The following is a 57,671-nucleotide window of genomic DNA, read 5'->3' as shown; positions in this document are numbered from 1 at the left end:
GTTTCAGGCCGAACGTGATGCCGCCGGGCGCACCGCCGACGCCGCAAGGCAAATAAACGAATAGAGGATGCTCGCGGTCAACCCTGACATTTGCTTGAGCCAATTGTTCTTTTAAATGAAAAGCCGCAACGCTGTAGCCAAGGAACAACGGCTTTGACTTTTCATCATCTACAAAATAAGCTTTCGGATTTTTCCGTGTCTGCTCTCTGCCTTCTGTAATGGCTTCGCTAAAATCACCTGAAAATTCATGGACGATGGCACCTTTTTGCCGAAGCAATTCTTTTTTCCACGGCTTCGCATCTGCCGACATATAAACCGAAGTCTGGAATCCAAGCTTCGCTCCCATGATGCCAATGCTCAATCCCAGATTTCCGGTGGAGCCGACGCCGATCGAGTACTGGTGAAAAAATTGAATAAACTCATCTCTAAGGAATTTCTCATAGGAATCCTTTTCAGCTAAAAGCCCTGCATCCATCGCCAAATTTTCTGCGTGCTGCAAAACTTCGAAGATGCCGCCGCGCGCTTTCACCGACCCTGCGATCGGAAGCTCACTGTCGCATTTCAAATATACATCGCCGCGGACGGTTGCCGAACTCCGCTCATTTAACGCCTTTTTCATTTCCAATATTTCCCGCAGCGGCGATTCGATGATCCCATCTTTTGTTTCAGGAAAAGCTTTTGCAAGAAACGGGGCAAAGCGTCTCCATAATTGGGCGGCTTGCTCCATGTCTTTTTTAGAGACAGGAAGCGGCGGGAGTTCCTCCACTTTTTTCAGTTTTGGATTTTGCCAAAAAAGCGGCTCCAAAGACATCGCTTTCTCCACTACCGGAAAATTTTGCTGCCATTCATTGAGTTGCTGTTGGGTAAAAGGCATAAAATCGTCCCTCCTTGTTGTTTAGACCATAACAAAAAACAGCTGAAAAATCATGAGTTTCCTCAAATTTTTCCGATGAACGACAAAAAAGCCGGCCCCTGCGGCCAGCTTTTATGAAGTTCTGTCTTTACGTCAAAGTTCCCGCTTTTAAATTCTCATGCCAATCAGCAAGCATCGGCAAATCTTTTTCCTGAATCGCTCCAGCCGCTGCCGCCTCTTCAACGAGCGCTGGAAAGTCCGTCAGCGTATGGAATGTAAGCCCAGCTTCAGTGATTGCCTCCATCGACTGCGGCAAATCGTATGTAAAAATTGCGGCGATGCCGAGCACGTCAAACCCGGCCGCTTTTAACCCTTCAGCTGCTTGGAGGACCGAACCGCCTTTTGAAATCAAATCTTCGACGACGACCACTTTTTTTCCTGCCTCGATTTTCCCTTCGACCATATTGCCTTGCCCGTGCTCTTTCGGTTTTGAACGGACGTAGACCATCGGCAAATCGAGCCTGTCGCTGACCCAAGCGGCATGCGGAATTCCAGCTGTTGCCGTTCCTGCTACAACTTCACATTCCGGATAAAATTCTTCGATTAAGCCAGCCAACCCTTTGGCAATTTCTTTTCGCACTTCCGGATAAGACATCGTAAGGCGGTTGTCGCAATAAATCGGGGACTGGACGCCTGATGCCCAGGTGAACGGATCTTCCGGCCGCAATTCAACGGCTCCAATATTCAGTAAGTGGCGTGCAATATGCTGTTTCATCATCGACCGCTCCATTCGTTTTTAATTTGGCTGTATGCCGCAACCGGGTCTTGCGCTTTTGTGATGGCTCTTCCGACGACGATATGCGTCGATCCTTGTTCTTTGGCCGCTTTTGGCGTCGCCACCCGTTTTTGGTCATCTGCCGCGGCTCCGGCAATGCGAATCCCCGGCGTTACTTTCAAAAACGCTTCTCCGCAGTCCCTTGCAATCGCTGAAGACTCCAGCACGGAGCAGACAACACCGTCTAATCCGGCGCGCTTCGCCTGTTTGGCATAATGCAGGACCGATTCTTCCAGGCTGACATAAATCAGCTGGTCTTCGTGCATCAGCGTTTCATCTGTTGACGTCAGTTGCGTCACGGCGATCAATTGAGTGGCTGAACCGGCTAATCCCCGTTTCGCCGCTTTCATCATTTCCAAACCGCCTGCCGCGTGGACATTGGTCAAATCGACGCCCAGTTTTGCGAGTCCGCGCATAGCGGATTCTACGGTATTTGGAATGTCGTGAAGCTTCAAATCGAGGAAAATCTGATGGCCCTTCGATTTGATCATCCGCACCAATTCCGGCCCTTCCTGATAGAAAAGCTCCATGCCTACTTTTACAAATAGCGGCTCATCAAACAGAGCCAAAAATTCTTCCACTTGCTGCTTTGAAGAAAAGTCTAAAGCGATGATGGGTTTATTCACAGGCGGTGGCTCCTTCCGATTAATTCTTCTGCCGAACCAAATCCGAGTTCATGCAGCCTTTCAGGCAGCTTTTCGATGATTTCCGGACAAACGAACGGATTGACGAAATTGGCTGTGCCAACAGCTACCGCACTTGCACCAGCTGACAGGAAGTCGATGGCATCGTCAACATCCGCCACCCCTCCCATGCCGATAATCGGCAAGTCTGTCTGCCGGCTCACTTCATAGACCATACGCAGCGCTACTGGCTTAATGGCAGGACCTGATAATCCGCCGGTAATGTTGGCAATGACCGGCCGGCCGGTTTTCGGGTCCAGGCGCATGCCAAGCAAAGTATTGATCATCGTGATGCCGTCCGCTCCACCTTCTTCAACCGCTTTGGCAATCGAGACGATATTTGTAACATTCGGCGACAATTTAATATACACCGGCACAGAAGAGACCGCTTTGACTGCTTGTGTTAGTTCCCGCGCCACATCCGGATCCGTTCCGAACGTAATGCCGCCTTGTTTGACGTTCGGGCAGGAAATATTGATTTCAAGCGCGTGCACGTTCGGTGACGTTGAAATTTGCTTTGCGACCTCCACGTAATCTTCCGTCGTTGTACCCGCTACGTTCGCAATGATCGGCACGTCGAATTGTTCTAGCCATGTAAGTTCTGAGCCCATGACTCCTTCGAGCCCTGGATTTTGCAGGCCGATGGCATTCAGCATGCCGGACGCGGTTTCCGCAACGCGCGGCGTCGGATTGCCGAGACGCATTTCGACTGTCGTCGCTTTGATCATGATGGCGCCGAGCTGGGATAAATCATAGAGCTTCGCATATTCTTTTCCGAAGCCGAAGCAGCCGGATGCCGGCATGATCGGATTTTTCAGCTCGAGCCCTGGAAGTTTTATCGCTAAATTGGTCATGAAATCACTACTCCTGCCCGAAATACCGGTCCATCTGAACAAACTTTGATGTAATCCGTTTCGCTTTTTGTCGTTCGGCAGACGCAAGCGAAGCAAGCGCCGATGCCGCAGCCCATTCGCTGTTCATAAGACAAGAACCCTTTTTTCTCCGGATATGCCCACTGCACCGCTTCCAGCATGGCCGTCGGTCCGCAGCTGAAATAGGCATCGAAATCTTTTGGCAATTCGTTCAAAATATGTGTAACAAACCCTTCGGTTCCGTGTGAACCATCGACTGTGGCGATGTGGGTGTCCCCGAGCTCCTTGAACTTCGCTTCGTAAAAAACAGCGCTTTTGCTTTCAAAGCCCAGAATATGGACCGTTTCAATGCCGCGGCCATTCAGCGCTTTCGAAAGTTCGTACAAAGGAGGCACACCGATGCCGCCGCCGATCAAATACGCTTTTTTCGCCGCCTCTTCAACGGGAAAGCCATTGCCGAGCGGACCGAGCACATCGAGGCCATCGCCTGGACGCTTTTCAGCCAATAAATTCGTGCCTCGCCCTTCCGCCCGGTAAATCATCGTAAATTGGCGCTTTTCCTTATCGTAGGAAGCGACCGAGATCGGCCGGCGGAGGAGCGGCTCGTAACTGTCCGCTACCCGGATATGGACGAACTGGCCCGGGGCCATCATATCGTTTACGAGATCTCCTTCGACCGTCAGTTCAAAAATACGATGGGCGATTTCCTGCTGGCTGACAACGGTCATGTGCTGCTGCCGAATCATACGCCTGCCCCCATCTCCTCCGCAGAGAAAGTCATCGATTCAATGACGCGGAGCATCGCTTCTGCCGTATCAAGCGACGTCAGGCACGGAATGCCGTTTTCCACTGATTCCCGGCGAATCCGGAAACCGTCGCGTTCCGGCTGCTTGCCTTTCGTCAACGTATTGATGACAAGCTGGGCGCGGCCGTTTTGGATGACGTCGATCAAAGTTTGGCCGTCTGAACCGATTTTCCCGACCGTCGACACATTGATGCCTGCGCTTTCCAACGTGCTGGCTGTCCCTTCAGTCGCCATGATGTGGTAGCCGATCGCTGTAAAACGCTTCGCGAGGCCGATTGCCTCTTCTTTGTCTTTATCGGAAATGGTCATCAGCACCGTCCCGTGGTCTTTTATTTCCATACCAGCTGCCACCAGGCCTTTATAAAGCGCTTTTTCCAGCGTGGAATCTTTGCCCATGACTTCCCCGGTCGATTTCATCTCTGGCCCGAGGGTAATGTCGACGCGGCGCAGTTTCGCAAATGAGAACACCGGCACTTTCACGTAGACGCCTTTTGACAGTGGTGCGAGCCCTGGCGTGAATCCTTGCGCTCGGATGCTGTGGCCGAGTATCGCTTTCATCGCAATGTTCGCCATCGGAATCGCCGTGATTTTGCTCATGAACGGCACAGTCCGACTAGAGCGCGGATTGACTTCAATGACAAACACTTCGCCTTTCGAGATGACGTATTGGATGTTCAAAAGTCCGACAATGTTCAATCCTTTTGCGAGGCGGGCCGTATAATCCACCAGCGTATCGAGCAGCTGCTGCGAAATGTTCTGCGTCGGGTAGACGGCTATCGAATCCCCTGAATGGACGCCGGCGCGTTCAATATGCTCCATGATGCCGGGGATCAGTACGTCTTTTCCGTCTGAAATGGCGTCCACTTCGATTTCAATCCCGGTCAAATAGCGGTCGACAAGTACGGGATGTTCGGGACTTGCTTCGACCGCATGCTCCATGTAATGGCTCAAGTCGCTTTCATTGTAGACGATTTCCATCGCCCGGCCGCCGAGCACATAGGATGGGCGCACCAATACCGGATAGCCGATGTCATTTGCAATGATAATCGCTTCTTCGGCAGAAACCGCTGTTTTACCAAGCGGCTGCGGGATCCCGATTTCGTGCAAGGCCGCTTCGAATTTGTTGCGGTTTTCAGCCCGGTCCAAATCTTCCAGAGAAGTGCCAAGAATCTTCACTCCGTTTTGCTCCAGCTTTTCAGCAAGATTGATCGCCGTCTGTCCGCCGAACTGGACCACCACGCCTTTTGGCTGTTCGATTTCAATGATATGCATAACATCTTCCACCGTTAACGGTTCAAAGTATAATTTGTCCGAGATGGAGAAATCCGTCGATACCGTTTCCGGGTTGTTGTTGATGATGATCGCTTCATAGCCTGCTTCTTTGATCGCCCATACAGAGTGCACCGTGGCATAGTCAAATTCAACCCCTTGGCCGATGCGGATCGGGCCGGATCCAAGGACGATGATGCTTTCTTTTTCCGTACGGATCGACTCGTTTTCATCTTCGTATGTGCCGTAGAAATACGGCGTTTCCGATTCGAATTCTGCTGCGCAAGTATCCACCATCTTATAGACAGGCATCAATTCCTGTTCTTTGCGCCAGTTGTAGACTTCTTGCTCTCCTACTGCCCACAGCTTCGCGATCGTCTTATCCGCAAAGCCCATGCGCTTCGCCTTTTTTGCCGTTTCCCGGTCAAACCGGTTGGCTTTCAACACATTTTCAAATTGGACGATGTCTGCGAACTTCTTCAAGAAGAAGAGATCAATCTGGCTCCAATCTTGAATCGTTTCGATGGAAACGCCGCGGCGCAGTGCTTCTCCGATAAAGAATAAGCGCTCATCGCCAGCCCGGCGGATTCGTTTCTCGATCCATTCATCGCTCATCGTCTCCGCTTTCTTCAACTCCAAATGAAATTGGCCGGTTTCAAGCGAGCGAACGGCTTTCAGAATCGCTTCTTCAAATGACCGGCCCATCGCCATCACTTCGCCCGTCGCTTTCATTTGGGTTCCTAAATTTCGTTTCGCGGACTCGAACTTGTCGAACGGCCAGCGCGGAATTTTAGCGACCACGTAGTCAAGCGCCGGTTCAAACGCCGCATAAGTCCGGCCCGTTACCGGGTTCATCATTTCATCGAGTGTAAGCCCTACCGCAATTTTTGCAGCAAGCTTCGCAATCGGGTAGCCGGTCGCTTTCGAAGCGAGCGCCGATGAACGGCTGACGCGCGGATTGACTTCGATGATGTAGTAATTGAAGCTGTATGGGTCAAGCGCCAATTGGACGTTGCAGCCGCCTTCGATTTTGAGTGCACGGATGATCTTCAGTGACACATTCCGCAGCATTTGATATTCCCGGTCAGACAAGGTCTGGCTCGGCGCCACAACAATCGAGTCGCCCGTATGGATGCCGACCGGATCGATATTTTCCATATTGCAGACCACGATTGCCGTATCGTTCGCGTCCCGCATCACTTCGTATTCGACTTCCTTAAAGCCCGCAATCGATTTTTCCAGCAAACACTGGGTAACCGGGCTGTATTTCAAGCCGCTTGTGACGATTTCCTGCAGGTCCTCATCGTTATGGCAGATGCCGCCGCCTGTTCCGCCAAGCGTAAATGCCGGCCGGACAATGACCGGATAGCCGATGCGTTCAACAAACGCTTTCGCTTCCTCCATATTATGGATGATGTCAGAATCCGGAACCGGTTCCCCCAATTCATTCATCAAGGTACGGAATAAATCCCGGTCTTCCGCTTTATGGATGGCTTCCAGTTTCGTACCTAAAATTTCGATTCCCAGTTCGTCCAGAATGCCCGACTCATCCAGTTCAATCGCCATATTCAGTCCCGTCTGGCCGCCAAGCGTCGGAAGCAATGCATCCGGCCGCTCTTTGCGGAGAATCCGGCTGACAAAGTCCAATGTGATCGGTTCGATATAAACTTTATCCGCGATTTCCGTATCGGTCATGATCGTTGCCGGGTTGGAGTTGATCAAAATCACCCGGTATCCTTCTTCTTTCAGCGCGAGGCACGCTTGTGTCCCTGCATAGTCGAATTCTGCTGCTTGGCCGATGACGATCGGACCGGATCCGATCACGAGTATACTTTGGATATCTTGTCTTTTAGGCATATTGCTGCTCCTTTCGAGTTGCGTTCATGATGTCGATGAAACGGTCAAACAGGTAATTGGAATCCTCCGGACCCGGCGATGATTCGGGATGGTATTGCACGGTGAAAGCCGGATGATCCAAATGGCAGAGGCCCTCATTCGTTCCGTCATTGACCGCTCGGTGCGTCACTTTCAGCCGCGTCCCTTGCAGCGTCTCTTCGTCAACGGCATAGCCGTGATTCTGTGAAGTGATTTCGATGCGTCCCGTCGTCAAATCCTTGACCGGGTGGTTGCCGCCGCGGTGGCCGAATTTCAATTTAAACGTTTCTGCGCCGCACGCTCGGGCGAATAATTGGTGCCCTAGGCAAATTCCAAAAATCGGCACTTCGCCCAGCAATTCACGGACGACTTTTACACATTCTTCCACATCTTTCGGGTCTCCCGGTCCGTTCGACAGCATGACGCCGTCCGGTCCCCAAGCCAGAATTTCCTGGGACGTCGTATTATACGGCACCACAATGACGTCGCAATCGCGTTTATTGAGCTCCCGCAGAATGCCGTGCTTCATGCCGTAGTCAATCAATACGACCCGTTTGCCGCGTCCCGGGCTCGGATACGGCCGAGACGTTGAAACCTTGGCTACTTGATCAGACGGCAATTCGGTCTGCTGTAATTTCTCAACAACTTTCACAACGTCCACCGCTTCATCGGCTGCTGTCAAAACGCCTTTGATCGAACCTTTTGAACGGATCAGCCGCGTCAATTTCCGTGTATCGATTTCCGCTATTCCCGGAATTCCTTTGATGCGGAATAATTCATCCAAGGTCGTATTGCAGCGGAAATTTGAAGGGAATTCCGCCGCTTCCCGGACGACCATTCCTTTGACAGCCGGTTCGATCGATTCGAAATCGTCGCTGTTGATGCCGTAGTTGCCGATTAACGGATACGTCATCGTGACAATCTGCCCGCAGTAAGAAGGGTCTGAAAGGATTTCCTGATAGCCGGTCATGCTTGTGTTGAACACCACTTCGCCCACGGATGCTTCTTCGCTTCCGAATGCCGTTCCTTCAAATACCGTTCCGTCTTCCAAGATTAAATAACGCTTCATTATTTGTCCTCCTCCTGCCAAACGATTTGTCCTCCGAAAATGGTCATTGCAGGCCAGCCTTTGCATGCCCAGCCATTGAAAGGCGTGTTCTTGCCTTTTGATAAAAACGTCTCCGAATCGATTTTTTCTTCTCGCTCAAGATCGATTAAAACCAGGTCTGCAATGCCCCCTTCTTCTATCGTGCCGTGCGGCAAGCTGAACGTTTGGCTCGGCTTCACCGTCAGCCAATCGATCAATTGCGTGAGCGTCCATTTACCCGTTTCGACAAAATGCGTATAAAGAAGCGGAAACGCGGTTTCGAATCCGACAATGCCAAACGGCGCTTTCTCCATGCCGTTCGATTTTTCCTGAACGGTATGCGGAGCATGGTCCGTTGCAATAAAATCAATCGTGCCATCCAGCAAGCCTTCATGGAGCGCTTCTAAATCTTCTTTCGCGCGAAGCGGCGGATTCATTTTGTAATTCGCATCGTTTCCTGGAATATCATCTTCCGTCATTAACAGATGATGCGGCGTCACTTCCGCTGTCACCCGGATGCCCGCCCGTTTCGCATCCCTGATCACCCTCACCGATTCTTTCGTCGATACGTGGCATACGTGGTAATGGGCACCGGCTGCTTCAGCGAGCAGCACGTCCCGTGCAATATGTACAGATTCTGCGATTGAAGGGATGCCTTTTAGCCCTAGCTCTTTGCTGCGCTTCCCTTCATGCATCACCCCGTCGTATATGAGGCTATTGTCTTCGCAATGCGCGACAACCGCCATGTCAATCTTTGCTGCATCCAGCATCGTTTCGTACATCATCCCGGCTTCCTGGATTCCCACTCCGTCATCCGTGAAAGCAAATGCGCCATGCTCTTTCAATTCCTTAAGGTTCGTGCGTTCTTTTCCTGCTTCGCGGATCGTGATCGAAGCGTAAGGCAACACGCGGATCCGGGCGTTTTTCTCAATCAACCCATTCACATGCTGGAGATTTTCTTTTGTATCCGGTACAGGCCGCGTATTTGGCATCGCGCTGATCGTTGTAAAGCCGCCTCTTGCCGCAGCATGCGTTCCGCTTTCGATCGTTTCTTTCTGCTCGCCGCCCGGCTCCCGCAAATGTACGTGGACGTCGACAAATCCCGGAGCGATCAAGCGGCCTTTGCCGTCTATTTCAGGTTCTCCTTGTGCCGCCAGTTCAGCGCCGATTTCTTCAATCCGTCCATTTTTGATGCGGACAGCGGCCGGTGCCAGCTCTCCATTTTTCAGCATGTTTACGTTTTTGATGAATAAGTCCATTGTCAAACTCTCCCTTTCATTGCGTATTCCAGTACTGCCATCCGGATAAAGACGCCGTTTTCCATTTGCTTGAAGATCCGTGAGCGGCTGCATTCCACTAAACAATCCGAAATTTCCACTCCTCTATTGATGGGTGCTGGATGCATAATGATCGCCGAATCTTTCATTTTTTTCTCCCGCTCTTCCGTTAAGCCGAATTGCTTGTGGTAGTTCTCCTTCGAAAACAAAGCGGATACAGCATGGCGCTCGTGTTGGACGCGGAGCATCATGACCACATCCGTCGTTTCAATAAAATCATCGAACTGTTCGGATGTCTCATAGCCGCCGCCCCATTCGTCCGGACAGACAAAGGAAACGTTTGCGCCAAGTTTTTCTAAAGCAGCTGCATTGGATTTGGCTACCCGGCTATGGGCGATATCGCCTACTATCGTTACATGTATGCCAGCGATTTTGCCGAACTCCTGATAAATCGTGAACAAATCGAGGAGTGACTGCGTCGGGTGCTGGCCGGAGCCGTCCCCGCCGTTGATGACCGGAATCCTGCAGCCAGCAAGCTGTTCGTAATACGCTTCTTCTTCATGGCGGATGATGACACCATCGACGCCGATCGCTTCGAACGTTTTGACCGTATCGTAAAGCGTCTCTCCTTTTAACACACTCGAGAACGCTGTTTCAAAAGGCAGAACCGTCAAGCCCATTTTGTGTTCCGCCATCTCGAAGCTCATTTTCGTCCGGGTGCTTGGTTCAAAAAACAAGTTCACGACCGTTCCGCTTAGCGGCTGGCTTTTGCCGCTCTTGAATTCGCCTGCACGCTTCAGCAGATGCATAATGGTTTCGTTGTCTAAGGTGTTCATTGTCAATACGTCCGGCATGTTCATCCGCCCTTTCCTCATTTCAGCTATAAAAAAACACCTTCCAAGGGGCAGGAAGGTGTGAGGAAATAAGGGCATAGCAAGCCCATGATCCAAACCTTTCCATGCCTCTCTGGACATTCATTAAAAGGTGATTATTCAGTTCCGTCGTCAAGTTCTTCCTTATTGCGCCCCGGCAAGATCAGGTTCAGCAAAACCCCGATGATGGCAGCCAACGCCATGCCTTCCACTGAGAACGCTTCGCTAAATTCGATTTTCGCTCCGCCGATCCCGATGACCAGGATGACCGATGAAATTACGAGATTCCGCTTGTCCCCGAAATCGATGCCGTTATCGACCAGCATGCGAAGGCCGGATGATGCGATGATCCCGAACAGCAAAATCGATATGCCGCCAAGCACCGCTGTTGGAATGGTATCAATCACCGCCATCACTTTGCCAAGAAACGAAAAGATGATGGCGAAGACGGCAGCGCCTAAAATCACGTAGACGCTGTAGACGCGTGTGATGGCCAGTACGCCGATGTTCTCGCCGTAAGTCGTCTTCGGTGGTCCGCCGACCAGTGAAGAGATAAAAGTCCCGATGCCGTCGCCCAGAATCGAGCGATGCAATCCTGGATCTTTTATGTAATTTCGTTTGACGATTTTTCCGAGCACGAGCTGATGCCCGATATGTTCAGAGATCGTGACAATCGCAATCGGCACCATCACAAACAGCAACGTCGGCGTCACCGTAAAGGAATAGTCGGCTCCGGGAATCAGGAAGTCCGGCACCGCAAACCAATTCGCTTCGGTGATTGCTGTGTAATCGATGATTCCGATCATCGCGGAGTAAAGATAGCCGATGATGATCCCGATTAAGATCGGCATCAAGCTGATGATGTTCTTGAAATAGATATTGCAGATGATGGCCGTGATCAGGGTAACCAGCGCTGCGGAGAAATGCTTGAAGCTGTACTGGCTGACGTCGTTGACCGTAATGTTCATCGCCATGTCTACTGCCGTCCCGGACAAGGCCAGGCCGATCACGATGATGACCGGTCCCACCACGATCGGCGGCAAGAGCTTCATGAGCCAGCGATAGCCGGTCTTCCAGATGATCAGAGCGACGATTGCGTAGACAAGTGACACAAACATGGCGCCGATCATTGCGGATCCGATGCCGCCAGTTTCCGTCGCGATCGTGATCGGAACAATGAAAGCGAAGGACGATCCCAGATAAGCCGGCACTTTAAATTGGGTGATGATGATGAAGATGATGGTCGCAATTCCGCTTGTCAGGAGTGCGATCGCCGGGCTTAAGCCGACTAATTGCGGCACCAGGATCGTTGCGCCGAACATGGCGAACATATGCTGCAGGCTCAAAGAGATCCATTGGCCCGCTTTCGGTTTGTCTTTTATATCTAAAATTGCTTCACTCACACTCTTTCGCCCCTATTCTTAAACATGTATGGCGACGCGGTCATTGCCGTCGCTTTCCAACATTTGGACCACAATCCGTTCTTCGCTCGATGTCGGAATGTTCTTTCCGACAAAGTCAGCCCGGATCGGCAGCTCGCGGTGTCCCCGGTCGATCAATACTGCGAGTTGGATTTGCGACGGGCGCCCAAGGTCCATGACGGCATCCATTGCGGCTCTCACCGTTCTTCCCGTATAGAGCACATCGTCCACCAGCACCACTTTTTTATTTGAAATATTGTGTTCGATGTCTACTTGCTGGACGAGCGGTTCCTGGTTTTTGTGCTTGAGGCTTAGATCATCTCGGTAAAGCGTGATGTCGAGCTCCCCTTTTAAAATCGGCTTGCCTTCGATCTGCTCGATCCGTTCGGCGAGACGCTCGGCGAGGAACGTTCCCCGCGTTTTAATGCCGACCAAAATGCATTCATCGATGCCTTTATTGCGTTCAATAATTTCATGCGCGATCCGGGTAATCGCTCGGGCAATGGCTTTCTCATCTAAGATTTCAGCTTTTTCGACCATGATTTTCTCTCCTTTTCCAAATAAAAAACCTCTTGCCCGAAAGGCAAGAGGATAGATGCGCAGAAAAATCCAGCACGGAAGACAGTCTTCCGGCTTAGCGTATGTACCTTCTCAGCCTCTCTGGACTGTTATTAAAGGTGTTGCTTATTCGATTAGTTTTTTCAAGTATAAAGAACAACTTGGCGGTTTGTCAATCCTTCTTTCGAAGAGATTCCAAAAGCTCCGCGAATTCTGCAGGCATGTCCGCTGAGAATTCCATGTATTCGCCGGTCTTCGGATGATTGAATCCGATCACTTCTGCATGAAGCGCCTGCCCGCCGATTTCCATCGTTTTCCGCGGTCCGTACTTTGGATCGCCGACTAGCGGGAAGCCGATATATTTCATATGGACACGGATTTGATGGGTACGCCCTGTTTCCAGACGGCATTCCACTAGCGTGAAATTGCCAAAACGTTCTAATACGCGGAAATGTGTGACAGCATGCTTGCCTTTATCCACCACCGACATGTTCTGGCGTTCTTTCGGATCGCGTGCGATCGGTGCATCAATCGTTCCTTTGTCGTGCGGTATATGGCCATGGACAAGCGCCACATATTTACGCGTCACGGTTTTTTTCACCAATTGGTCCACGAGCGATTGGTGGGCTGCATCATTTTTAGCGACCATCAATAAGCCCGACGTATCTTTATCGATTCGGTGGACAATTCCAGGGCGAACGACGCCGTTAATGCCTGATAAATCGGTGCAATGATGCATTAATCCGTTGACTAATGTGCCTTGAGAATGGCCTGGAGCCGGATGGACCACCATTCCTTTTGGTTTATTCACGACTAATACATCTGCATCTTCATAAACAATCTCCAAATTCAAATCTTCCGGAACAACGTCCAGTTCTTCTAGAATCGGCGGAGTGGCGATAATGACATCGTCCAGCCGCACTTTATAATTCGGTTTGACCGTTTCGCCGTTGACTTTGATGGCACCGTCTTTGACCCAGTTCGCGATCTGCGAGCGCGACCAATCTTCATCCATTGCTGAAACGACTTTATCAATGCGTTCTCCAGCCATTTCTTCTGTAATTTCTAACGTTAAATCTTCCATTAAGACACCTTTTTCTTTTCTTGTTTTTCGTCATAAATGACAAATATAATCATCAACACCACACCGACGGTCAATGCTGCATCCGCTACATTGAAGATCGGAAAATCATAGTTGATGACCGGGATTAAAACATCTACAAAATCGACAACTTCCCCTCGGAACATCCGGTCGATGAAATTTCCGACCGCTCCGCCAAGGATAATCATTAAACTCAATTGGAATAATGGCTGCCCTTTTGCGTGTTTATGGAAGTAATAAAGAATGCCGATAATAACTGCTATCGTAATGATGGCGAAAAGCCACATTTTCCCTTCCAGCATTCCCCAGGCTGCCCCTCGATTGCGGTGCGAAAGCCACGCTAAATAAGGTTCCATTACCGGGATGCGTTCGCCTAACTCCATCTGTTTCAGTACTAGCCATTTTGTCCACTGATCAGCTGCAACGATCAGCAATGCAATTCCATAATAAATAAACATGTGTTTCCCCCGTCAATTCATCAGTCAGTTTATTTTAACACATCCCCCGCTAAAAAAGTATGCAGGCTAAAGCCAAGTGCTCTTTTTCTCGCCAGTTGAATGAATATTGGTTTGGGATCCATTCTTTTCATTTACTTTCCAATCCACTTTTCCAAAATAAAAAACAGGAAGAACCCGATTCGGCTCTTCCTGTTCCAAGACTTTTAAGCGTATTGTGTTTCTACGACACTTGCGCAGCGCGGGCAAAGCGTCGGATGCGCTTCACTTTGGCCGATTTCTTTTGAAACCGTCCAGCAGCGTTCGCATTTTTCACCTTCCGCTTTTTCTACGACTACCGCTACATCGTTCAAGTGCAATGCGTTTTCAGGCGCTTCTGCACCGCCAAATTCGTATTGGGAAACGATGAACAATTGTGCCACATTGTCATCTACAGAAGATAACAAGTTTTGCAATTCTTCATTGCCGAAAACCGTCACTTTCGCTTCCAGCGACTTGCCGATGACTTTTGCAGCTCGTGCTTCTTCCAGCGCTTTCAAGACGGCATCACGCACGTCCATGAATTGGGACCATTTTGCTTCCAAATCGGTGAATGCCGGATTCTCCTGGCTTTCTGGGAAGTCGGTCAGCTGAACGCTTTTCTCTTCCACAAATCCTAGGTAGCCCCACATTTCATCCGTCGTATGCGGAATGATCGGCGTTGCCAATTTCAAGATCGCCATCAATGAATCAAACATGACCGTTTGCATGGCACGGCGATGCGGGTGGTCAGCTGCTTCGATATAGACAACGTCTTTTGCAACGTCCAGATAGAACGAACTCAAATCGTTTTGGCAATAGCCGTTCAATGCGTGGTAGATGGATGAGAACTCGTAAGTTTCATAGCCTTTCTTCACTGCATCAATCATTTTGTTTAATTTCATGACCATGTACTGATCCATTTCACGCATGTCTTCGAATGCTACGCGATGCTCTTGTTCATTGAAATCCGCCAAGTTGCCGTGAAGGAATTTCAGCGTATTGCGGATTTTGCGGTAAACTTCCGATACTTGCTTGAAGTTTTCATCCGATACGCGAACGTCCGCGGTATAGTCGACAGATGCTACCCAAAGACGCAGAATATCTGCACCCATTTGGTTCATCACTTTAGCAGGAACGATGACGTTCCCAAGAGATTTACTCATCTTGCGGCCGTTGCCGTCAAGCGTGAAGCCGTGGCTCAACACGCCTTTATATGGCGCGATTCCGTTGATGGCTACACTTGTAGATAGGGATGAGTTGAACCATCCGCGGTATTGGTCAGACCCTTCCAAATACAGATCAGCCGGATATTGAAGGTCTTCGCGCTCGTCCAACACGCCTTGGTGAGACGATCCAGAATCGAACCAAACATCCATGATGTCCGTTTCTTTTGTGAAAATGCCGTTCGGGCTGCTTGGATGCGTAAATCCGGCCGGCAGAAGTTCTGCCACTGAACGTTCGAACCAAACGTTCGATCCGTGTTCACGGAACAAAGCGGAAATGTGGGCAATCGTTTCATCCGTGATGACCGGGTCGCCATTTTCAGCATAAAATACTGGAATCGGCACGCCCCATACACGCTGGCGTGAAATATTCCAATCGCCGCGGTCGCGCAGCATATTGAATAATCTCGTTTCGCCCCATGCAGGAGTGAATGTCGTTTCATTGATCGCTTTTAGGATCTGGTCGCGGAATGCTTCAATTGATACAAACCATTGAGCCGTCGCGCGATAGATGACCGGCTTTTTCGTGCGCCAGTCATGTGGATACGAGTGCGTGATGAACGAAAGTTTTTCAAGCGCTCCTGCTGCATCCAATGCTTCTGTGATCGATTTATTGGCTTTGTCATAGAATTCGCCTTCGAATCCAGGCGCTTCAGCCGTCATGACCCCGCGCTCGTCAACCGGGCAAAGAACATCCAAGCCGTATTTTTTGCCGACTAAGAAATCGTCTTCCCCGTGCCCTGGCGCCGTGTGTACACAGCCGGTACCGGAATCCGTCGTAACGTGGTCGCCAAGCATCACCAGTGAAGTGCGGTCATATAATGGGTGTTTCGCTAAGATGTGCTCGAGTTTCTCACCCTTCATTTCACGGACCACTTCATAATCTGACCATTCCAGTTCCTTAGCTACATCTTCAAGCAATGCACGTGCAATGACGAATAGTGAGCCGTTTACTGAAACTTCTACATAATCCAGATCCGCATGGACCGTGATTCCCAAGTTTGCCGGGATTGTCCAAGGCGTCGTTGTCCAGATGATCAATTTAGTGCCTTCTGCCAATACGCCTTTCCCATCTGTTACCGGGAATGAAACATAGATCGAAGGGGATTTTTTATCCTGATATTCAATTTCAGCTTCTGCTAAAGAAGATTCACTTGATGGGGACCAGTAAACCGGCTTCAAGCCTTTGTAGATATAGCCTTTGCTCGCCATCTTCCCGAATACTTCGATCTGGCGCGCTTCATAAGCAGGCTTCAAAGTCACATATGGATTTTCCCAATCGCCGCGGACACCGATGCGCTTGAACTGTGAACGCTGATTGTCGATCTGCTCATATGCATATTCTTCACAAAGCTTGCGGAATTCAGCAAGCGACATTTCTTTGCGGTTGACGCCTTTATTGGTCAATGCCTGTTCGATCGGCAGACCGTGCGTATCCCAGCCCGGAACATATGGGGCATGGAAGCCCATCATCGAACGGGAGCGGACGATCATATCTTTTAACACTTTGTTCAACGCATGTCCCATATGAAGATCGCCGTTTGCATACGGCGGGCCATCGTGAAGAATGAAGAACGGACGCCCTTTTGTGCGTTCTAATGATTTCTGGTAAATGTTCATGTCATCCCATTTTTTCTGCATTTCCGGTTCCCGGTTCGGCAAATTGCCGCGCATCGGAAAGTCGGTTTTCGGCATCAATAACGTATCTTTGTATTCCATCAAAATTCCTCCTGTAGACATAATAAAAAGCCCCCCATCCCTGGAAAGGGACGAGGAGCTTAAACTCGCGGTACCACCCTTGTTGCAGCTCGAATAAGCTGCCACTCGATCGCCGTAACGTGGCGTGGACGGTTTTGGCTACTCCAGTTCACCAAAACTGCTCAAGAGTGATTTCTTCACAACATCCTTCACCAGGCTCCCACTATCCCTGGATCGCTTTGTCGAATTGAAATGAATACTGTCTCTATCAATGCGTTTGTGTATAGTCGTTTTAAAAACTATTTCATGTAATTATAAAAGCAAGCTACGAAAGCGTCAAGTTCAGTATTCTTCTTTTTTCGCTTCCAGCTTGTCCAAATTAGTCGTATCGATGTCATATTCCATCAAAGTTTCCCAATCATCTGTATCAATCAGATCCAGCTGGGCTTCGACAAGCATTCTGAAACGATTGCGGAATACTTTGGATTGTTTCTTCAATTCATCGATTTCCATGGCGATGCGGCGGGCTTTTGTGAGAGACTCATTGACGATGCGGTCCGCATTTTTCTCCGCTTCGCGTACAATCAATTTCGCTTCTTTCTGAGAATTGCGGCGCACTTCTTCTGCCGCTTCCTGCGCAACGACAATCGATTTTTGCAAAGTGGATTCAATGGTCGTAAAATGGCCGACGCGTTCATCCGTCTGTTTCAAACGCTCTTCGAGTTCCTTTTTCTCTTTCAGCAAAAGTTCATAGTCTTTGATGATCTGATCCAGGAATTCATTGACTTCGTCTTCCTGATATCCTCTGAATCCTCGGCTAAATTCTTTATTATGTATATCCAGCGGGGATAATGGCATTTCGTGCACCTCTCCTTAACATCTCGTCGTAATTTACATTATACAGTCCATTGGCATAAATATCAGTAATATTTCGTAATTTTTCAGTTGCGCTTATTTGTTGCTTTCCAAACGCCCGATTTGAAGGCGGATTTTATCTTTTTTCGTACGCCCTTCTACTGCCAGCACTTTCACTCGGCCAAGCCCTCTCGATGACAGCATGTCGGATTCGTGCAATTCAAACGAAGCCTGCTCCTGAACGGTCCAATTTACTTTCACTTTGCCGCCTGTGATCAACGAAGACGCTTTCTGGCGGGAAATATTGTAGACAGAGCTCATGACGGTATCCAGTCTCATCGAACTGACTGTATGGTTTTCCTCCGACCATTCTTCCTTCACGGTGAGAAATTCTTCTTCATTTGCCACTTCTTCCAAATGCACTTTCACTTTGGAAGCGGAAGTGAAATTCGCATGCAAATAAGCGCTCACTTCATCAGCGACCGCCAATTGAATCGTTTGCCCGTCAATCCGGATATCGCCGAATTTGCTGCGGTCTAGCCCAATCGCCATCATAGACCCCAGCACTTCCGGGTGCTGCAGCGTGACGAATTTCGTCGGATACTTCAGCTCATAAACGGTTATGCGGAAATCTTCTTTTTGGACTTCGTAATACGATGGGTACAGAAGCACGCGCTGGCGTTCAGCGTCTTCAAACAAGCCGGAAGCAGCCATTTGAATTTCGCTTGAACCAAGCACAGACTGTACGATAAAACGCTGGCGCGGGTCGAGAAAGTCCGTCAATTTAGGCGTATAGCGATCTTCCACATCAATCATCCATCCAGAAACTTGTTCGATAAATGGCTGTTCGTCTTTACGGAAATGCTGGAATAGAGAATCCATGCCAAGTGCCCCTTTCGTTTTCGATTGGTCTGCCAAGTAAAAAACCCCACAACTGTGAGGTAATTAATAAAAGTAATTAAATAGAACAACGATTCCCCGGCTTGCCAAATTCAATGCAAAAATCGCAACGATCGGTGAAAAGTCAATCATGCCTAGCGGCGGGATAAACCTTCTGAAAATATCCAGGTAAGGATCTGTTATGCTCGAAAGCATTCTTCCGAAACCGGACTCTTTCGCATTCGGCAGCCAGCTCATCAAGATACTGGCAATTAAAATGAACGAATAGATGTTTATAGCAACTAATAATAAATTTACGATAGCTATCATTGGTTCTTCATGCACCTCTTTTATTGTTGATCATCATAGTAATAATCCGAAATGGCACCGTCGACTTCAACAGTGTCCGGCACACATAGGAAGATGTCAGTCCCTATACGCTGGATGTCGCCGCCTAGCGCGTAAACCGTTCCGCTAAGGAAATCGATGATGCGAAGGCCTTGGTCTTTTTCAATGCGCTGCAGATTGACCACAACGGCTCTTTTGTTTTTCAAATTCTCGGCTATGTCCTGAGCTTCGGCGTAGACTCTTGGTTCTGCCAAAATCACTTTTGAGGATTTCACAGCACTTTGCAAACTGACTAGGTTAGGCGTTGCGGTTGCATTTTCCACTGCTTTTTGTCTCCGTTCTTTAGAAGGTTTTCGGACTTCCTGCTGGGCTGCAGCCGGTTTTTCATAGCGTGGAGCCGGCTGTGGCTTCGGCTCTTGCTGAATCGGCTCATCATCTTCATATTCTTCCAGATAAAAGAAGTTCTTGAATTTGTTTTTAATGCTCATCCCGTTGCCTCACTTTCAGATCCTACTAATGCAGTTCCAATACGGACAAAAGTTGCTCCTTCTTCAGCAGCGATCAAATAATCATTGGACATGCCCATCGAACATTCTGTACAGGGTGCATGCGCCCATCCTTTTGATGCAATTTCAAGCTGAAGAGATTTTAAGCCTTTGAACACATTGCGGATCACGGATTCATCTTCTGTGTTCGGTGCCATGGTCATTAGCCCCACGACTTCAATTTTCTCAAAAGACTGCAAGGATTCAATGAATGCCAAAGTTTCTTCAGGAAGCAGGCCGCTTTTCGTTTCTTCTTGCGAAACGTTCACTTGGACAAAGCATTTGACCCGTTTGCTTGCACGTTTTTCAATTTCTTTTGCAAGGCTCATTCGGTCTAATGAATGCAGGTAATCGATGCGATCAATCACATCGCGAACTTTTCGCGTCTGCAAATTTCCGATAAAATGCCAAACTGCATCTGAAGCGATTGAGTCCTGCTTAGTTTTCAAACCTTCCGGCCGGTTTTCTCCTAAATGCCGGATGCCTGCTTCAATCGCTTCAAGCGTACGCTGCACACTCACTTGCTTCGTCACTGCAACGATTTCAACGCCAGGCCGGATGCCTTCTAATTCACTATTTATCTCTTCGAATACTGGTTTTATGGATTTCATCATTTCACAACTTTTCTATAGATGTTCAATTTATTGTACCAAGGACAGGGATATTTATCAATTAAGCCCTATTTGAAAAAAACAGCCGCCCACTAGGTAGGCGGCTGTTTAGAATTCAATGATTAACGTCTCTTTTGGCGATTGCGCAAGAACGTCGGAATATCAAGCGCATCGTCGTGCTGCTTTTCCTGGCGCTGCGGCTGAGGATCTTGCTGGTATGCCGGAGCTTGCTCCTCGCGGCGCTGCTCTTCACGGCGCTGTTCACGAAGCGATGGCGGCGGAGTCTGCTGTTGAATAGATTGGACTCTGCTAGAATTCAATCCGGATCCTCTTGGCGTTCTCGGCTGCAATTGTTCTTCGTTGAATCCTGTAGCGATAACCGTAACAACAATTTCATCTTTCAGATTATCATTGATGACAGATCCGAAAATCATATTTACATCTTCATCGGATGCAGAAGCAACGATATCTGCAGCTTCCTGCACTTCATAAAGGCTCAGATTAGAGCCGCCCGTAATATTCATCAAAACGCCTTTAGCGCCATCAACTGAAACTTCAAGCAATGGGCTGGAAACCGCTTTTTTCGCTGCTTCAGAAGCACGGTTCTCGCCTGATGAAACACCGATACCCATTAAAGCGGAGCCTTTGTTTGACATGATCGTTTTAACATCCGCAAAGTCGAGGTTGATCAGACCAGGTACTGCGATCAAATCTGAAATCCCTTGCACACCTTGGCGTAGAACATTATCCGCTTCGCGGAAAGCTTCAAGCATCGGTGTGCTCTTATCTACGATTTCAAGCAAACGGTCGTTTGGAATAACGATTAGCGTATCTACTGATTCTTTCATCGTACTGATTCCGCTGATTGCCTGAGTAGAGCGTTTACGGCCTTCAAACGTAAATGGACGCGTTACGACCCCTACAGTCAAAGCGCCAAGTTCTTTAGCGATTCCGGCAATGACCGGAGCTGCTCCAGTTCCTGTACCGCCGCCCATTCCCGCTGTGACGAAAACCATATCCGCTCCGCGCAGTGCTTCTTCGATCTGTTCCTTGCTTTCTTCAGCCGCTTTTTTCCCGACTTCAGGATTAGCTCCGGCCCCTAGCCCACGAGTTAACTTTCCGCCAATTTGAAGGCGAACTTCCGCCTGGGAAAGATTCAATGCCTGCGCATCCGTATTTACGGCGATGAAATCCACGCCTTGAACACCGTGTTCGATCATGCGGTTAACGGCGTTGTTTCCGCCGCCGCCGACGCCGATTACTTTAATAACTGCCAATGCATCAACTGATGTATCAAATTCCAACATTCTTTTTCCTCCTAAAATTGCTCTGCCTCACCATCAGAAGCATGGAACAATATTCATTTTATTCAAAAAATCGATCGAATATCTTTTTGGCTTTTGTGACTACGCCTTCACTTTCCGGTTTAGCCGGTTTTTGCTTTTTAGGCTGATGCTGCTGCTCTTGCTCGATTTTAACTGACTCGGACAACGCGGCTCCGCTGCCAACACGCCCATAGAACATGTCTTCCATATACGCGTATTGGATCAATCCGACAGCCGTCGTATACTGCGGCTCTCGCACACCGATGAATTCTGGTACGAACAGACGCACACGCGTTTGAAGAATGTGGCGCGCGAGTTCAGACAATCCTTCTAACTTCGCCATTCCGCCGGTTAGGACGATGCCTCCTGGAAGGTCCTGGACCCCAAGCCGGTAAAGCTCATCTAAAATCAGTTCGAAAAGTTCTTCCAGGCGAACTCCGATTATTTCAGATATGTATTTTTGGCTGTATTGCTCTTTCGTTTCCGATCCGATCACAGGAACCTCAAAAAGTTCGTCTTCCGATGCATCATCATAGAACGCATGGCCGTATTCCAATTTGATTTTTTCTGCTTGCTCAGTCGGCGTTTTCAACACGATTGAAAGGTCTTTTGTAACATGGTCGCCTCCGACCGGGATGACAGATGAAGCTGTCAAATGGCCATCTTGGAAGATCGCGATTGAAGTGGAGCCTCCACCGATATCAATGCAAGCGGTGCCATGGTTTTTTTCATCCTCAGTCAAAGCATAGTATCCGGCCACTAAAGGCTGGACATAGATGTCTCTGATTTGCAGGCCTGCACGTTCAACGCATCTCAATACATTGTGTAAAATCGTCTTGGAAGTTGTTACCATTGTACCATCCATTTCAAGACGAATCCCGATCATGCCTCTTGGATCTTTAATTTCATCCAAATGGTCAACGATGTATTGTTTTGGAATGATGTTGACAAGCTCGCGCTCCGGCGGAATTGAAATCACTTGTGCAGCATCCAACACCCGGTCCAGATCATCGTCTGAAATTTCGCGGTTCTCGCTGTTGACTGCTACCACGCCTTTTACGGGCTGAAGCATTGCCTTATTAGCAGGAATCCCCAACACCACTTCATGGATGGATTTGCCGATCATGCGCTCCGCTTGGTCTACTGCTTTTTTTATCGATTGGACTGTAGCATCTATATCAACAATCGCACCTTTTTTTATTCCACTGGATTTTACATTTCCTACGCCGATGACATGCAACGACTTATTGGCCATTTCTCCGATTAAAACTTTCACGGATGACGAACCGATATCTAAGCTTACATATAATTCTGATTGACTCAATTCGTGGCACCTCCTTAATAAACTGCTGTTACATACATTCTATTGTAAATTGTACGCCTTGTCTAAGTAAAATAGAGCAACTTTGTAAATTTTCCTTCAATTTAACTGGGTGTTTCGCTCACATGCTTTTTTTCAGCCCATTTTGCCAAAATGATTCGGCGAATGACCGCGATATTTTGGAATAATCGAACCCCAAAAGCGAAGATGGCTGCCAAATACAGATCGACGCCTAAGTGGACGCCCAGGAAAGCCAGTCCGGCCGCAAGAATGATATTGAAGAAAAAGCCGGAAACAAATACTTTATCATCGTAGACTTGCTGCAAATGCGCCCGGATTCCTCCAAACAAAGTGTCCAATGACGCCAAGACGGCTATCGACAAATAGTTCGCATACTCCGGAGGAATTTGGATATCCGTCAGCAAGCCAAGCGAAATGCCCAAGATCAACCCTAAAATTGATAACCACATTGCTATTCCTCCTCCGCTATTTTCAAATGCCGATAATTGAGTTCCTTCTCATAAGGCTCAATGGTCACTTGCTCTTTTGGCGCTGAAATTTCAACCGATAAATTATCGATGTAGAAATCGTCCAAGATCCTCGATGACAATAAATGATTATACAACTTTTCGGTGTCTTCCATCGAGTTGGAAGCGATCTTAATTTTAAAAGGGGGCGTTTGTATCGGAATTGCATTGACTGTCGTTAGGCCATTAATATCACGGATGGCAGTAGTATTGACTATCCGGTTTCCATCGACTGAGACATACAATCCATTATTGCGGTTTATCTCATTTACCAAACGGATCAGCAGATCGGGAGCAATATAATCGATTTCTTCTCCAAAGGCTACCGCTTCGGCAGAAGGTTCAATCGTCATTTCAATTCCCGTTGCGGTCATTTCGGTAAGCCCCGCCAGTCCCCTGAGCTCTTCAACTGTATCTTTCAGCGCCTGCTCCGGACTTTCAGAGGAGATTTCGTCGTATTTCGATAAGGTGGAATCAAGTAAGCCGACTTCTGATAATAATTCAGAGTGGAGTTGCTTTTCCCTTGAAAGCTCTTGCCTGATTTCCCAAACATCGCGTGTATCCCTGGAATCAGGTTCATTGATCGTATTATATTGAATAGCTGTCATCAATCCAATGACAAACAATATGATTGAAAACCGGGAAAAGATTTTCCTTTTCATGCAACTCCCCCCTCAATTATGATTCTGTTAACAATGCTGGCATCGTGATTTTTTGTCCCGCATCCATCGTTACGATGATATTGTCATTGACTAATTGGTCCATGACCCCGCCCGCCAATTTCATCGACGATTCCAAAGCATCCGATTCACCGATGGCTTCAATCGTAAATGGCGCCGGATATTGAACGCCGTCGACTGTAATCACCGGACCAGTGCAGACGATATAGGAGTTCGCATGGATGCGCTGTCCGTTAATCGCAATCGCTTCAGCACCGGATATGTAAAGTTCGTTGATGACTTGGAAGACATGGCTTTCGTGGACAATGTAATCATTGGGATTAGCCGAATCTGAATTGTATTCGCCGTCTTGAAGCGTCACTTTCAATCCGTTTCCTTCGACTGGCAATACCCCTAAATACAAGCGCAGCGCTTCCGCTTCTTCCGCATAGTCGGCAAAATGCTCTTCCCCATCTGCGAAGGACTGCTCGAATTGCTGGACGCTTTTCTGCTTTTCTTCAATTTCTGCACGAAGCTCTTTATTGCGCTCCTGCTGCTCAATCAATTCTTCCCTAACCCGCTCTTCTTCTTGGGAAAATGCGCCTCCCGTAAATTCCGAAGCCTCTTGTTTTGCCTGCGACAAACTGTAGGAGTAGGCCATAATAAACCCGAGCACAAGAAAGACGAGTGAGAAAACAATCGATTTGCTGAAACGATAGCGCTTATTCTCCGGCTTCTTCTGGTTGTTCTGCTTCTTCAATATCGTCACCTTCCTTCGGCGGGCCATAGACATCATCATAGGACCGGAAAAAGATTCCGACTTCCATATCGATGACCCCTTTTTGCCCGTCTTCCAGCTGTGCAATGACCGATGGATAATAATTCAACTTCTCGGCAAGGCCCTGCAAAATCCCTCTTACTTCATTGCCATCAGACATGTACAAGGTAACAAAGGCTGCCTCTTTATCACTTGGATCTAAAATCACCTGGGAGATCAAGTTAAAGACTTCCGAATCGACTTCGGCCAATTGAGAAACCAGCTCCTCTTTCGTTTCCTGCGTTTCGAAATTTGAAAAGATGGGGCCGTCGACTACAGAAATCGCCTTATCCAAGGCATAGCCATTGGAAAGCAGCATTTGATAGCTATTGCCCTGATCTAGATAGCCGATCTTCTCGAATTCCTTAATTTGGATAGTAACACCGGTCAGCCATTTTTTCTGAACTTCAGCCTGCTCTATCCATTCAAGGCTATTCAATTTTTCTTCAGCTTCCCCTTCCGTAAACGACCACATCGAATCGCCTATCGAAAGTTCACTGATTTCCTGGTATTCTTCTTCACCGTAAAGTTCCGCGCCTTCGACCGTGATTGTTTGGATCTCACTATATTTCGTTTGGCTATAAATGAGAATGGCAAGCAATAGAAGAAAAAGTAACAGCAAGGCAACGAACTTGCGATTGGTTCTTTTTTTCCGCCGCTCTCGAAGCGTCGGGATGCGTTCTTCGATATCAATCACTTTGTCCATAATTGCTGCTCCTTTCCCTTTAGTCGTTTGCTTCCGTTACTTTACGGACCGCGTCTATGAACGCATCCCCGCGAATTTCAAAACTTTCATATTGATCCCAGCTCGCACAAGCAGGAGACAGCAGGATCGTATCTCCATCTGCTGAATATTCGACCGCTTGTCCAACTGCTTCATCCATATTCGCCACTTTTTCGATTGCCGGCACTCCGCACTCTCCTGCAAACTCTGCAAAGCGGTCAGCTGTTTCGCCGAACGTGATCAATGCTTTTACCCGATCCATATAAGGCCGCAATTCTTCAAGAGAATGTTTGCGTTCCAGTCCGCCGGCCAGCAAAATCACATTGCTTGGAAACGCTTCTAAAGCACTTTTAGTCGCCAAAGCATTTGTGGCCTTGGAATCATTGTAGAATTTGCGGCCTTTCCACGAAACGATGAATTGGGAACGGTGCTTGACCCCTGTAAAGGACGATAGTACACGGACGATGGTTTCCTTTGTACCGCCCCAAAGCAAAGTAGCCGCTGTTGCCGCCAATATATTTTCAAGATTATGCTGTCCGCCCAACATGATTTTTGAGCGTTCCATTATTTTTTCGCCTTGCCAATAAATGAATTCGTCATCGGCACTGATGCTTTTTTCCGTTTTGCCTTTTAAAGTGAACGGCACGAGCTGTGCTTTGCTTTTTGCAGCATACGCAGAAAGCACGGGCTGATCGGCATTGTAAATGAAATAATCTTCCGCCGTCTGATTTTGCGTGATTTTCATTTTGGAAGCATTATAGTCTTCGATGGAGCCGTGATAATCCAAATGCGCTTCGTAAAGATTGGTGATAATGGCGATGCGCGGGCGGAAGTCTACCGTCCCTTTTAGCTGGAAGGAAGAAAGTTCTGTTACGATGACGTTCTTCTCTACCGCTTTTTCAGCTACACCGCTTGCCACTGTTCCGATATTCCCAGCGATTAACGGCTTCTTCTCATCCTGGTTCAGCATGTGGAAGAGCAGCGTCGTTGTCGTCGTTTTGCCATTAGATCCTGTAATGCCGATAAATGGCGCTTCGCTGATCAAATAAGCCAGTTCAATCTCTGTCCAAACGGGGATTCCTTTTTCCAGCGCTGAACGGATCAGCACATTGGTATAAGGGATGCCCGGGTTTTTAACGACCAGCTCAAACCCTTCATCGAGCAAATCTTCCGGATGGCGGCCGCAGATGACCGTGACGCCTAAATTCAGCAAATCCTGGGCTTCAGGGTTTTCTTCGAATCGTTTGGAATCATTGACGGTTACAAAAGCGCCCAAGCCATGCAAAATCCGGGCTGCTGTAAATCCGCTTTTCGCAAGTCCAAGCACTAATACTTTTTTATGATAAAGTTCCGGAATCTGTTTCATTTACATTACCTCCAAAGCAATTGCAATAACTGCTGCGATAAGCCCTACTAGCCAAAAGACTGTTACTACTTTCCATTCTGACCATCCGCTCAATTCGAAATGATGATGAATCGGGCTCATTTTGAAAATGCGTTTCTTTCTTAATTTAAAGCTGCCGACCTGTAAAATAACAGACAGGGTTTCAATTACAAATACCAGGCCGATCAGCAATAACAGCAATTCCTGTTTCAATAAAATCGAAACCATCGCCAAAGCCCCGCCCAGTGCCAGGGATCCGGTATCGCCCATAAATACTTTTGCAGGATACTTGTTAAAGACAAGGAATCCCAGTAACGCACCCGTTACGGAAAAAGTGAAAATGGCAATTCCCGTTTCGTCTTGCATAATGGCAAGAACACCATAAGCGGCAAATGCGATTGATGCTGTTCCAGCGACTAAGCCATCCAGTCCGTCTGTCAAGTTGACCGCGTTCGAGAAGCCAACCAGCCAGAAAATCATGAACAATACATATACCATCGACAGTTCAAGTGAAACGGATGTGAATGGAATCGATACAGCCGTATCAAATCCAACGCCGTTCAGCAAGAAAAAGGAGATGGCCGCGATGACGATTTGACCGATCAATTTTTGGAGGGAGGTCAATCCCAAGTTTCTTTTCAAAACCACTTTGATGAAATCGTCCAGGAATCCGATCAGGCCGAACCCGAACAATACCAACAATAAGACAAATACTTTAGCGGTCAAAACATCGGCAATCATTGCCACAATAAGTACAGTCGCAATAATAGCAATCAAATATACGAGGCCACCCATGGTAGGTGTCCCCGTTTTCTTCATATGGGATTCAGGTCCTTCTTCGCGGATGCTTTGCCCAAACTTCATACGTTTTAATAGCGGGATAAAGATCGGCATTAACACAACAGTTAAGAGCAACGCTAATCCAAGGCCCAGCAACATGTAAATATCCATTATAGAGCTCCTTTAAATAGTAAATTATTCCCCGGTTTCTTCGGTGATTGTTTCTTCCAAGCTTTCTTCTACGATACTGCCTTCTTCGATGACCGGTTCTTCAGCCGATTCCTCGAAGCCGGCATTTCCATCTAGTTCTTCGCCCTGGCCGTCTTGCTCCGTGCTTTCTTCGGAAGAACTCTCTATGTCTGCATCCGGTATCCCCTCAGGTCCATCTGCCATAAGCTGGTTGAATGATTCTTCCGGCGTCTGCAATTGAATGACAATCGGTTCTCTCGGAGCAACTTCTGCTCCCTGCGATAAGCTTTGGCTGACTGCAAACCCTTGGCCGGCAATTTCAAGAGACAATCCGCTCAATGATTGGAACGCAAGCAAATCGCGTTTTGACCAGCCGGTGAAATCAGGCAGCTGCGGCACGCCTTCGGTTTTCAGGATCACTTTTGCGCCTTCGGCCACAGTCTCGCCTTTGGCCGGATACTGGGCAATCACTTTGTCCCCTTTTCCGGCAGGCACTGCTTCAATGCCCTGTTCAGCCAACTGAGTAGTGATGTCTTTCACGGATTTCCCTGTATAATCTTCTACTTTAAACGTTTTGGCTGTTTCGGCATTTTCCGGTTCAATGTTCATGTACTTCAAACCATTCTCCATCACGGAAGTGAAAATCTTCGAAACCGGAATGGAGCCATATTCATCCAAAGGCAGCTGCGGCTGTTGAACGCCGATATAAATCAGCAACTCCGGATTTTCCGCTGGCGCCATGCCCAGGAAGGAATACAGGTAATTATTTCTTCCGACCATATAGCGTCCATCTTCACCAGGAATTTGCGCAGTTCCGGTTTTGCCGGCTACTGTATAATCCTGCAATGCGAATGGCCGTCCCGAACCATGTTCCGAAGTGACCGTTGAAGCAAGAATTTCCCGAACTTTTTTGGCCGTTTCTGCAGAAATCGGATTCCCGGCTTTTTCCGGTTCACTTTTCACGGAAACTTCCCCAGTATCCGGGTTTTTAATTTGATCAATTACGTAAGGCTTCATCATCGTCCCATCGTTCGCAATGGCCGAAGCTGCCTGAATCATTTGGATCGGCGTGACGGTAGATCCTTGTCCAAAAGCAGTCGTCAGGCGCTCTACAGGGAAATTATTCAGTATAGTGCCAGACGATTCATTCGGAAGGTCGATCCCGGTTTTTTTGCCAAAACCGAATGCATCAACGTATTTCATGAAGTTTTCCGGTCCGATGCGTTCAAGCAAATAAGCCATGGATACGTTAGAGGAGCGTTGGAAACCTTCCAAGAACGTTATGCTCCCCCACCCTCTCCTACCGTTATGGTCACCGATGGTCGTCCCAAACAGCGTATAAGATCCTGAATTGTAATATGCATTGGGATCCCATTTTCCTTCCTGGATCGCCGATGCCAAAGTAAACATCTTCATTGGCGAGCCCGGTTCAATCGTCAATTCGATGCTCTCGTTTAGCCAATTGTCTGAAAGGCCCTCACGCGTATTAGGATTGAAAGTTGGACGCTGCGTCATAGCTAAAATTTCACCGGTTTTAGGATCCGCAATAACCGCAATCATCCTTGTAGGCGAATATTCTTCCTGTACATTATTCATTGCATCTTCCAAAAAGTTCTGCAATGTTTTATCCAAAGTTAACTGCAAATTTGAACCATCTATGGCCGGGGTTACAATCGAATCGCTATTTGGCAGCAAGTACCCCCATTTATCCGTATCAAACTCCATTTTGCCGTTCTTTCCAGTTAACACCTCATCATGAATGGCTTCAAGCCCCATTTTTCCTTTTGTTACGATTTGCCCATCTTCCAATTCTTCTTTCAGCGCAAAACCGATCAAGTGAGAGGCGAAACTGCCATTGGGATAGAGCCGCTTCAAATCTCGCACAAATAAGATGCCTGGAAGGTCTTCTTCTTTTATTTCCATCATTTTCGTATGGCTGATTTCCCGTCCGGCAGAACCGAATTCAACCTGGTACCGGTCTTTTTCAATTCCGGCCTCTAAAATCTTTACTATTTCACTTTCTTCCATGTCCAAGTATTTGGAGAGAACCTGTGCAGTCATTTCAGGGTCAACGACGTGATTTGGGTCTTCCGGATTTTGCGTAGCGGACTCTTCGATCACAGCCACAAGTTTATAGGACAGTGTATCTTCCGCAATCACTTCTCCGTTGCGGTCGAGTATTTTTCCGCGTTCGGCGGAAAGTACTTCTTCCTGGCTGTACTTGGCTGCTGCTTTGGCAGCCAGCTCCTGGCCTTCAACAGATCCTGTTGCCTGAATAGTAACAATTCTCAGCGCCAAAATGAAAAAGAGCCCTGCAAAAATCAAAAACAGCAGAAAGGCTCCCCATTGAAATCGAAACTTTTTTTTCATTGCCCAGGCACTACCTTTACATTTTGCTCATTTAATTTAAGGCCAGATTCTTTTGCTTTTGACCAAATGCGCTCATATGTAGAAAGTTCACTGACTTGCACAGACAAATCTGTATTTTGTTTCACTTTTTCATCGATTGATTGTTCAATTGTTTGAATTTCTTGAGTAGATGCCTGAATTTCCGATTGATTCTGTAAAATCATCAATGCACAAAAGACAAAGGCCGCCAAGAAAGACAAATAAAGGACTTTCTCGCCTTTTGTGATTAAACTTTGTTTTTTGACCGGCTGCCGACTCGGGTTTTGAGGAACGGCCGGCTGTTGTATGTATGCTTCTTTTCTAGCACTCAACGCCATTTGAACACGCCCTTATTCTCTGATTTTTTCTGCTATCCGCAATTTCGCTGATCGCGAACGGTTATTTTGCTCTAATTCTTCTTCTGATGGCAAGATCGGTTTTCGGGTAATGAGCTTCAGCATCGGTTCCATGCCATCCGGGATAACCGGTAAATTCGGCGGCAGTTCCGGAAGTGATGAAGCTTCCTTGAATATCGTCTTGCACAAACGGTCTTCTAACGAATGGAATGTGATGACACTGATCCGGCCGCCTACTGCAAGCAACTCTAACGCATGCTGTAAGGATACTTCGGCTGCTCCGAGTTCATCGTTTACGGCAATGCGGATTGCTTGGAATACGCGTTTTGCCGGATGGCCGCCTTTCCGCCTTGCAAAAGCCGGAATTCCGTCTTTGATGCACTCCACTAGTTGCCCTGTCGTTTCAATCGGTTCGGTTTCCCTGGCCGCTTCGATTTTTCGGGCAATTTGCTTGGAAAACTTCTCTTCGCCGTAGCGGTAGAAAATGCGGACTAAGTCTTCATACGGCCATTCATTGACCACATGGTAAGCACTTAAGTGGGCTGATTGGTCCATCCGCATATCGAGCGGTGCATCGTTATGGTAACTGAATCCCCTTTCAGGAGTATCCAATTGGGGAGAAGAAACCCCTAAGTCATAAAGAATGCCATCGACTTTTTCGATTCCGCGCATTTCCAATTCTTCTTTTATCAATTTAAAATTCGCATGGATGAAAGTGATCCGGTGCAGATAATCTGCCAGTTTTTCTTTTGCATGCTCAATCGCTGTCGCGTCTTGGTCAAAACAAAACAAATGCCCTTCATCTGATAATTGCTTTACTAAATACTCACTGTGCCCTGCTCCGCCTAGCGTGCAGTCCACATAAATGCCATCAGGACGAATGTTCAGTCCATCGACAGTCTCTTGGAGTAAAACCGTGGTGTGGTTGAACAATCCATTCCCCCCGTTCAATTTTTAAAAATCAAAGTCTGCTAAATTCTCTGCAATATCATTAAATGAATCTTCTGATGCTGTAAAGTATTCTTCCCATGCATCTTTCGCCCAAATTTCAAAGCGGTTCGACACTCCGAGTATTATGCATTCTTTGTCCAATTTTGCGTATGTTAGCAATGTTGAAGGGATATTGACGCGCCCTTGTTTATCGAGTTCAACTTCAGATGCACCCGAGAAAAAGAATCGTGTAAAAGCACGTGCGTCTTTTTTAGTGACCGGCAGCTCTTTCAGCTTTTCTTCGATCTTTTGCCATTCATCCATTGTGTAACCAAATAAGCATTGATCCAGGCCACGGGTAATTACAAAACTTTCGCCTAGCTGCTCGCGAAACTTTGCAGGCACGATTAAACGTCCCTTTGCATCAACGCTATGTTGATATTCTCCCATGAACATGCCCGTCACCCCACTTATTGATTTTAATGTACCACAATCCCCCACTTCTCACCACTTGTTTTTGAAATATTTCACGTTTGTTACAAAAATAAATCTCAGTTCTACTTCTTGAGACAAAAAAAGCCTGCCGAGGCAGACTTTTTTAGCTTACATATAGATGATTTTGTGATTTTTGTCATATTTCAAATCCAGCTTTAGCATGTCCTGGACGAGCGTTTTTCCGTATTCATTCATATATAGGAAGGGACTATATACTCGTTCTTGCAGACTATTATTTGGAATTAACTCATTCTCCAGCGTTTCAAAATGGGTAAATTGCGTGCTGTTTTGAAGCATCACTTCATCTTCCAATTTGTTTTTCAAAAAATCCAATTGCTTTAAATGGATTTTCAAGTTCTTTTCCACAATAGGCGTTAGCCCTTTACTTATGGATGAAAACTTTTCTTGAATAGCTTCATAGTCTGCCTGAAGCTTCGTTTTCAATTCTTCCACCATTTCTTCGGCATCTTTATCGCGAATCGAGTCCATCAACTGGATTTTCAGTTGGCTGACTTTCCGGTCATTGACGACTCCCTCGAAGTCCAGTCCGTATTTCTCCATTAAACTTTGCACTTGGCGATTTACAAGCGTCATGCCAAGACGAGGCAAGATAATCGGCAATTCCATGCCCATCAGCTTGAATGCCTCTTTTAAAGCTGCCCAATAGGAAATTTCGCCGGGGCCTCCAACAAAGGCCAGTACCGGGAAGACCATTTCTTGCATCAGGGGTCTTGTCACCACATTATTGCTTAACCGTTCCGGATTGTTTGCCGCAATTTCTTTCAGTTCTTCAGCCGTAAAAGAAACCGCTCCGTTATTGCCGGTAAAGCTGCCTTCGCTTCTTTGCAAGAGAATGCGTTCACCTTGCACAGTAATAAAGAGATTGGCTGCATCCGCTTCCGCTTCAATGGCAGCCGAGTAGCCTTGTGCAACCAGAGATTGCTCCGTCCGGTGAACCGCCGCTGCAATGGCTTCCGACTTTTCGATCATTTCGAGGAAATAAGAAGATTCATAGTGGCGCAATTCCGGAAACGCAGCGTCAATGAACAGCAAACCTTCTTCCTGGAAAAAGTAATGGATAAAAGCAGAAAAGAAATCCGTAAATGAATCCGATGCCTCCAAAAAGCGGAAAGCCATTTGATGTAATTCTTTCGAGTGTGCCGTTTCGGGCATGCTGCGGAAATATTCTTCCAAAAACTCCGTGATTTTCTTTTTGTTTATTTTTGCAGCAGAAGCGGAGCTTTTTCCGTATTCCACGTGCGGAAAGTTCAATTTATCTACCCGTCCATTGACTTCGCGGTACAAATGGCTGATTTCTGATAAATCATGGTCTTCTCCGGCAATCCAGAATACAGGGACCACCTTTTGATTGAGCCGGTCGCTTGCTTCTTTCGCCAGGACAATAACCGAAATCGCTTTATGCACGGTATAGAGCGGCCCCGTCAAAAGGCCGGCTTGCTGCCCGGTCACAACGACAGGCGCCCCATTTTCAAACGCCTGCAAATGCTCGGCTGCTTTTCCAGAAATGCCGTGGCGGCCCATATAATTCCTTAAAATCGAACTGAGCCGCAGCCGGTCTACCGGATGTTCCTTAAGGGCTTCCATGCGTTCAGCGAACTTTTCCAAGGCCGGTTCATAGGAAAAATAGTCGTAAATTCCGTTCTCGCCATTTATGTAATCATTCATTAATTTATTTGCCGGTGCGGCATATTGTTCTTCAAGCCTCATGAAAAAAAGTCCCCTTTTCCCTATACATTCAAACTTACTATATCAAAAGGCAGTAAGAAATAAAAAAAATCAGCTTCATATCCTAAAAAAATGCAAAAGCGAAAGAACAATCCCGACGGCCCAGATCGAACTATAGGCAAGAGCAAGAAGCACGAAGTACATGCGCCACGTTTGCCGAATGTATCTTAAGATTTCAATTTCCTTTGTCTGCCGCCATTCGATGACAAGCAAAACGATCGCGATCAGGATCGCAATCAAATAGACGAGAGCCGTGATGTCAATCTGCCAAATCGCTTTGATCGATACAGGCACTGAAAAGAACAGCAAAAAAGTAGTTAAATCAGCAGCAAGGCCGATTGATTGGTATTTCATTTTTTTGCGGGCAATCAGCACCACTAGAAGAAAGGCAATAAATGGCGCAAAGATCAAGACTGCCCCTATCGTGTATAGAATATCCATCGCTTATACCTCAGTCGCTTTTAATAGATTATATAAGGTTTTCAATAAGGGCAGTTCAAGTTTTGAACGCCGCATTGTATACAGCAAGATCGTATCAAGTTCCATTTTCCTTTTGGCCAATTTATCAGCCAGCATGGAGGACGTATTCGTCGATGTCGAAGCGCATAAAGCCGTCACTTCCTCAAAGGGAAGCAATTTTTCGATTTCAGGAAATGCAAGATACAATTCCGTGTAAAGATTTTTCAGCAATTCATAGGCATGATAATTCGTCAGCAATTCGCCATTTTTAATTTCCATCAAAGCGGTCAAGGGATTGATCAAACAATTCAGCAGCACTTTGCGGAATAAGAGCTGGTCGGCATTTTCCACCCATCCGCTTTGAAAACCCTGGATGCCGGCTAAAGGCTTGAATGTGGTGGCTGCTCCTCGCGCCAGCGCAAATTTCACCGTTCCCAGCCCTGTATGCTTTATTTCTGTCGGTCCCACTTTTAACGCACCATGTTCGACGCTGCCTAAAGCGATTTGCTGATGCGGCATCTCTTCGATCAACTCCAGGTGCAGCATGCCGTTTTGAAGGAAAATAAGCGGGTTGTCCGGACATTCACGGCTGATCACCGGCACCAGTTCTAAAAGCGCATCATACTTCACGGCCAATAAAATATAAGTGTCCGGTGATATCAGTTGAAATTCTGTTATGGCGGGTATCCGATACAGCTTATGGTCTTTCAAAATGCCTACTGTTTCAATTTCTTTTGCTTGCTTTTCAGTTTTTGGCATTAACAGAACTTCTTCTCCCGCGTCTTTTAACAGACAAGCCATGAGCATGCCGATTGCTCCAGCGCCTACCACTGCAAATTCCATCCGATTCCCTCCCCTATCCAAACCGATTATGACTCTCTCAAAAAAGAAGCCTGCCTAATAAAGGCAGACTCCAGGATATTTTCATTATACAGGATTAATCGCGTGTTTTCGATATGGCAGCGGCAAATCTTTTGTTTCATAAAAAGATAGGCGCTGTGAAAGCACATTTCGCAATTGGCTTGGCGCGATAATTTCATCGATAATCATTTCTGAAGCCAGCTTATAAATATCGATTTCTTCTTTATATTCCTGATGCTTCTCTTGAACAAACTTCAACCGTTCTTTTGGATCTTCAATTGCCTCGATTTTATTCGAGTAGACGGCATTGACGGCTGCTTCGGGTCCCATGACGGCAATTTGGGCCGTCGGAAGTGCAATGCAGACATCCGGTTCAAAAGCCGGGCCGGCCATCGCATAAAGTCCTGCGCCGTAAGCTTTCCGGACAATGACGGAAATTTTCGGCACAGTGGCAGAACTCATCGCTGCAATAAATTTGGCGCCATGGCGGATAATGCCTGCCCGCTCCACTTTCGTGCCGATCATAAATCCAGGAACGTCTGCAAGGAACAATAAGGGAATGGAAAAAGCGTCGCACAGATTGATGAATTTCGCACCTTTGTCAGCTGAATCGCCGAACAAGACGCCGCCTTTGACTTTCGGCTGGTTCGCTAAAATTCCGACGGCTTGCCCGTCAATGCGGGCAAGCCCTGTAATCAATTCACCGGCGAACAGCTTTTTGATATCGAAGAAACTGCCTTCATCGACTAATTGATCGATCAATTCATACATATCAAAAGGCGCATTCTGGTTTTCCGGAATGATCGCTTCTAGTGAACGGCCAGCCTTTTGGGCTTTTGATTCGATTCTTTCCGGCTTCACAGCGAAATTCGCAGGGAAGAATTGCAGGTAGCGGCGGGCTTCTGAAATCGCTTCTTCTTCCGTCGAAACCAATACATCGCCCACTCCGCTGACGGTGCAGTGCATGCGGGCACCGCCCATTTCCTCCAGCGTCACTTTTTCGCCGATTACTTTTTCCGCCATACGCGGCGACCCCAAATACATGGAAGCATTGCCTTCCACCATGATGACAATGTCACAAAATGCCGGTATGTACGCGCCGCCTGCTGCTGATGGGCCGAATAGGAGGCAAACTTGCGGCACCATGCCAGACATTCTGACCTGGTTATGGAAGATCCGCCCAGCGCCTCTGCGGTTCGGGAACATCGCGAGTTGGTCGGTAATGCGGGCGCCTGCCGAATCGACTAAATACAGCATCGGCACTTGCATCTTCTCTGCTGTCTCTTGGATGCGGATGATTTTCTCAACCGTTCTGAAACCCCATGAACCGGCTTTTACCGTCGAATCATTGGCCATGACACAAACTGTTTCGCCGTTCACTTTGCCGATTGCTGTTACAACGCCATCGGCTGGAAGGTCTCCCGCTTCCACATTGGCAAAGCGTCCGTCTTCAACATAATTTCCATCGTCAAATAGGAGTCGAAGGCGGTCGCGCACAAATAATTTATTGCTTTCCTTCATTTTTTCATGGTATTTTTGCTGCCCCCCAGCAAAAATCGTCGCCAGTTTCTGTTCTAAACGTTCGTTATACCCCGTCGTTTCGGTGGTTTTTGTCATTTCTGCATCCCCTTTGCATGGAAATCCGTTGTTATTCGCCGAATGTGATTAACGTATCTTCTTCATTGACAAAGCCGCCGACTTCAACGTGGATTTTTTCCACTTTGCCGCCCGCTTCCGCTTCGACTGGAATTTCCATTTTCATGGATTCCAACGTTAAAATTGCTTGCCCTGCCGATACGGCATCCCCTTCTGCTACCAAAATGTTTAATACGGTCCCTGCCATCGATGCTTTTACTTCTTTCATAATCCCGATTCCTCCTTTGATTTTTCCATCCAATTTGATAATGTCGATGTTGCATAGTCTCCCGAAACGAATTCCGGAGATTCAATAAATTCGTGGAACAACGGGATGTTCGTCTTCACTCCCGCTATTGTAGCATGATTGAAAAAATTCTGTGATTTGCGGAGCGCATCAATCCGGTCTTCTCCCGTTACAATGATTTTGGAAATCATCGGATCGTAGAACGGCGTTACTGCATTGCCTTGTTCGTAGCCCGATTCAATGCGGGCATCTTGCCCCCAAATGATTTTTTCAAGCGTTCCGGGCGACGGGAAGAACGTCTTCGGATCTTCTGCATAAATCCGGTATTCAATCGCATGGCCAGCCGATTCAATTTCAGTTTGTGCAGGCAGCTCTTCTCCGTTAGAGACTTTCAACTGCCATTCCACCAGGTCAAGCCCGGTTACTTGTTCCGTTACCGGATGCTCGACTTGAAGCCTTGTGTTCATTTCCAGGAAATAGAACTCATTATTTTCATCCACAATAAATTCTACCGTGCCTGCATTTGTGTAAGCGACCGCTTTGGCTGCCTGTACGGCTGCTTCGCAAAGCTTTTCCCTAACATCCTGCGGCAAATTCGGCGAAGGCGACTCTTCAATCACTTTCTGGTTGCGGCGCTGAACAGAGCAATTCCGTTCAAAAAGATGGATGATATTGCCATGCTGGTCTCCAAAAATTTGAACTTCGATATGGCGGGCATTCGGCAAGAACTTCTCCAAGAAAACGATGTCATCGCCAAAATAGGCTTTCGCACGATTTTTCACCGATACAAACTGTTGACTGAGCGCTTGCTCACTATCACAGCGCACCATGCCAATGCCTCCGCCTCCGGCACTAGCCTTCAGCATAACAGGATAGCCGATGGCTTCCGCTTCTTTGATTGCCTCTTCTAAAGTGGCTACGCCGTTTTCTGTCCCAGGCACTACTGGAACATTGGCCTCAATCATCGTTCTGCGCGATTCGATTTTATCGCCCATTTTTTCGATTATATCAGCGGCTGGACCGATGAAAATCAATCCCGCTTCTTCGACTTTGCGCGCAAACTCCGCATTTTCGGACAATAGGCCGTATCCGGGATGGATAGCCGATGCGCCGTGCGCTTTTGCTGCTTCAATAATTTTGTCCCCTTGCAAATAGGATTGGACAACCGGATTCGGCCCAATCAATACATGTTCCGTTGCTTCACTCACGTAAGGCAGATCCCCATCAGCCTCAGAGTGGATAGCAACCGTTTGGATCCCCAGCTTATTGCACGTGCGAATAATTCGGCGTGCAATTTCGCCGCGGTTGGCAATCAGGATTTTATTCATATAAGAAATACCCCCTGTGTTTTTCTCCCTTCTCTAGCATATACGAAATTTGTAAGCGATTTCAACTATTCTTATAAAAATTATCATTTCGGAGTTTCACGGAAACTTTGCTAAGAATTGAAAACAACGTTAAAGCCATACTGAGATTCCAGTATGGCTTTAACGTTGCTTTATTTATTTCTTTTTATTTAAGAACCTTTCGACCGCATCGTGGTGGGCATCTGCTTCCCACAATTCTGCACACAAGCGGATTTCTTCGCTTACACGATCTTTTAAATGAGAACTTTGCCATTTGCGGATGGCAATTTCTTTATAGGCCCGGTGAACTTCCGGACGTATCTTTTTCATCGATTGGAAAAAGGCTTCTACATCGGCCTCGGATTCCACCACTTTAGTGGCCCAGCCGTTTTCAAGCAATTCCTGAGCTGTATAGACTCTCGCTTCACTCAGCATTTTCAGCGCTTGGGCATGCGGCATGGTTTCCATTGCATACGTGCCGCCGCCCCAGCCGCTTGTAATGGCGAGCGTCCCTTGGATAAAGCCGCATTTTACATGGCTTAGGACTAGGCGGTAATCGCAGGCAGTAGCGATTTCACAGCCGCCGCCGACGGCCATGCCGTTGACCAGCGCGACCACCGGAACCGGTAAGGTCTTTATTCGATAGAGAACGTCGCCCATTTTTTTCAGCATAGGATAGGCTTCATTCCGCGTACGCAAATGCTGATAAACGGACAGGTCGCCGCCGGAACAAAAAGCTTGTTCCCCTGAAGCGGTGATAATGACAAACTGCGGGTCATGGTTATGTACTTGCGCGACTAATTCTTCAAGGCCTTGGATCACTTCATCATTGATAGCGTTTCGGATATGGGGACGATCGATGGTAAAAGTCAATATGCCACCTGACAAATCTATTTTATAAGACATCAAACCACTCCTTTTAAATCCAGATAGAGAAAAAGGCTATCGAGAGCCATGGCCTCTCAATAGCCTTTTAGCAGCAAATACTGGTTTATTTGCTTGCTACAACTTCTTTCCCTTTGTATGATCCACATGCTTTGCAGACGTGGTGAGCCAATTTCGATTCGCCACAGCTAGGGCAAGTTACCATGCCCGGCACTGACAATTTGAAATGAGTACGGCGTTTTCTTTTAACGGTTTTGGACGTTCTTCTGAACGGTACAGCCATTGGTGACACCTCCTTACAATGATTCTATTCATCTGACTGATCAAAATACTTTGCTAAATCAGCAAGTCTTGGATCCGGTTTTGGTGGTGCTTCTGCTTTCTCGGCTTCCACTTGCTCATCCGTTGAATACGACCAGTCATTGCCGCCAGTTATAACGGCTTCGTCGGCGTCTTCCTTAAAGACTTGCATCGGTATCTCAAGCAAAATAAGCTCTTCCAGGATCGGCTGAAGATCGATTGTTTCAGCGTCTACAAAGTGAACATTATCTTCCCTGCTTTCCCGGTCTTTTTCAGACCAAGAAAAAATTTCAACCGATTCCACGTCAATCGGGAATTCAACGTCTTCCCAAGTTCGTGCACAAGGCAAGATCAACTTGCCTTCGAGATGGAGCTGGCACGTTATTTGCTGCGAACCAACTGTACAATGACCGGTGACATGCATAGGAGAAACATCACGAATATCACTATTGCGATCTTTCACTGCATCTAATCGGATTGTTTCGTCGATTGGCATTCCGTCTTTGCGAAACTTTTGAAGCTGTTGAATCGCCATTTTCATAAGTATCACCTCTAAGACAACAAAGTTGATTATATAATGTACAGAAAAAGATGTCAAGATAAAATCTTGTCAGGGGTTTCTAAACATCGGTATACTGTAGATTAAGTTTACCAAAGGGGAGAGCCAAATGAAAGCTACAGGTATTATTGTTGAATACAATCCATTTCATAACGGACATCTTTACCATGCAGAACAAGCCAGAAAAAAATCCGGCGCTGATGTCGTCATCGCTGTCATGAGCGGACAATTTCTCCAGCGCGGCGAGCCGGCTTTTGCCGATAAATGGACACGTTGCGAAATGGCGCTCCAAAATGGCGTCGACGTGGTTATTGAACTTCCTTACGTCTACGCTACAGGGCAGGCTTCCGATTTTGCAAAAGGCGCCATCCATCTATTAGAAGCCATCGGCAGCGAATCTTTCTGTTTCGGCAGCGAGCAAGGCGCTATCGAACCTTTCTTAAATTCCTATGCCTTATTAACCGCTCACCGCGCTGAATATGAACGTCTGATCCATGAAGCTGTCCAAACGGGCATCAGCTATCCAAAAGCTCTAAACAACGCTTATAAAGCTATTACAGGCTCGGATGCGGGATTCGCTGATTTATCTCAGCCCAATAACATTCTGGGCTACCATTACATAGAAGCGGCGAAAAACAACGGGTTCGCGATTCGTCCGTTGACCATCCAGCGGATTGCCGCCAACTACCATGATCCGGTCAATAAAGATTTGACGATTGCCAGCGCAACAGGCATCCGAAAAGCATTTTTTGAGGAGGGGTCGCTCGAAGAGCTTTCCCGTTTTATGCCAGCTGCTTCCATCCACTCCCTTGTTTCATTTCATGAACTTCATGGCAGGTTTGGCAGCTGGGAATTATTTTATCCCATGCTTCGCACGATTATTCTCCGGGAACGGCCGGAAAATCTGAAACGGTTTGCTGAAGTGACGGAAGGCATAGAAAATCTCATTTTCGAAGCTGCAAAGAAAGAAGCTTATTTCGAACCTTTCATTGCGCGCATCAAGTCCAAACGCTTTACAAGAACACGCGTTCAGCGGATGCTTACCCATATTTATACGGGCTTTACTTGGGAACAACTGCGATCTTTTGAAAAACCGGCGTATCTTCGTTTGCTGGGCATGACAGAAACCGGCCGGCACTATCTCAATGCACAAAAAAAGAATATCGAACTTCCCCTTGTCAGCCGCGCCGCTGAACTCAACGACGCGATGGGAGGACTCGATATCCATGCAAGCTACATGTACTTGTCAGGCATGGGAATTTCCGACCTTCAAAAGGAATACTCCACTCCGCCTTTCTACTTAGCGTCTAAACCCGCTAAATAATCGAGCGCATCGTTAACGTTTTGAACCGGAACAATTTCCATGTCTGACTTGATTTTTTCAGCCGTTTCTACTGCTACATCGTAATTCGTTTCATCTATGCCTTCGGCTTCATCATCCGGAGCGAAGAAAATTTCGATTCCTTCATTGTCGGCAGCGATGATTTTCTGGTCGATGCCGCCAATTCTTCCTACACTTCCGTCACTGGACATCGTGCCAGTGCCTGCTACGTTGTAGCCTTTCGTAATATCCTCATCCAACAATTGATTAATGATTTCCAACGTGAACATCAAACCGGCAGAAGGGCCGCCGATGGAATCGGAATCAATTTCCACTTTCGGGGTTGTCATAATATCTTTATTTTCTACAAAAGAGATGCCAAGGCCAATACGTTCGGGTTCACTCGGCAGCGGAGCCAGTTCGATTTCATTGGTGATCTTCCGGTCGTCGCGTTCATAGACAACTTCTACAGATTCACCTTCTTTTTTGCTCGAAATGTAATCGACAAAATCCTGCTGGGCAGAAAATTCATTGCCGTCTATAGAAAGCACCTGATCTCCGGCCTGCAAAGTCCCATCTGCTGCTCCGCCTTCCAGCACATTCAAAACGAATACGCCATTATTGGTCACCTCGTAAGGCAGTTCCGCTTGTTCAAAAGCTACTTGCAAAGCGTTGATTTGGGAATCCGACATCAGCTTGAGTTGGCGGACGTTGTATTCCTCGTCACTTTCATGCGGGCTTCTGACTTCTTCCGGCTTTAAAATCTTATAGCCGTCTTTCACTTTGGCATATAAATAGAGGGAAGGTGTCGCATTCAACATGGAAACCGTCATCAGGCTCAATGTCCCTTCGTCATCTTCATCTCCCCCTTCAACTTTCACAAGAGGGCTCAATTCGTAAGCACCGCCTGGCCGAGTGATATACAAGTCTAAGCGGTACGTTGAAACGAAAATAGCCAGTGCGGCTACAATTACTACCATAATCAGTTTTTTATTTTTCATACGCTGCTCCTTCCTTTTTAGCAGCCCAATTACAAAAAGCCACGCAAAACGTGACTTAAATGAATTTCTGCTTTAATGCTTCTTCTACCGCTGCCGGCACTAATCCACTGATATTTCCGCCGTATTTCGCTACTTCTTTGACAATGCTCGAACTTAGGAACGAGTATTGGTTATTGGAAATCATAAATAAGGTTTCGATGTTTTCATTCAAGAACCGGTTCATGGAAGTGATTTGCATTTCGTATTCGAAATCCGATACGGCTCGCAGCCCCCGGACGATAGCGTTTGCTTTCACTTCAATGGAATAATCGATCAACAGCCCCGCAAATGACTCGACTTGCACATTCGGAATCGATTGGGTAACTTCCGAAATCAACCCGATTCGTTCCTCGACATTGAAAAGCGGGTTTTTCGACGAATTGTTCATGACCACCACTTTAACTTCATCGAAAATAGTGGAAGCCCTCTTAATAATGTCTAAATGCCCCATTGTAATCGGGTCGAAACTTCCTGGCACAACTGCAATTTTACTCAATCTCTTCTCCCTCTTCCCCTTTGAAACGGTAAATTGAAATGATGGTGCTGCCATAAGGCTCATGCTTGAACCGTTCAAAATACTTAGTCTCTGCACCGAGCGCCACTTCTTTGGCGTGTTCGCAGACTACAATGGAATCTTCCGTCATAATCCCGATCTCTGCAGCTTTGTCCATTAATTCATAGGACGCTTCCATATGATAAGGCGGATCCAAAAACAGCAATCTAGCTTGGATGCCGTTTTTCTTCATCGCCTTAATGGCTCGTTCCGCTTCCACTTTATAGACTTCTGCCCGCTCTTGCAACTTTGTCTTCGCAAGATTTGCGCGGATGGTCTCAATCGCTTTCCGGTCTTTATCGGTAAAAATAACCCGGTCAATGCCACGGCTTAGCGCTTCAATGCCAAGGCCGCCGCTTCCTGCAAACAGATCCACTGCAATTCCGCCGTCAAAAAACGGCCCGATCATATTGAAGACGGATTCTTTCACTTTATCTGTAGTGGGCCTTGTCGAAGTCCCAGGCACCGCTTTCAATGGCAGCCCTTTTGCTGTTCCTGCTACAACACGCATACTATCGCCTCTTATTTGCTAAATTTCTTCTGGATAAGTTTTTTGGTAATGGTAAAATGGATTTTGGAAAGGACGTGATCTCATGATCCAACGTTTTATCGAACTTGGAGAAGGTTACGGAGATATATACGAACTCCGGGAACTGATCGCCACAAATTCACACCGTTTTCTTCATGGATTCGTATTTGCCTCCAAAGACAAGGAAGGCAAACCGGTTCTCTCGATTGCCGCTGCTTTTAAACCTGCAGAAGAAGGCAATTTCATGCCCATCTACCTTTGCCGCGAAGGAATTCCAGAGGACTCCAAACGCCTGGCTATTTTTCAGGAGGCTGTAGAAAAACAAGGCCATACACCCATAAAAATGGAAGTTAAACATTCTTCCGTTTATGTGGACAAAACCATGTACTTCAGCCACTTGATTGCCATTTTGCGGTTAAACCATTATATTCCGCCGATGCAATAATCAAAGTCCGATCTTATAGTCGTATTCTTTCGCTTTATCGGGCTTGGCATTTTCATACTCAGTTTTAATGAATGGCCGATAGGATTCAAGCACTTGCTTGACATAAGGAAGCTTCGATAATTTAGCTTTGGTCGCTTCAATCGCTTCCTGGTCCATATAAAGTACGACATACTTCAGCTTTCTCGAAATAAAGTGAACATGTCCGAATTTGCGCAATGATTTAGCTTGTTTCAAATGATGCACGTAGACAATGAGGCCTTGACGATCTCGCATAAATTCCCCTCTTTTCTACCGATTTAACGGCATATCAATCCCGCACCCCGAAAAGTTCGGAGGCCAATGGAACATAATTCTCTGGCCTTTTCAGCACACGCTAAAGCTAAACATGAATATGCTCGTGTGCAGACTCTTTGCATTTAGTTTAGGATACCATAGGAAAGAAAAATGCCGCAACCAAACAAATCCAGCATTGCCGCTTCAAATCCATCAAAAAACTGTATGCAGACCCCAACTTTTTTGAGTGGTGAGAATGAAATGGATTTTTTGGGGTATAGTGAACAAAACGCTATCGGATTAAACTAACAATAAAGTAGTTAATTCGCTATAATGTCTATAGTTATATTTTGAGGGGGTATTACATAAGATGGGGAAGAAAACGAAAATTGGCCTTGCTGCCGTAGCAGTTGGAGCAGCAGCCTGGGCAGGGACAAAAGCAATGGCTAATCCGCAAAAGCGTCCGCAAACTGAAGCTTTGGATTATGGCCAGCCTATCGTATTGGCTCACCGCGGCGGCTGTGGTATCGCCCCTGAGAGTTCGATGGCCGCATTCAAGCAATCTGCGGAATTAGGCGTACAAGGATTTGAAATTGATATCCGATTGACGAAAGATGAAGAAATTCTAGTTTTCCATGACGAATATGTGGACCGTACAACCGACGGAGCAGGCCGCGTAGCGGATATGACGTTGGAAGAACTGCGCGGGTTTGACCTGGGCTATCACTTTATCGATGCCGACGGCCGCCATTCTTATCGTGGAAAAGGCGAGAAAGTCGTATTGCTGAAGGAATTATTCGAGAAATTTCCGCATATGCTCATCAATATTGATATTAAAGATTCGCCAGAAACGTATGAAGGCAGCTTGATCCCTTCGAAGTTATGGCGTTTGATCGAGTCGATGGACGTCCAAAATCGCGTTGTCGTGACCAGTTTCTTCGACGAGCAAATTGACCGGTTTAATTTGTACGCACAAAACCGTGTCGCAATTGGAGCTGGCGAAAACGAAGTACGCAAAGCGTTCACGGCTTTCAATAGCCAGTTCGGCCATCTTTATCAGCCAAGAGCCGATGTCTTCCAAATTCCGGTTCGATCATCCATGTTCAGACTCGACTCCCAGCGATTTATCTCATTCTTGGAAAACCTGAACGTTTCCGTACATTATTGGACAATCGATGATGCGGAAGAGATGAAAGCCTTGATAGCAGCTGGAGCGAAAGGCATTATTACCCGCCGTCCTGATATTGCAGTCCCGGTTATTGAAGAACTTCAAAACAAATCATAAAAAAACTGTGCAACGAAATCGTTGCACAGTTTTTTTGAGGGCTTAACCGTCTCTTTTGCCGCAAATTAAGCGGAGCAAGAACAGCCGCCGCCAGTGCCGCAGCTTCCTCCACAAGAAGAGCCGGATGAGAAAAAGGGATTGCTTGAAGGGATTTTAACCGCTTCGGATACCGATCTTCCAATGATGAAGCTCACTTGATCCATCAAATCCTGAAGATCGTTTTCCGCAAGCCGCAATTCCGCTATCTGTTCATTCAAATCAAGCCGCCGCTTATCTACGCGGATCTGCTTCATCACCCGTTGATAATCAGGGTGATATTTGCCAAAACGCTGGACTTCTTCATACTGCTCTTTCAATCTTGCAAACGCGTGGATTTCCGCTGCAAGATCTTTATCGCTATAAACGGAATTATAAGCATTTCGGTAAATCTCTGCTTGTTCCGACTGCAAAATCATTTCACTCAACTCTTCGGCAGAGTCAGTTATTTCAACCCATTCATAGGTCATAAACATATTGATTTCCTCCTCTACGCTATCATCATAGCAGAAATCCTGGCATTTTCCTATATTCAGAAACGCTTGGGAGGGAAGCAGCAATCTCTTTGCATCAATTTTTATTGTTTTTCCGCACTGGCCGGTTCCTGGTAAATAAAGTTTTGGGTATAGTATTTCCCAAATACCCCTACGCCGATCTGATTGAATTTATCGGAAAGCAAAGTTTCCCGGTGGTCAGATGAATTGATCCAGCCATGGACAGCTTCAGCTGCATCAAAGTATTGCGTCGCCGTGTTCTCTCCTGCTTCATCAAACAGAATATTCGCTGCAGTTAACCGGTCATTTAAATTTTCCAGCTCGATTTCTTGGGAAGAAAAATCTTTTTTGGCGGTATTCTCACTATGTGCTCTTGCCAATAAATTAATGGAAGGATTTTCATACAACGGTTTTCGCTGATGATGCAGCCGGTACACATTCGTCAAATCAACGATTTGTTTGGCGTTCGCATCATCAATGGATTGCTGCAAGCTGGAGGAAGGCGTAATCGACGGCAGCAAATCTCCTACAAACATCATATCATATGGCTGATGCCTAATGAGCGTTTCCGCATCCATAAAACGCACTGCTTCCAACTTGTCATCTTCCACATCAATATAAAGCTGTGCATAGACTTCATCAAAACTCACTAACAATCGCCTGTTTATATCTTCTGCACCTAAATTGAAGGTGTAGATATTCGTTCCATATTTTACGGTTATTTCATTTTCAACAATCGTAAAGCGGTACAGCTCATCCAGCGTTTGGCCAATTTTATAAGGGGCCGTATCCGTAGCGGTGCCGGCTGTGTATACTTGGACCACTCTGCTTTCTTTTACACCAACCATCATATAATTAGAAAAAGAGCTATTGTAGATCCACCATTCGTAGCCGTAAGCGGACGGCTCGATCCGGTCAGGCATGCCGTAGTCATTCAGCCATTCATCTGTATCCTGCCCGATGTAAGTGGAGATGCCTTCTGCAGGGCGCTCTACATCCAAATCTTTTTCTACAATATCTTTTGCTGGCAATGGGTCCATTGTCGGCGGTGCTTCCAGCACTTCGTTTTCTTCTGTCGGCGAATCAAAATAAAAAAACACGATTAAAATAATCGAGAGAAAAATCATGATTTTCAATAAGTCCTTCAATCGACCAGCTCCTTAAATCCACTCGTTTCATAATTATAACAGTCGTCTGTATTCTGACACAATCTAGCCATTGCAACAAGTTCGAATATGATCTATTATTAAAGAAGCATTGAGTCAGTTTTGATTTAGAGGAGGAGATCCTATGTATTTTGAGAATACAGGACTTGAAGGCATTCGAGTAGATTTCACATTGCTTGATGACATTATGAGAAAACATGGTTTAACTAAAGAAGGTCAATGGGATTATGAACGCGTAACTTTTGACCGGAAATTCAAAGTTCATGAAGGCACATTCTACCTGCGCGTATTCGCATACGCCATTGATGGTGATATTGATGCTGGAGACGCAGTAGTACACGTGTTAAAGCCCGTTCTAGGCAAACACTACTACCCGCACGGCGTTGAATACGGTGAAGATGAACACTTCCCGGAACACTTGATCAAATCATGCACAGAAGTGTTGAAATCGATTCAAACGGATATTGAATCATTCAAAATCAAAGCGTAATAAATGGCCGCAGTTCATTGAACTGCGGTTTTTTTATTTTTCTTCGTTCGTTTTACGTGGTTATTGGTATACTAATATTAATCAATTATTAGGAGGTTCATTGTGCGGAAATGGCTAAATAAAAAAGTGCTGACCACAGCGCTTGTACTCTTAGCGTTAATTTTGGTGTCCATATACATATTGCCGATTTCAATCCCTTTGATCATCGGCCTATTGACTGCTATTTTTTTGGAACCGTTTGTCGGATTTGTCCAAAAACGGTTGAAATGGCGAAGAAAAAATGCAGTGTTGACGGTGTTCATCTTATTCCTTCTCATCGTCTCCGCCATTCTTTACTGGACCGTGACCCAGTTGATTGGCCGGATCATCCAATTTTCAAAAATGGTCCCAGACTACATCAATTCCATCTCAGATATGTGGAATGAAGTCCAATCGTTCTTTTTCCATTCCACAGAAGAATTGCCTGTAGAAGTGATTTCCTCTTTTGAAACCGAACTTGCCCAATTTCTTGAAGGCATTCGGGAATGGGTGCTCACCATTGTCAATTATGATACGGTTACCAACTTGCTGACAGGCATCCCTTCGTTTTTGGTCAGCTTCATCGTCTTTTTAATTGCATTATTTTTATTTATGCTTGAATTGCTGAATTTAAGAGAAATGCTTTTCAAACGCTTGAAGGATTCCACCGCGGAAAAAGTTCGGTTTATGGCTTCCCGCTTAAACAATGTCATCTTCGGCTTTCTCAAAGCGCAGTTTTTAGTGTCGGTCATTATTTTCATCGTCTCATTGATCGCTCTACTATTTATAGCGCCAGAGTATGCAATCATTATGTCCTTGGTCATCTGGCTCATCGATTTTATTCCGATTCTTGGATCCATCATTGTGCTGACGCCTTGGTTTGTCTACCAATTCATCATCGGGGATGTTTACCAAGGTACGCAGCTTGCAATATTGGCATTGGTTCTCCTGATCATTCGCAGAACGGTTGAACCGAAAGTGATGGGGACCCATATCGGCCTGTCCCCTCTTGCAACGCTGATCGCCATGTATATCGGCCTCCAGCTTTTCGGGGTGCTCGGCTTCTTCATCGGGCCGCTTATCGTCATTCTCTTCACTTCAGCACGAGAAGCCGGAATGATTAAAATTGATTTTAAAATATAAAAATGCCGTCCCAAATTCTTGGGACGGCATTTTTTTATCCACCGAGTATCGCTTTAAAGACGGAAGTTGTATGGCCGCCTTCGTAGATGACGTATAACAACAAGTAAACGACTACCCCTGTGATGGCTGTAGCGAACCAGATAACGCTTGTGATTGGCCCCAATTTCCGGTGCTTATCCAAACGGTTTTTCCAGCCCAGCCAAATAGTGATGAGCCCCATAATTCCACCGGTTGTGGCTAAGGTGATGTGGAAAATCAAAAAGATCGTATAGATCAGTTTGTATTCGTCCGGTCCGCCAAAGGCAGTATTGCCGATGAAAATCGTGCGGGACATATAAATAATAAAGAATGTCAATGCGGATACTCCTGCTGCCCACATGACTTTTTTATGCGCTTCAATTTTGCGGTTGATCACTAGGTACCAGCCAATCGCTACCAAAATTGCGCTTAATACGATAAAAAATGTACTGATGGTCGGTAATACCGGCAAATTCATCTAGATTTATCCCCTTTTGAACTCATTAAGCATTATGCCTGTGATAAGCCATTTTTTTTCTGTCTTGAATAGATTTCGCTGTAATTTCATCAGCATTATCATTCTCATTTCTTAGCCATTCATAGAATACCAGCCATAGGAAAACGGTGAACACCAGCTCCTGCAAGACCTTCATGACAATGCCGCCAGTTCGCTGGTCTTCCACAGTTGACATATTGGTAAATAATTCCGGACCGGATAGGTTTAGCTGTGACAACGTTCCAGTAGGTACACATAATGCCATTGCCTGAAGCCACGCTTCTGCATCTGAATACGTAGCGTAAAACGGGCTGCTGCTGAAAATGATCAGCGCACAAGCAGGCGTCATCAAGACGCTTAAGCCAAACAAATAACCAAGCTTTTTCAAACCATGGAATTTATAAGAGCCTTCCAAATTATTCACAACCGGCCACCAATAGAAGATTGCTGAGATAAACAAGATGCCGTTTACTACTGCATGGAGGGAGGTACTCGTTTTAACAAAATCAAAAACAAGTGGAATATGGTAAAAAGAAAATACCAGACCAAACAAAATCAGGGCCAACATCGGTTTTGTGAAGAAATGGAAGAGCGGTTTAACTATCGGTAAGTTGATAAACTTTCTCCATATCCACGAAGGAACCCCCATAATAAGGAGCGGCGGAACCAGAAGCAATAGAAATGCCATCTGCACCATATGCATCGAGAAGATGATATGGCCGAGAAGATCGGTTGGAGAACCTTTAATGATATAAAGCAACACCATACCTGAAACAAAAAGAATCGCTTCTTTCGTTTTTAGAGGCTCGCTGTCTTTAAATTTGTCTTTCCATTTTATCGTAAGCATAAAATACAAAATTGTAATAAGAACGAGAACTGCTAAGTAGTACGGACTCCATAGTGCCTGAAATCCGAAAATACTGATCGGCATGCTTGCATACCTCCTTTATCATAAGTACCCTCATTATATAGTGTGGTGTGAACTATATCAATGAACGAACTATGACAATTCATTTAAGGAAACCTGCTAGAAATTCTTTTCCTCATTTAAGGGTTCATGTGCTATTCATGCTTTTAAGACACCTGTCACGTGTGCCGCTCTTTTAGAAGATACTTAAACTCTATCCTATTAAACAAAGCTAAAAAAAAGCCCCCTGTCAGTCGACAGAGGGCTTTCTCATTCTTACCACCAAACAATTGTAACTAGCGCAAGAATCGTGATGAATGCTACGAACATTCCGCTGAACATAAAGAATGCAACCATGCCATGCCCTTTATTGCTCATATGCATGAAACCATAAAGTTGAAGCACGACTTGAACTGCAGCCAATAACAGAATGATTGGCGTAATCAAGTATGGAGAAAAGTCAGCAGCTACTGCTGTAAAAGCAATCAATGTCAAGAAGATCATGATTGCAAAAGACGTTAGCTGACCGCGCATTTCTTTTGATCTTTGACGGCGGATATATTCATATTCAGTTTGTGATCTTACGTGAGTATGGGTTTCATGTGCCATATTAACCGATCACTCCCATCAAATATACTACTGTGAAGATAAATACCCAAACTACGTCGATAAAATGCCAGTATAGTGAAACCAAATAGAACTTCGGCGCATTATACATATTCAATCCACGTTTTGAGTTGCGGACCATCAAAGCGATAAACCAGCTTAAACCGAATAATACGTGGGCTCCGTGAGTACCGACTAGTGTATAGAAAGCGGCACTGAACGCACTATGCGTATAACCGAATCCTAAATGGACGTAGTGGTTGAACTCATAGATTTCCAATCCAAGGAAAGCTGCACCAAGCAATACGGTAATTCCAAGCCATGCCTGCATTGCTTTGAAATTATGGTTCTTCATGTGATACATCGCGTAAACACTTGTCAGCGATGAAGTTAAAAGAATCATTGTCATTGCAAATACAAGTGGAAGTTCAAATAAATTAGAAGCAGCAAATTCCATGCCGCTTGGACCTTTGTCTTTCAATGCAAGATAAGTTGCAAACAAAGAAGCAAATGTCACCGTTTCTGCTGCTAGAAGCAGCCAGAAACCGACGAATTTATTTTTACCTTCCATAGTCGCCGTTTCAGGATGATCCGGCCACGATTGAGGGGTATATTTTTTATTTAAGTCCATCTGATTTACCCCCTTTAACATCTCTCAACAATTCTTCTTTTGAGATATGGAATCCTAGGTCGTCTTTTAATGAACGGAATAACATTGAACCGAATGTGATCACGAGTCCGATAATGATGACTGGGATCGTCCATCCTTTGTCTCCGTCCATATTGTAAAGAGCACCAAATGAAGCGACAAATAAACCAAATGACATTACGACAGGAACAAATGAACCGTTAGGCATGTGAATTTCTTCTAATGGTTCAGCGTAAACCATTCCTTCTTTGTTGCCTTCCATTTTTTCAATCCAGAACGTATCTAGACCACGAACTAATGGAGTTTGAGCAAAGTTATAGAATGGCGGCGGTGAAGCAATTGCCCACTCAAGTGTACGGCCGTCGCCCCATGGGTCATTGCTGACACGTTCGTTTTTGATGCTTGTCATTACGATGTTCACCAATAGAATGATGACTCCAAGCGCCATGAACAAAGCACCTACAGAACTGATCGCGTTAAACAAATCCCAGCCTTGGTCTGCGCCAAACGTATAAACGCGGCGCGGCATTCCCATAAGGCCAAGGAAATGCTGGATGAAGAATGTTAAATGGAAACCGATAAAGAATAACCAGAAAGTCACTTTACCTAATTTTTCGCTAAGCATAGTACCGAACATTTTCGGCCAGTATAAATGAGTAGCCGCTAAAATCGCTAACACTACCCCACCAACGATAACATAGTGGAAATGGGCAACGATAAAGTAAGAATCGTGAAGCTGGTAATCGAGTGGTGCGATGGCTTGCATAACGCCTGTTACCCCACCTGCAACGAATGAAGGAATAAATCCAATCGCATACATCATAGGAGTCGTGAACGAAATGCTTCCTCCCCAAATGGTCAATAGCCAGTTGAAGATTTTAACACCCGTTGGAACAGCGATGATCATTGTCGCTAATGCGAATACCGCGTTAGCAGTTGGCCCTAAACCTACAGTAAACATGTGGTGAGCCCAAACCATGAATCCGTAGAAACCGATCAAGATTGTTGCGAACACTAAAGCTGTGTATCCGAATAAACGCTTGCGAGAGAAAATCGCAAAGATTTCAGAGAAGATACCGAATGCAGGCAAGATCAAGATGTAAACTTCCGGGTGGCCGAAGATCCAGAACAAGTGCTCCCAGATGATCGTATTTCCTCCCATAGTTACGTCGAAGAAATTAGCGCCGAACATACGGTCAAATACCATAAAGAATACTCCAACTGTAAGTGGAGGGAACGCTAGTAAAATTAAAGCAGAAGCTACGAAAGTCGTCCAAGTGAACAACGGCATTCTCATGTACGTCATCCCTGGAGCTCTCATATTAATAATGGTAACTAAGAAGTTGATCCCCGAGATCAACGTACCGAAACCGGAAATCGTTAACCCAAGTGCATAGAAATCAATTCCGTGCCCTTCAGATGCGATGGCGAGCGATGCATAGTTCGTCCACCCTGCATCCGGTGCGCCGCCTAAAAACCATGAAAGGTTTAGGAAAACTCCACCAAAGAAAAACAGCCAAAATCCTAATGAGTTCAGGAATGGAAATGCTACGTCGCGTGCGCCGATCTGCAAAGGCATGATGGCGTTCATAAACGCTAGCAATATTGGCATGGCAGCCAAGAAAATCATGGTCGTTCCGTGCATTGTCAATACTTCGTTATACGTTCCAGCACTAAGGAAATCGTTTCCGGCTTTCATTAACTGGATTCGGATTAACATCGCTTCTATACCGCCGATTAGGAAGAAAATCCCTCCGGAAGCAAGATATAGATGTGCGATTTTCTTATGGTCTACTGTTGTCAAGTAGTCCCACATGGCAGCACCGAAGCCCTTTTTCTGAGCAATAGAACTCACAATGTAAACCTCCCTTTTTTAAGCTCCGATTCTTTTACTCTTCAACGGATAAAGACATCAAGTAAGCAGCAAGTGCATCAAGCTCTTGCTCTGTAAATGGCTTCCCATCGTTCAAAGACTCTGGATCCGGCATCAAGTTGCCTGGTTTGTATTCTTGTGGATCAGAAATCCATTTTTTAATGTTTTCTTCATTATGTTCTAGGTAGCCCGCTACACGGTTGCGGTCTCCAAATGTTGCTACGTTCGGTCCAACGCCGCCAGCAGCTCCAGACCCTGAAACAGCGTGACAAGCGATACAGCCAGCTCCGTCAGCTCCAAAAATCTGTTCTCCTTCTTGTGCAAGTGCACCTTCAGCAGGAGTAGCTTCTTCTTGCATTGCCGCTACCCATTGGTCGAAGCTTTCACGGTCCATTGATTTCACTTTGAAATCCATCAGTGCGTGTGAAGGCCCACAAAGTTCAGCACATTTTCCGTAGAAAACACCGTCTTCCAATTCAGCAGACTCTTGATCGAACGTTAAGTAGAAAGTGTTTACGTTTTCAGGGTTAGCATCCAATTTCCCACCAATTGATGGAATCCAGAATGAGTGCTTAACATCAGCAGAAATTAAATTGAAGTAAACTCGTTCATTGGTTGGGACAACCAATTCTTGAGCAGTTACAATACCTTGTTCAGGATATTCAAATTCCCACCAGTACAATTTCGCCGTAACGTTTACTGTCAAGTGGGTCATTGCATCACTATCTTCAGCTTGAACGTCCATTGTAGAAACGTCAGCCAAGTCGAAAGTGGAATAAACTGTTGGTACTGCAAGGATCAAAATCAGGACAATCGGAATCGCTGTCCATAAGAACTCAAGTTTCGCGCTTCCTTCCACTTGTTCCGGGATGACATCTTCCCCGATTTTTGAACGGCGGAATTTTACGATTGCCAAAACATAAATAATCGTTACGACAATGATTACGAATGCCATAACTATAGTAGACAAAATCAATAAGTTAAATTGATCTTGCGCAACTTCACCTGCCGGCAATAATGTGGAGATTTCTTCTCGTCCACATCCCGCAAGAAAGACCAGCAATGCAGTCATCAATGCGAAAAGGCGCCATTTCTTAAGCCCTTTAATCATAGCTCTTCATACCCCTCTCTCTCATTTGGTTAAAATTTTACTGAAATGCTGGAACTAGGCGAAGACGGCAAAAATGATCATCGAAACAAATAGGATGGTCATATAATTCAACGAATAGATGAACATTGTCTTCGCCCATTTCAAATCATCCGCCACTTTGAAGCCTTTAATGGCTAAAGCCAGCCACCCTACGTTCAAAAGTGTGGCTAAGATGAGGAAGCCTATTCCGAGATCCATTAACAGGAATGGCAGAGGGAACAGCAGCAAGACCCAAGCGAGCATCGACTTTTTCGTACGGTGGAAGCCTTTCACCACAGGCAGCATCGGAATTCCGGCAGCACGGTATTCTTCCGTGCGCTTCATGGCCAATGCATAAAAGTGTGGAGGCTGCCAGACGAACATGATCAAGAACAATGCCCAGGCACCCATTCCAAGTGCCGGTTCTACTGCAGCCCAACCGATTAGCGGCGGAATCGCTCCAGATATGCTTCCTACTATTGTATTGCTGACATGCCTTCTTTTAGACCACATCGAATAGAGGACGACATACGCTAGTATACCCGCAATTCCGAAAATACCAGCAGAAACTGAAGCAGAAAATAAAAATATTTCGCCTATAACGATGAAAGACAAAGCAAGTGCCAGTACAGCGGACGGCTTAAATCTTCCTGTTACAGTTGGACGCGACTTTTTGCTGGCCATTAACGGATCGATATCTGTATCGATATAGTTATTCATTGCTGCAGAACCTGCTATGATCAATGCTGATCCGACCAAGGTGTAGACGAGGATGTCCAACTCTTGCAGGAAGTGCCTGTCGGAAAATTGGAAAGCCAACCACAAACCTGTAAACACAGTGATTAAATTCGAGTTCACTATTCCGATTTTAATCAGCGCCAGAAAATCCTGGGTGAAGGTGGTCGTTTCCGGCGCCTGATGCGTTTCCGCAGACAAAGACCGGCCGTTTGACATATTACCCCCTCCTTTCAAAGTTGTAAGCATATTCCGCTAACCATAACTATATCTAAATTCCAGTTCTTTTTCTACATCTAACTGAAATTTCCTGATAAAAGCATGGTTTTCATGTAATTCGACTCAGAAATACGCTCTTCCTATCATACATGAGTCTCTTAATTATTTTAAGATAGAATAATAATTGTTTTTGAACAGTTTGTGAAGCATGCGCTAATATGTCCAAATCTTGAAAGTTTGTGCTCACTCCCTTTTTCCATTGTGTTTTTCTGGAACTTTCGCTATTATCGAGTATGTATGTAACGGACGTATAAAAGTTTTATCCAAAAAAAGTAGGTGGCATAATTGCAACAAGGCAAATATATAAAATGGTTTGCAGTAGCAGCCACCATCGGGATGCTCTTGATCCTTCTCGGTGGTGCACTCGTCACGAAAACGGACAGTGGAATGGGCTGCGGCCGCAATTGGCCAGATTGCAACGGAAAATTGATTCCAGATGAGATCACTGCTGAAGTGCTGATCGAATTTTCTCATCGCCTCGTCACCGGTACAGTCGGCATTTTGATTGTCGTCCTTGCTGTTTGGGCTTGGAGAAAATACGGACATATCCGCGAAACTAAATTCCTGGCTGTCATGGCTGTCTTCTTCTTAGTTCTTCAAGCATTGATCGGAGCTGCCCAAGTTTTATGGGGCCAAGGAGATTTTATCTTAGCGCTTCATTTCGGAATCTCGCTTCTTTCATTCGCATCGGTCCTCTTGCTGGCCTTGCTGATTTTTGAAGTTGACCGGAAATTCGATGCCGACCGGTTAGTCATCGGCAAAAAATTGAAGCTCCATACGATTGGCGTGACTCTGTATTCGTATATCGTAGTCTATACCGGAGCGCTTGTGCGCCATACCGAGTCGAGCCTAATTTGTGCAGATTGGCCAATGTGCCGGAACGGCGATTTCTCAATGCCGAACAATATGTACGAATGGGTTCAAATGGGCCATCGCTTCGCGGCTGGCTTGATTATCATTTGGCTTGGCTATATCGCTTGGCATGCGTATAAAAATTACAAGCAGCAGCGGGTGATCTATTGGGGTTGGATCATCGCATTCATCATCGTGCTCCTGCAAGCGACAACCGGCATGCTCGTTGTCCTGACTAAATTGAATCTAGCTGTAGCTTTGCTTCATTCCCTACTGATTTCAATGTTGTTCGGATTGCTTTGCTATATGATTTTGCTGGTATCCAGAAGCAGGCTTAAAAAATAAAAAAGTAGCCCGCGCAAAATGCGCGGGCTACTTTTTTATTTTCTTTCCATTTCAATTAGCAAATCACCTGTCGAGATGCCGTCTCCTGCCGCTACATGGATGGCTTTGATCGTACCATCGTAAGGCGCTTGGACCGTTGTCTCCATTTTCATTGCTTCCGTAACCAGCAAATGATCTCCGCGGTTTACTTTCGCTCCAGTTTCCGCAACAACTTTCAATACCGTTCCCGGCATTGTTGCCGCCAAATGAGATTCATTGGTCATATCCGCTTTTGGTTTGGCCTTGCTGTCGGTTTCCACGGAAATATCCTGGATGTTCACTTCCCGTGGCTGGCCGTTCAGCTCAAAGTAGATGGTCCGGTGGCCGTCTTTTTGAGGCTCGCCGATCGACACCAATTTGATCATCAAGGTCTTCCCTTTTTCGATCTCCACTTCGATTTCTTCGCCTAGCCGCATGCCGTAAAGGAAAGTAAGCGTATCGAGAACCGAAACATTGCCGAATTGCTTGTTCGTCGCCAAATATTCTTCGATCACTTTCGGATATAGCGCATAAGCCAACACTTCCTGCTTGCTTACTGGACGCTCCAGTTTCTCGAAAAGAATTTTCTTGATTTCATCAAAATCAGCAGGCTCCAGCAATTCCCCAGGGCGGACTGTGATCGGTTTGCGTTCTTTCAAAACGACTTTCTGCAATTCTTTCGGGAATCCTCCATGAGGCTGGCCGATATACCCTTCAAAGAATTCAATAACGGACTCTGGGAAATCGATGGTCTCTCCCCGCGATAAGACCGTTTTTTCATCGAGATCATTTTGGACCATGAACAATGCCATATCTCCAACAACTTTCGAAGAAGGCGTTACTTTCACAACGTCGCCAAACAGCATATTGACTCTGGAATACATGGACTTCACT

The 57,671-nt window shown here is 46.3% G+C and carries 60 protein-coding genes and 1 other annotated feature (2 of these 61 running past the window's edge); of the genes, 6 read left to right on the top strand and 54 right to left on the bottom strand.

The genetic code is table 11. From position 1 onward, the window contains the following. The 40 genes from MTR82_RS01260 to MTR82_RS01065 form a co-directional block, all read right to left on the bottom strand. Window positions 1–874, bottom strand: partial view of a D-serine ammonia-lyase gene (locus MTR82_RS01260; RefSeq protein WP_246807441.1) — the 5' portion only. Its footprint begins 449 nt before the window's first position; 874 of the gene's 1,323 nt are visible here — the first part of the coding sequence; it begins with the start codon at window positions 872–874; its stop codon lies beyond the left edge, outside the window. Window positions 875–1,001: 127 nt separating this feature from the next. Continuing rightward, complete coding sequence (pyrE, locus tag MTR82_RS01255; RefSeq protein ID WP_052651154.1) at window positions 1,002–1,628, bottom strand: orotate phosphoribosyltransferase; 627 nt, start codon at window positions 1,626–1,628, stop codon at window positions 1,002–1,004. Next, window positions 1,628–2,314 (bottom strand): orotidine-5'-phosphate decarboxylase, encoded by a 687-nt coding sequence (pyrF, locus tag MTR82_RS01250; RefSeq protein WP_246807440.1) that lies wholly within the window; start codon window positions 2,312–2,314, stop codon window positions 1,628–1,630. Before pyrF ends, pyrE begins: the two co-directional genes overlap by 1 nt. Beyond that, window positions 2,311–3,225, bottom strand: a complete 915-nt coding sequence (locus MTR82_RS01245) for a dihydroorotate dehydrogenase (RefSeq protein WP_246807439.1) — start codon at window positions 3,223–3,225, stop codon at window positions 2,311–2,313. Before MTR82_RS01245 ends, pyrF begins: the two co-directional genes overlap by 4 nt. Next, window positions 3,222–3,989, bottom strand: a complete 768-nt coding sequence (locus tag MTR82_RS01240) for a dihydroorotate dehydrogenase electron transfer subunit (RefSeq protein ID WP_246807438.1) — start codon at window positions 3,987–3,989, stop codon at window positions 3,222–3,224. The genes MTR82_RS01245 and MTR82_RS01240 overlap by 4 nt, the downstream gene beginning before the upstream one ends. After that, window positions 3,986–7,174: a carbamoyl-phosphate synthase large subunit gene (gene carB, locus MTR82_RS01235; protein WP_246807437.1), complete on the bottom strand. Its 3,189-nt coding sequence runs from the start codon at window positions 7,172–7,174 to the stop codon at window positions 3,986–3,988. Before carB ends, MTR82_RS01240 begins: the two co-directional genes overlap by 4 nt. Next, complete coding sequence (locus tag MTR82_RS01230) at window positions 7,167–8,264, bottom strand: carbamoyl phosphate synthase small subunit (protein WP_246808541.1); 1,098 nt, start codon at window positions 8,262–8,264, stop codon at window positions 7,167–7,169. The genes carB and MTR82_RS01230 overlap by 8 nt, the downstream gene beginning before the upstream one ends. Beyond that, complete coding sequence (locus MTR82_RS01225; RefSeq protein WP_246807436.1) at window positions 8,261–9,538, bottom strand: dihydroorotase; 1,278 nt, start codon at window positions 9,536–9,538, stop codon at window positions 8,261–8,263. Before MTR82_RS01225 ends, MTR82_RS01230 begins: the two co-directional genes overlap by 4 nt. A gap of 2 nt (window positions 9,539–9,540) precedes the next feature. After that, entirely contained in the window at window positions 9,541–10,410 is an 870-nt protein-coding gene (locus MTR82_RS01220; RefSeq protein ID WP_052654449.1) for an aspartate carbamoyltransferase catalytic subunit, read from the bottom strand. Between the two features lie 134 nt (window positions 10,411–10,544). Next, window positions 10,545–11,831: a solute carrier family 23 protein gene (locus MTR82_RS01215; protein ID WP_246807435.1), complete on the bottom strand. Its 1,287-nt coding sequence runs from the start codon at window positions 11,829–11,831 to the stop codon at window positions 10,545–10,547. Between the two features lie 18 nt (window positions 11,832–11,849). Then, on the bottom strand, window positions 11,850–12,389 hold the full coding sequence (gene pyrR / locus MTR82_RS01210; protein WP_052651128.1) for a bifunctional pyr operon transcriptional regulator/uracil phosphoribosyltransferase PyrR: 540 nt from the start codon (window positions 12,387–12,389) through the stop codon (window positions 11,850–11,852). 190 nt (window positions 12,390–12,579) lie between these two features. After that, window positions 12,580–13,491, bottom strand: coding sequence for an RluA family pseudouridine synthase (locus tag MTR82_RS01205; protein ID WP_246807434.1), 912 nt, complete (start codon window positions 13,489–13,491; stop codon window positions 12,580–12,582). After that, window positions 13,491–13,967: a signal peptidase II gene (gene lspA / locus MTR82_RS01200; RefSeq protein WP_052651124.1), complete on the bottom strand. Its 477-nt coding sequence runs from the start codon at window positions 13,965–13,967 to the stop codon at window positions 13,491–13,493. Before lspA ends, MTR82_RS01205 begins: the two co-directional genes overlap by 1 nt. 203 nt (window positions 13,968–14,170) lie before the next feature. Continuing rightward, a complete protein-coding gene (gene ileS, locus MTR82_RS01195) occupies window positions 14,171–16,927 on the bottom strand; it encodes an isoleucine--tRNA ligase (RefSeq protein ID WP_246807433.1) in 2,757 nt (918 codons plus the stop codon). A 43-nt stretch (window positions 16,928–16,970) separates the two neighbouring features. Further along, window positions 16,971–17,187: a binding site (T-box leader), on the bottom strand. Between the two features lie 61 nt (window positions 17,188–17,248). After that, a complete protein-coding gene (locus MTR82_RS01190) occupies window positions 17,249–17,764 on the bottom strand; it encodes a DivIVA domain-containing protein (RefSeq protein ID WP_052651120.1) in 516 nt (171 codons plus the stop codon). Window positions 17,765–17,857: 93 nt separating this feature from the next. After that, on the bottom strand, window positions 17,858–18,643 hold the full coding sequence (locus tag MTR82_RS01185; protein WP_246808540.1) for a YlmH family RNA-binding protein: 786 nt from the start codon (window positions 18,641–18,643) through the stop codon (window positions 17,858–17,860). 63 nt (window positions 18,644–18,706) lie between these two features. After that, complete coding sequence (locus MTR82_RS01180) at window positions 18,707–18,970, bottom strand: YggT family protein (protein WP_052651118.1); 264 nt, start codon at window positions 18,968–18,970, stop codon at window positions 18,707–18,709. Between the two features lie 20 nt (window positions 18,971–18,990). Beyond that, the gene (locus MTR82_RS01175; RefSeq protein WP_052651116.1) at window positions 18,991–19,476 is read right to left on the bottom strand and encodes a cell division protein SepF; all 486 of its coding nucleotides are present in this window, start codon (window positions 19,474–19,476) and stop codon (window positions 18,991–18,993) included. Beyond that, window positions 19,473–20,144 carry a YggS family pyridoxal phosphate-dependent enzyme gene (locus MTR82_RS01170; RefSeq protein ID WP_246807432.1) on the bottom strand — a complete coding sequence of 224 codons (672 nt, stop codon included), beginning with the start codon at window positions 20,142–20,144 and terminating at the stop codon, window positions 19,473–19,475. The genes MTR82_RS01175 and MTR82_RS01170 overlap by 4 nt, the downstream gene beginning before the upstream one ends. Window positions 20,145–20,266: 122 nt before the next feature. After that, a complete protein-coding gene (gene ftsZ, locus MTR82_RS01165) occupies window positions 20,267–21,451 on the bottom strand; it encodes a cell division protein FtsZ (RefSeq protein WP_052651113.1) in 1,185 nt (394 codons plus the stop codon). Between the two features lie 58 nt (window positions 21,452–21,509). Then, entirely contained in the window at window positions 21,510–22,793 is a 1,284-nt protein-coding gene (ftsA, locus tag MTR82_RS01160; protein WP_246807431.1) for a cell division protein FtsA, read from the bottom strand. A 101-nt stretch (window positions 22,794–22,894) separates the two neighbouring features. Next, window positions 22,895–23,260, bottom strand: a complete 366-nt coding sequence (locus tag MTR82_RS01155; RefSeq protein ID WP_052651107.1) for a small basic family protein — start codon at window positions 23,258–23,260, stop codon at window positions 22,895–22,897. Window positions 23,261–23,262: 2 nt separating this feature from the next. Then, a complete protein-coding gene (locus MTR82_RS01150; RefSeq protein ID WP_052651104.1) occupies window positions 23,263–23,979 on the bottom strand; it encodes a DUF881 domain-containing protein in 717 nt (238 codons plus the stop codon). A gap of 16 nt (window positions 23,980–23,995) precedes the next feature. Beyond that, the gene (locus MTR82_RS01145; protein WP_246807430.1) at window positions 23,996–24,736 is read right to left on the bottom strand and encodes a DUF881 domain-containing protein; all 741 of its coding nucleotides are present in this window, start codon (window positions 24,734–24,736) and stop codon (window positions 23,996–23,998) included. Continuing rightward, window positions 24,699–25,499 carry a cell division protein FtsQ/DivIB gene (locus MTR82_RS01140; protein WP_246807429.1) on the bottom strand — a complete coding sequence of 267 codons (801 nt, stop codon included), beginning with the start codon at window positions 25,497–25,499 and terminating at the stop codon, window positions 24,699–24,701. Before MTR82_RS01140 ends, MTR82_RS01145 begins: the two co-directional genes overlap by 38 nt. A 19-nt stretch (window positions 25,500–25,518) precedes the next feature. Further along, complete coding sequence (gene murD / locus MTR82_RS01135) at window positions 25,519–26,883, bottom strand: UDP-N-acetylmuramoyl-L-alanine--D-glutamate ligase (RefSeq protein WP_246807428.1); 1,365 nt, start codon at window positions 26,881–26,883, stop codon at window positions 25,519–25,521. After that, a complete protein-coding gene (gene mraY / locus MTR82_RS01130) occupies window positions 26,884–27,852 on the bottom strand; it encodes a phospho-N-acetylmuramoyl-pentapeptide-transferase (RefSeq protein ID WP_246807427.1) in 969 nt (322 codons plus the stop codon). A 24-nt stretch (window positions 27,853–27,876) separates the two neighbouring features. Next, window positions 27,877–30,240, bottom strand: a complete 2,364-nt coding sequence (locus MTR82_RS01125) for a penicillin-binding protein (protein WP_246807426.1) — start codon at window positions 30,238–30,240, stop codon at window positions 27,877–27,879. Then, a complete protein-coding gene (gene ftsL, locus MTR82_RS01120; protein ID WP_052651093.1) occupies window positions 30,237–30,596 on the bottom strand; it encodes a cell division protein FtsL in 360 nt (119 codons plus the stop codon). Before ftsL ends, MTR82_RS01125 begins: the two co-directional genes overlap by 4 nt. 12 nt (window positions 30,597–30,608) lie before the next feature. Further along, complete coding sequence (gene rsmH / locus MTR82_RS01115; protein ID WP_246807425.1) at window positions 30,609–31,547, bottom strand: 16S rRNA (cytosine(1402)-N(4))-methyltransferase RsmH; 939 nt, start codon at window positions 31,545–31,547, stop codon at window positions 30,609–30,611. 21 nt (window positions 31,548–31,568) lie between these two features. Further along, window positions 31,569–32,000, bottom strand: a complete 432-nt coding sequence (gene mraZ / locus MTR82_RS01110; RefSeq protein ID WP_052651091.1) for a division/cell wall cluster transcriptional repressor MraZ — start codon at window positions 31,998–32,000, stop codon at window positions 31,569–31,571. Between the two features lie 147 nt (window positions 32,001–32,147). After that, a complete protein-coding gene (gene bshC / locus MTR82_RS01105; RefSeq protein ID WP_246807424.1) occupies window positions 32,148–33,767 on the bottom strand; it encodes a bacillithiol biosynthesis cysteine-adding enzyme BshC in 1,620 nt (539 codons plus the stop codon). 75 nt (window positions 33,768–33,842) lie between these two features. After that, window positions 33,843–34,226 carry a DUF3397 family protein gene (locus MTR82_RS01100; RefSeq protein WP_246807423.1) on the bottom strand — a complete coding sequence of 128 codons (384 nt, stop codon included), beginning with the start codon at window positions 34,224–34,226 and terminating at the stop codon, window positions 33,843–33,845. A 3-nt stretch (window positions 34,227–34,229) separates the two neighbouring features. Further along, the gene (locus tag MTR82_RS01095) at window positions 34,230–35,087 is read right to left on the bottom strand and encodes a ketopantoate reductase family protein (protein ID WP_246807422.1); all 858 of its coding nucleotides are present in this window, start codon (window positions 35,085–35,087) and stop codon (window positions 34,230–34,232) included. 84 nt (window positions 35,088–35,171) lie between these two features. Continuing rightward, a complete protein-coding gene (locus tag MTR82_RS01090) occupies window positions 35,172–36,722 on the bottom strand; it encodes an acyl-CoA carboxylase subunit beta (protein WP_052651088.1) in 1,551 nt (516 codons plus the stop codon). 31 nt (window positions 36,723–36,753) lie between these two features. After that, window positions 36,754–36,969 (bottom strand): acyl-CoA carboxylase biotin carboxyl carrier protein subunit, encoded by a 216-nt coding sequence (locus MTR82_RS01085; RefSeq protein ID WP_246807421.1) that lies wholly within the window; start codon window positions 36,967–36,969, stop codon window positions 36,754–36,756. Continuing rightward, on the bottom strand, window positions 36,966–38,315 hold the full coding sequence (locus tag MTR82_RS01080) for an acetyl-CoA carboxylase biotin carboxylase subunit (RefSeq protein WP_246807420.1): 1,350 nt from the start codon (window positions 38,313–38,315) through the stop codon (window positions 36,966–36,968). The genes MTR82_RS01085 and MTR82_RS01080 overlap by 4 nt, the downstream gene beginning before the upstream one ends. A gap of 174 nt (window positions 38,316–38,489) precedes the next feature. Continuing rightward, window positions 38,490–39,239, bottom strand: coding sequence for an enoyl-CoA hydratase/isomerase family protein (locus MTR82_RS01075; protein WP_246807419.1), 750 nt, complete (start codon window positions 39,237–39,239; stop codon window positions 38,490–38,492). Window positions 39,240–39,324: 85 nt separating this feature from the next. Continuing rightward, the gene (gene rpmF / locus MTR82_RS01070) at window positions 39,325–39,501 is read right to left on the bottom strand and encodes a 50S ribosomal protein L32 (RefSeq protein WP_033541041.1); all 177 of its coding nucleotides are present in this window, start codon (window positions 39,499–39,501) and stop codon (window positions 39,325–39,327) included. 24 nt (window positions 39,502–39,525) lie between these two features. Next, on the bottom strand, window positions 39,526–40,059 hold the full coding sequence (locus MTR82_RS01065) for a YceD family protein (protein WP_246807418.1): 534 nt from the start codon (window positions 40,057–40,059) through the stop codon (window positions 39,526–39,528). A gap of 127 nt (window positions 40,060–40,186) precedes the next feature. Between MTR82_RS01065 and MTR82_RS01060 the strand changes: the two genes are divergently transcribed. After that, window positions 40,187–41,401 (top strand): nucleotidyltransferase, encoded by a 1,215-nt coding sequence (locus MTR82_RS01060; protein ID WP_246807417.1) that lies wholly within the window; start codon window positions 40,187–40,189, stop codon window positions 41,399–41,401. Here the strand turns inward: MTR82_RS01060 and MTR82_RS01055 are convergent. Genes MTR82_RS01055 through rsmD form a run of 3 tightly spaced genes read right to left on the bottom strand, consistent with a single transcriptional unit; the run spans window position 41,374 to window position 43,502 of the window. Beyond that, window positions 41,374–42,399 (bottom strand): SepM family pheromone-processing serine protease, encoded by a 1,026-nt coding sequence (locus MTR82_RS01055; RefSeq protein ID WP_246807416.1) that lies wholly within the window; start codon window positions 42,397–42,399, stop codon window positions 41,374–41,376. The two genes, MTR82_RS01060 and MTR82_RS01055, sit on opposite strands and share 28 nt — an antisense overlap. A 55-nt stretch (window positions 42,400–42,454) precedes the next feature. Further along, window positions 42,455–42,934, bottom strand: coding sequence for a pantetheine-phosphate adenylyltransferase (gene coaD, locus MTR82_RS01050; protein ID WP_052651081.1), 480 nt, complete (start codon window positions 42,932–42,934; stop codon window positions 42,455–42,457). Further along, a complete protein-coding gene (gene rsmD / locus MTR82_RS01045) occupies window positions 42,927–43,502 on the bottom strand; it encodes a 16S rRNA (guanine(966)-N(2))-methyltransferase RsmD (RefSeq protein WP_052651080.1) in 576 nt (191 codons plus the stop codon). Before rsmD ends, coaD begins: the two co-directional genes overlap by 8 nt. Window positions 43,503–43,584: 82 nt before the next feature. On the opposite strand from rsmD, the gene MTR82_RS01040 reads away from it, so the two are divergent. Continuing rightward, a complete protein-coding gene (locus tag MTR82_RS01040) occupies window positions 43,585–43,965 on the top strand; it encodes a DUF7147 family protein (protein WP_246807415.1) in 381 nt (126 codons plus the stop codon). On the opposite strand, the gene MTR82_RS01035 is transcribed toward MTR82_RS01040, so the two are convergent. Then, window positions 43,966–44,238: a YlbG family protein gene (locus tag MTR82_RS01035; protein WP_052651078.1), complete on the bottom strand. Its 273-nt coding sequence runs from the start codon at window positions 44,236–44,238 to the stop codon at window positions 43,966–43,968. A 370-nt stretch (window positions 44,239–44,608) separates the two neighbouring features. Between MTR82_RS01035 and MTR82_RS01030 the strand changes: the two genes are divergently transcribed. Next, complete coding sequence (locus tag MTR82_RS01030; protein WP_246807414.1) at window positions 44,609–45,523, top strand: glycerophosphodiester phosphodiesterase family protein; 915 nt, start codon at window positions 44,609–44,611, stop codon at window positions 45,521–45,523. Window positions 45,524–45,588: 65 nt separating this feature from the next. Here MTR82_RS01030 and MTR82_RS01025 read toward each other — a convergent pair whose 3' ends face one another. Together MTR82_RS01025 and MTR82_RS01020 are read right to left on the bottom strand one after the other, a co-directional pair. Further along, the gene (locus MTR82_RS01025; protein WP_052651076.1) at window positions 45,589–46,035 is read right to left on the bottom strand and encodes a YlbF/YmcA family competence regulator; all 447 of its coding nucleotides are present in this window, start codon (window positions 46,033–46,035) and stop codon (window positions 45,589–45,591) included. A gap of 101 nt (window positions 46,036–46,136) precedes the next feature. Next, a complete protein-coding gene (locus tag MTR82_RS01020) occupies window positions 46,137–47,201 on the bottom strand; it encodes a CAP domain-containing protein (protein WP_246807413.1) in 1,065 nt (354 codons plus the stop codon). Window positions 47,202–47,343: 142 nt separating this feature from the next. Here MTR82_RS01020 and MTR82_RS01015 point away from each other — a divergent pair, with 142 nt between their 5' ends. Together MTR82_RS01015 and ytvI are read left to right on the top strand one after the other, a co-directional pair. After that, window positions 47,344–47,709, top strand: coding sequence for a YugN family protein (locus MTR82_RS01015; RefSeq protein ID WP_052651074.1), 366 nt, complete (start codon window positions 47,344–47,346; stop codon window positions 47,707–47,709). Window positions 47,710–47,811: 102 nt separating this feature from the next. Next, entirely contained in the window at window positions 47,812–48,870 is a 1,059-nt protein-coding gene (gene ytvI / locus MTR82_RS01010) for a sporulation integral membrane protein YtvI (protein WP_246807412.1), read from the top strand. Between the two features lie 34 nt (window positions 48,871–48,904). Here ytvI and MTR82_RS01005 read toward each other — a convergent pair whose 3' ends face one another. From MTR82_RS01005 to cyoE, 7 genes are all read right to left on the bottom strand, one after another. After that, the gene (locus tag MTR82_RS01005) at window positions 48,905–49,366 is read right to left on the bottom strand and encodes a DUF420 domain-containing protein (protein WP_052651072.1); all 462 of its coding nucleotides are present in this window, start codon (window positions 49,364–49,366) and stop codon (window positions 48,905–48,907) included. Window positions 49,367–49,391: 25 nt separating this feature from the next. Further along, window positions 49,392–50,315 carry a cytochrome c oxidase assembly factor CtaG gene (ctaG, locus tag MTR82_RS01000; RefSeq protein WP_246807411.1) on the bottom strand — a complete coding sequence of 308 codons (924 nt, stop codon included), beginning with the start codon at window positions 50,313–50,315 and terminating at the stop codon, window positions 49,392–49,394. A 252-nt stretch (window positions 50,316–50,567) separates the two neighbouring features. Continuing rightward, on the bottom strand, window positions 50,568–50,900 hold the full coding sequence (ctaF, locus tag MTR82_RS00995; RefSeq protein ID WP_052651070.1) for a cytochrome c oxidase subunit IVB: 333 nt from the start codon (window positions 50,898–50,900) through the stop codon (window positions 50,568–50,570). 1 nt (window position 50,901) lies between these two features. Then, window positions 50,902–51,528 (bottom strand): cytochrome (ubi)quinol oxidase subunit III, encoded by a 627-nt coding sequence (locus MTR82_RS00990; RefSeq protein WP_052651069.1) that lies wholly within the window; start codon window positions 51,526–51,528, stop codon window positions 50,902–50,904. Continuing rightward, the gene (locus MTR82_RS00985; protein ID WP_052651068.1) at window positions 51,515–53,401 is read right to left on the bottom strand and encodes a cytochrome c oxidase subunit I; all 1,887 of its coding nucleotides are present in this window, start codon (window positions 53,399–53,401) and stop codon (window positions 51,515–51,517) included. Before MTR82_RS00985 ends, MTR82_RS00990 begins: the two co-directional genes overlap by 14 nt. A gap of 34 nt (window positions 53,402–53,435) precedes the next feature. After that, entirely contained in the window at window positions 53,436–54,530 is a 1,095-nt protein-coding gene (gene coxB, locus MTR82_RS00980) for a cytochrome c oxidase subunit II (RefSeq protein ID WP_052651067.1), read from the bottom strand. A gap of 54 nt (window positions 54,531–54,584) precedes the next feature. Further along, entirely contained in the window at window positions 54,585–55,502 is a 918-nt protein-coding gene (gene cyoE, locus MTR82_RS00975; protein ID WP_052651066.1) for a heme o synthase, read from the bottom strand. A gap of 396 nt (window positions 55,503–55,898) precedes the next feature. On the opposite strand from cyoE, the gene MTR82_RS00970 reads away from it, so the two are divergent. Continuing rightward, window positions 55,899–56,759 carry a COX15/CtaA family protein gene (locus MTR82_RS00970; protein WP_199876648.1) on the top strand — a complete coding sequence of 287 codons (861 nt, stop codon included), beginning with the start codon at window positions 55,899–55,901 and terminating at the stop codon, window positions 56,757–56,759. Window positions 56,760–56,794: 35 nt separating this feature from the next. On the opposite strand, the gene pyc is transcribed toward MTR82_RS00970, so the two are convergent. Then, a protein-coding gene (gene pyc, locus MTR82_RS00965; RefSeq protein WP_246807410.1) for a pyruvate carboxylase crosses the window boundary here: on the bottom strand, window positions 56,795–57,671 show its final stretch. It continues 2,564 nt past the right edge of the window; the window shows 877 of its 3,441 coding nt (coding positions 2,565–3,441); its start codon lies beyond the right edge, outside the window; its stop codon occupies window positions 56,795–56,797.

This window comes from Planococcus ruber (genome assembly GCF_022819085.1).
GTDB classification, from domain to species: domain Bacteria; phylum Bacillota; class Bacilli; order Bacillales_A; family Planococcaceae; genus Planococcus; species Planococcus ruber.
This window is presented reverse-complemented; position numbering and strand designations above follow the sequence as displayed.

Bases quoted from the DNA above. Each gene is read 5' to 3' on its own strand.
- MTR82_RS01005 (WP_052651072.1), bottom strand. From the start codon at position 49,366: ATGAATTTGCCGGTATTACCGACCATCAGTACATTTTTTATCGTATTA.
- MTR82_RS01140 (WP_246807429.1), bottom strand. From the start codon at position 25,499: ATGGACAAAGTGATTGATATCGAAGAACGCATCCCGACGCTTCGAGAG.
- MTR82_RS01100 (WP_246807423.1), bottom strand. From the start codon at position 34,226: ATGGATATTCTATACACGATAGGGGCAGTCTTGATCTTTGCGCCATTT.
- MTR82_RS01035 (WP_052651078.1), bottom strand. From the start codon at position 44,238: ATGCGAGATCGTCAAGGCCTCATTGTCTACGTGCATCATTTGAAACAA.
- MTR82_RS01040 (WP_246807415.1), top strand. From the start codon at position 43,585: ATGATCCAACGTTTTATCGAACTTGGAGAAGGTTACGGAGATATATAC.
- ftsL (WP_052651093.1), bottom strand. From the start codon at position 30,596: ATGGCGTTGAGTGCTAGAAAAGAAGCATACATACAACAGCCGGCCGTT.
- MTR82_RS01155 (WP_052651107.1), bottom strand. From the start codon at position 23,260: ATGTGGTTATCAATTTTAGGGTTGATCTTGGGCATTTCGCTTGGCTTG.
- MTR82_RS01065 (WP_246807418.1), bottom strand. From the start codon at position 40,059: ATGAAAATGGCGATTCAACAGCTTCAAAAGTTTCGCAAAGACGGAATG.
- MTR82_RS01205 (WP_246807434.1), bottom strand. From the start codon at position 13,491: ATGGAAGATTTAACGTTAGAAATTACAGAAGAAATGGCTGGAGAACGC.
- lspA (WP_052651124.1), bottom strand. From the start codon at position 13,967: ATGTTTATTTATTATGGAATTGCATTGCTGATCGTTGCAGCTGATCAG.
- MTR82_RS01085 (WP_246807421.1), bottom strand. From the start codon at position 36,969: ATGAAAGAAGTAAAAGCATCGATGGCAGGGACCGTATTAAACATTTTG.
- MTR82_RS01185 (WP_246808540.1), bottom strand. From the start codon at position 18,643: ATGGATTCTCTATTCCAGCATTTCCGTAAAGACGAACAGCCATTTATC.
- ctaF (WP_052651070.1), bottom strand. From the start codon at position 50,900: ATGGCACATGAAACCCATACTCACGTAAGATCACAAACTGAATATGAA.
- ileS (WP_246807433.1), bottom strand. From the start codon at position 16,927: ATGGAATACAAAGATACGTTATTGATGCCGAAAACCGACTTTCCGATG.
- MTR82_RS01125 (WP_246807426.1), bottom strand. From the start codon at position 30,240: ATGAAAAAAAAGTTTCGATTTCAATGGGGAGCCTTTCTGCTGTTTTTG.
- MTR82_RS01060 (WP_246807417.1), top strand. From the start codon at position 40,187: ATGAAAGCTACAGGTATTATTGTTGAATACAATCCATTTCATAACGGA.
- mraY (WP_246807427.1), bottom strand. From the start codon at position 27,852: ATGGATATTTACATGTTGCTGGGCCTTGGATTAGCGTTGCTCTTAACT.
- MTR82_RS01090 (WP_052651088.1), bottom strand. From the start codon at position 36,722: ATGACAAAAACCACCGAAACGACGGGGTATAACGAACGTTTAGAACAG.
- cyoE (WP_052651066.1), bottom strand. From the start codon at position 55,502: ATGTCAAACGGCCGGTCTTTGTCTGCGGAAACGCATCAGGCGCCGGAA.
- MTR82_RS01220 (WP_052654449.1), bottom strand. From the start codon at position 10,410: ATGCCGGACGTATTGACAATGAACACCTTAGACAACGAAACCATTATG.
- MTR82_RS01225 (WP_246807436.1), bottom strand. From the start codon at position 9,538: ATGGACTTATTCATCAAAAACGTAAACATGCTGAAAAATGGAGAGCTG.
- mraZ (WP_052651091.1), bottom strand. From the start codon at position 32,000: ATGTTCATGGGAGAATATCAACATAGCGTTGATGCAAAGGGACGTTTA.
- pyrR (WP_052651128.1), bottom strand. From the start codon at position 12,389: ATGGTCGAAAAAGCTGAAATCTTAGATGAGAAAGCCATTGCCCGAGCG.
- MTR82_RS01030 (WP_246807414.1), top strand. From the start codon at position 44,609: ATGGGGAAGAAAACGAAAATTGGCCTTGCTGCCGTAGCAGTTGGAGCA.
- ftsZ (WP_052651113.1), bottom strand. From the start codon at position 21,451: ATGTTGGAATTTGATACATCAGTTGATGCATTGGCAGTTATTAAAGTA.
- ctaG (WP_246807411.1), bottom strand. From the start codon at position 50,315: ATGCCGATCAGTATTTTCGGATTTCAGGCACTATGGAGTCCGTACTAC.
- coxB (WP_052651067.1), bottom strand. From the start codon at position 54,530: ATGATTAAAGGGCTTAAGAAATGGCGCCTTTTCGCATTGATGACTGCA.
- carB (WP_246807437.1), bottom strand. From the start codon at position 7,174: ATGCCTAAAAGACAAGATATCCAAAGTATACTCGTGATCGGATCCGGT.
- MTR82_RS01015 (WP_052651074.1), top strand. From the start codon at position 47,344: ATGTATTTTGAGAATACAGGACTTGAAGGCATTCGAGTAGATTTCACA.
- MTR82_RS01190 (WP_052651120.1), bottom strand. From the start codon at position 17,764: ATGCCATTATCCCCGCTGGATATACATAATAAAGAATTTAGCCGAGGA.
- MTR82_RS01025 (WP_052651076.1), bottom strand. From the start codon at position 46,035: ATGTTTATGACCTATGAATGGGTTGAAATAACTGACTCTGCCGAAGAG.
- MTR82_RS01080 (WP_246807420.1), bottom strand. From the start codon at position 38,315: ATGAATAAAATCCTGATTGCCAACCGCGGCGAAATTGCACGCCGAATT.
- MTR82_RS01170 (WP_246807432.1), bottom strand. From the start codon at position 20,144: ATGAAATCCATAAAACCAGTATTCGAAGAGATAAATAGTGAATTAGAA.
- MTR82_RS01150 (WP_052651104.1), bottom strand. From the start codon at position 23,979: ATGAAAAGGAAAATCTTTTCCCGGTTTTCAATCATATTGTTTGTCATT.
- murD (WP_246807428.1), bottom strand. From the start codon at position 26,883: ATGAAACAGATTCCGGAACTTTATCATAAAAAAGTATTAGTGCTTGGA.
- rsmD (WP_052651080.1), bottom strand. From the start codon at position 43,502: ATGCGTGTTGTAGCAGGAACAGCAAAAGGGCTGCCATTGAAAGCGGTG.
- rpmF (WP_033541041.1), bottom strand. From the start codon at position 39,501: ATGGCTGTACCGTTCAGAAGAACGTCCAAAACCGTTAAAAGAAAACGC.
- MTR82_RS01245 (WP_246807439.1), bottom strand. From the start codon at position 3,225: ATGACCAATTTAGCGATAAAACTTCCAGGGCTCGAGCTGAAAAATCCG.
- MTR82_RS00990 (WP_052651069.1), bottom strand. From the start codon at position 51,528: ATGGACTTAAATAAAAAATATACCCCTCAATCGTGGCCGGATCATCCT.
- MTR82_RS01240 (WP_246807438.1), bottom strand. From the start codon at position 3,989: ATGATTCGGCAGCAGCACATGACCGTTGTCAGCCAGCAGGAAATCGCC.
- MTR82_RS01175 (WP_052651116.1), bottom strand. From the start codon at position 19,476: ATGAGCATTAAAAACAAATTCAAGAACTTCTTTTATCTGGAAGAATAT.
- pyrE (WP_052651154.1), bottom strand. From the start codon at position 1,628: ATGAAACAGCATATTGCACGCCACTTACTGAATATTGGAGCCGTTGAA.
- MTR82_RS00970 (WP_199876648.1), top strand. From the start codon at position 55,899: ATGCTCTTGATCCTTCTCGGTGGTGCACTCGTCACGAAAACGGACAGT.
- MTR82_RS01095 (WP_246807422.1), bottom strand. From the start codon at position 35,087: ATGGAATTTGCAGTGGTAGGCGCTGGAGCAATCGGCATGCTCATGGCT.
- MTR82_RS01075 (WP_246807419.1), bottom strand. From the start codon at position 39,239: ATGTCTTATAAAATAGATTTGTCAGGTGGCATATTGACTTTTACCATC.
- bshC (WP_246807424.1), bottom strand. From the start codon at position 33,767: ATGAGGCTTGAAGAACAATATGCCGCACCGGCAAATAAATTAATGAAT.
- MTR82_RS01180 (WP_052651118.1), bottom strand. From the start codon at position 18,970: ATGATAGCTATCGTAAATTTATTATTAGTTGCTATAAACATCTATTCG.
- MTR82_RS01055 (WP_246807416.1), bottom strand. From the start codon at position 42,399: ATGAAAAATAAAAAACTGATTATGGTAGTAATTGTAGCCGCACTGGCT.